Origin of the sequence: Mesorhizobium japonicum MAFF 303099 (assembly GCF_000009625.1) — a bacterium.
Lineage (GTDB): Bacteria > Pseudomonadota > Alphaproteobacteria > Rhizobiales > Rhizobiaceae > Mesorhizobium > Mesorhizobium japonicum.
Genome location: NC_002678.2, coordinates 4441022 through 4496749 on the forward strand (window position 1 = coordinate 4441022; position 55728 = coordinate 4496749).

The window sequence follows — 55728 nt, forward strand, 5'->3', positions numbered from 1 at the left end:
GCCGGATTTATTTTATCAAGGCAACAGAAATAATGCGCATACCTTTTCTCCAACCACGCCGCCGGGACTATGCGCTCGAGCCGCTCAGGATCACCGACAGCCCCGCGGTCTCGGTGCTGCATCGTGAGGACTTTGTCCGTCCGTGGACCGATGGCGAGTTCGCCGCCCTGCTCGAGCAGGACACCGTGTTCGGTTACGCCGCGCGCGAGACCGGGCAGGGCGCCAAGCCGCCTGTCGGCTTCGTGCTGGCCCGGCTGGCCGCTGGCGAGGGCGAGATCCTGACGGTCGCGGTGGCGCGATCCCATCGCCGGCAGGGTCTCGGCTGGCAGCTGATGGATGCGGTGCTGCGAGAACTGCACGCGCAGCGTGCCGAAGCGCTGTTCCTGGAGGTCGACGAGACCAATGTCGCCGCGATTGCCCTCTACCGTCGCTTGGGCTTCCGCGAAGTCGGCAAGCGCCCGGATTACTACAAGTCGCCCGATCGCGGGCCGACCGGCGCGCTTGTCATGCGCCGCGATCTTCGCTAGCGAGAGATCGGGTAGGGCCAGGACAGTATGATCGGAAAAATCAGGATTTTCCTGGCCCTGGGCCTTGTCGTCGCCGGTTCGCTGGTCCTGGTGCCATTGCAGATCCTGTCGATGAAGACCGGCTGGTGGCCGGAAACCGTCATTCTCAAGATCTGGCACAGGCTGATCCTCAGGGCGCTCGGCATGCGCGTCCATGTCAAGGGAACGCTGTCCGACAAGCGCCCCTTGCTGGTTGCTTCGAACCACATCTCCTGGACCGACATCATGGTGCTGGGCTCTTTTGCCGATGTGAAGTTTATCGCCAGGGCCGATATGGAAGGCTGGCCGCTGATCGGCATGCTATCGAAACTACAGCGCACCGTCTTCATCGAGCGCGAACGCAAGCGCTCCTCCGGCGACCAGGCAAGCGAGATCGCCAATCGCATGGCCAAGGGCGATGCCATGGTGCTGTTCGCCGAGGGTTCGACCGGTGACGGCAATGCCGTCCTGCCGTTCAAGAGCACGCTTTTCGGCGCCGCCTCGATGGCGATTTCTGAGGGCGCGGCCGAGCAAGTGTTCATCCAGCCTGTGGCGATCGCCTATACGCGCCTGCACGGCGTGCCGCTCGGCCGCCGCCACCGGCCGATGTCGGCCTGGATCGGCGACGAGGACCTGATGCCGCATCTCAAGGTGCTGATGGCGGAAGGCGCGCTCGACGTCGAGGTGCATTTCGGCGAGCCAATCGCCTTTGCCAAGGGCTCGAACCGCAAGGAAACGGCCAGGCTGATGGAAAGCCAGGTGCGCGAGATGATGCAGGCGGCACTCGCCGATCCGCGCCCGAGCCACTAGAGCCGGGCCGTGCGCCTATCTGCACATGCCGAGAATCGTCTGTTTTTTGTCACGGAAAGGCGCTAGAAGCCGCCGGATGGACTTGAACACGATTGAAAGCGACGACATCGGCAGCGTGGCCGGAGAGCCGGCAGTGCGCGCCACGGCCGCGAAAAAGGTCTTCATCAAGACCTATGGCTGCCAGATGAACGTCTATGATTCACAGCGCATGGGCGATGCGCTGGCCGCCGACGGCTACACCGCGACCGATGCCATCGACGAGGCCGATCTGGTGCTGCTCAACACCTGCCATATCAGGGAGAAGGCGGCGGAAAAGGTCTATTCCGAGCTCGGCCGCATCCGTGACATGAAGGCGGAGCGCGCCATCGCCGGCCGTGAACTGCTGATCGGCGTCGCCGGCTGCGTGGCGCAGGCCGAGGGCGCTGAGATCATCCGCCGTTCGCCGGCCGTCGACCTGGTCATCGGGCCGCAGACCTATCACCGTCTGCCCGACGTGCTGGCGCGGGTGCGCGGCGGCGAGAAGATCGTCGAGACCGACTATGCCATCGAAGACAAGTTCGACCATCTGCCGCAGCCCAAGCGCGCCGAGGTCATCAAGCGCGGCGTCACCGCCTTCCTCACCGTGCAGGAGGGCTGCGACAAGTTCTGCACCTTCTGCGTCGTGCCCTATACAAGGGGCTCTGAAGTGTCGCGGCCGGTGGCGCAGATCGTCGCCGAGGCCGAACGTCTGGCCGAAGCCGGCGTGCGCGAGGTGACGCTGCTTGGCCAGAACGTCAATGCCTGGCACGGCCAAGGCGAGAACGGCGAGGAATGGGGCCTTGGCCGCCTGCTGTTCCGGCTGGCCGAAATCCCTGGACTGGCGCGGCTGCGCTATACCACCAGCCACCCGCGCGACATGGACGACGAACTGATATCAGCCCACCGCGACCTGCCGTCGTTGATGCCCTATCTGCATCTGCCGGTGCAATCGGGGTCCGACCGCATCTTGAAGGCGATGAACCGCAGGCACACGGCCAGGGATTATCTGGCCCTGCTCGACCGCATCCGTGCCGCGCGGCCCGATATCGCTTTGTCCGGCGACTTCATCGTCGGCTTCCCCGGCGAGACGGAGGCCGATTTCGAGGCGACCATGGAACTGGTGCGCCAGGTGAACTACGCCTCGGCCTTTTCGTTCAAATATTCGCCGCGCCCCGGCACGCCGGGCGCCGAGATGCCTGATCATGTGCCCGAAACGCTCAAGGACGAGCGGCTGCAGCGCCTGCAGGCACTGCTGTTGAAGCAGCAGCAGGGCTTCGGTTCGAGCCTGGTCGGCAGCACCATCGACACGCTGATCGAGAAGCCCGGCCGGCAGGCCGGCCAGAAGGTTGGCCGCACACCTTGGCTGCAGCCGGTTATTGTTGATGAAAAGGCCGGCGAAATCGGTGACATTATCCAGGTGCGAATCACGAAGACGGGCTACAATAGCCTGTTCGCCGAATTGGCCTGATGGTCTCGGCAGATGAGGAGAGACGGTTGAGCGCAGCAGAGCTGAAGAACCTGCCCCCGGTACCGGCATCTGGGGCTTCTGACATGGCGCACATCGTTCTGACTTTCGACAACAACAAGCTTGCCAGCGCCCTTTACGGTCAGTTCGACGAGAACCTCGCCCGGCTCGAGCAGAAGCTCGGCGTCGATATCCGCTCGCGCGGCAACCAGCTGACCATCAAGGGGTCGGCTTCAGCCGCCGAACAGGCGCGCCGCGCCTTGGACAATCTCTACGGCATCCTGCAGAAGGGCGTCGATATCGGCCAGTCCGACGTCGATGGTGCCGTGCGCATGGCGGTCGCCGCCGACGATCAGCTGACGCTGCCGACGCTGGAGCGCAAGGGCAAGGTCTCCGCTGCACAGATCGCCACCCGCAAAAAGACCATCTATGCCCGTTCGCTGAACCAGGACGCCTATATGCGGGCGCTGGAACGGTCGGAGCTGGTGTTCGGCATCGGTCCGGCCGGCACTGGCAAGACCTATCTGGCGGTGGCGCATGCGGCGATGCTGCTCGAGCGCGGCATGGTCGAGCGCATCATCCTGTCGCGGCCGGCAGTCGAGGCCGGCGAGCGGCTGGGCTTCCTGCCTGGCGACATGAAGGAAAAGGTCGATCCCTATCTGCGGCCGCTCTATGACGCGCTCTACGACATGATGCCGGCCGACAAGGTCGAGCGCGCCATTGCCGCCGAAGTCATTGAAATCGCGCCGCTCGCCTTTATGCGCGGCCGCACGCTGGCGCATGCCGCGGTCATCCTCGACGAGGCGCAGAACACCACGCCGATGCAGATGAAGATGTTCCTGACCCGTCTTGGCGAGAATTCGCGCATGATCGTCACCGGCGATCCGACGCAGATCGACCTTCCGCCGAGCACCAAATCGGGCCTGGTCGAAGCCTTGCGAGTCCTCGACGGCGTGGCCGGCGCGGTCACCGTGCGTTTCAACGATGTCGACGTGGTCCGCCATCCGCTGGTGGCGGAAATCGTCAGGGCCTATGACCGCGACGCCAAATTGGCGCGCGGCCTCGGCGCCGAGAATTGATTTTGACAATGCGGCTTCATGCCTGAGGACAATTTATCCGGCGACGGGGGGCCCCCCGTCGACATCGATATATCGGTCGAAGCGGGCGACTGGCCCGATGAGGCCGGCTTGGCGCGGCTAGTCGACCGCGCGGTTGACGCCGCTTTCGCCGAGACCGGCGTGACAGGCCGTTCCGAGCTCAGCGTCGTTTTTTCCGACGACGCCCATATCCGGACCCTCAACGCCGAATGGCGCGGCAAGGACAAACCCACCAACGTCTTGTCTTTCCCGGCTTTTCCGTTCGCACAAGGGGGCCCGCTGCCGCCGATGCTGGGCGATATCGTGCTAGCCGCCGAGACGGTTTCCCGCGAGGCGGCACTGGAAGACAAGCCCGTGCAGAACCATATCACCCATCTCGTCATCCACGGCCTGCTGCATTTGCTGGGCCACGATCACGAGACCGACGCCGAGGCCGAGGCGATGGAGGCGATCGAACGCGCAGCGCTCGCAAGGCTTGCCATTCCCGATCCCTACGCGTAACTACATCTGACAATTGACCGGACGACGATGAACGACACACCAGAAACTGCCGCCCGCCCCGACGCCGGCAGTGCGCCCAAGGCTTCCGATACGTCGGAAGAGGGATCAAGTCCGAGTACCGTTACCGGCAGTGCAGCCAGCGAGCTTTCGCCTGCCGGACCCTCCCTGTTCGACCGTGTTTTGGGCCTGTTCAGGCAACGCAACGGCACCAGCCTGCGTGAGGAAATCGCCGGCGCGCTGGCCGAGACGGCGAGCGACGCCGAATCCTTCTCGCCTGGCGAACGCGCCATGCTCAACAACATCCTGCGGCTGCGCGAAGTGCGCGTCGAGGATGTCATGGTGCCGCGCGCCGATATCGAAGCGGTCGAGATCACCACAACGCTTGGCGATCTCCTGGGCACTTTCGAGCAATCCGGCCATTCCCGCATGCCGGTCTATTCCGAGACGCTCGATGACCCGCGCGGCATGGTCCATATCCGTGATGTGCTGGCCCACATCACCAAGCTCGCGCGCGTCAAAAAGGGGCGCACGACCAGGAAGACGCCCGTAGCCACGCAGCTCGATCTTGCCCAGGTCGACCTCGCGCGCACCATCGGCGAGCTCAATCTGATCCGCCAGGTTCTGTTCGTGCCGCCCTCGATGCTTGCTTCCGACTTGATGGGCCGCATGCAGACGACGCGTACGCAGATGGCGCTGGTCATCGACGAATATGGCGGCACCGACGGCCTTGTCTCGCTCGAGGACATTGTCGAAATGGTCGTCGGCGACATCGAGGACGAGCATGACGACGACGAACCGATGATCACCCAGGCCGGTGACGGCGTCTTCATCGTCGACGGCAAGGCCGAGATCGACGAGGTCGCCAAGATGATCGGCGAGGATTTCGCCGCCGGCGAACATGGCGAATATGTCGACACGATCGGCGGCATGATCTTCAACACGCTTGGCCGCGTGCCGGCGCGGGGCGAGGTGGTACAGGCCATTCCAGGCTTCGAATTCCATGTGCTCGATGCCGATCCGCGCCGCGTCAAGCGCGTGCGCATCGTGCAAAGCCAGAAGGGCGAGCGCCGCCGGCGCGCCACGGCGCGCACCGAACAGGCCTGAGTTTCCGCTGCCGATGACGGTGGACGACCCATTCAAGCATTCAAGTCTGGGTTCCGGCGTATTTTACAGAAATCCTCGTGCCGCGCTGGTGTGGCTCGAAGCGGCTTTCGGCTTCGAGCGCAGCATGGTGGTGAGCGACGCCGACGGAAACCTCGTCCACGCCGAAATGCGGTTCGGCGATTGCACTATCATCGTCGATTCCGAATGGAGCGACTATGTCGCGAGCCCGGCTTCGGTCTCGGGCAAGAACACGCAGTCGGTCTATGTCAGGCTGAAGGGTGGCCTGGATGCGCATTGCGAGCAGGCGCAGGCGGCCGGCGCCGACATAATCCAGGAGCCGACGGACCAGTTCTACGGCGAACGCCAGTACCGGGCCCGCGATCCGGAGGGCCATGTCTGGACCTTCACCCAGCCTATCCGTTGCGTTTCCCGCGAAGAGGCCGAGCGGTTGAGCGGCCTGCGCATCGACGGCTGGCACCGGTAACTGACCGATCTCCGCTGTGCGTCGCTCACAGCCGGAGACCTCCGATCGTATAGCCGCCGTCCACCATGATCTCCTGGCCAGTCACGAAGGCCGCATCGTCCGAAAGAAGCCAGGCAACCGTACCCGCAACATCTTCCGGTGTCCCGTTTCGGCGCAATGCCGTGTGCGCGGCAAGCCGGGCGGCCAGATCAGGACTGAGTACATCGTCGGCCATCGGCGTGAGGATGATCCCCGGATTGATGGCGTTGACCCGTATGTTTCGAGGGCCTTGTTCCACCGCGAGCGTGCGCATCATGGCCAGCAGTGCACCCTTCGTGCTCGCATATGCCCCGGCGCCTGGCATCACGCTGCTCGCGGTCCACGAGGCGTTGATCAGGACGGCGCCACCTTCCAGGAACGGCAGGCAATGCTTGATGGTTAGAAACGTTCCGCGCAAGTTCGTGGCGATGAGCCCATCGAAGTCGTCCGTCTCGGTATCCGCCAGCGGCTTGAACTCGCCTAGCACTCCTGCGTTGGCGAACAGTGCGTCCAAGCGTCCGAAGCGAGCGATGGTTTTTTCCACGGCCGCAGCGACCGCATCACCTCGCGAAATATCGCAGGTAATCGCCATGGCGGTGCCGCTTGCGGCCTCAATGTCCGAAACCAGTCGTTCGAGCGGCTCCGGCCGCCGCCCGACAAGGACGAGATGTGCTTCCTCCTCGGCCAAGCGAAGGGCTGCGGCACGGCCCATGCCCGTCCCCGCGCCAGTGATGAGGACTGTTCTTTGTTTAAACCGTGATTGTGCCACGCCGTGCTCCTGAGTGGGTTTGGTCACGGGCGTTGTAATTGGAAGGCATGTGGCTGATAATTGTCAAAATTATTGGATCATTTGAAAGCGTTGGTATTGAATGGACCTCTTTCGCTCCATGCAGGTTTTCGTGGCCACCGTTCAGGCAGGTTCGATGAGCTCCGCTGCTGCCCAAGTGGGGCTCTCTCCGGCCATGGTCGGGCAGCATGTCGCGGCTTTGGAAGAGCGGCTGGGTACACGCCTTCTGAACCGGACCACACGCCGTCAGAGCCTGACTGATTTTGGGGCAAGTTACATCGAGCAATGCCGGGACATCCTCGACCGCGTGGCCATCGCGGATCGGGAGGCCGAGGCGCTGCAAACGGGAGCACGCGGGCAGTTGCGGGTCACGGCGCCGACGACATTCGGGGCGGAAGTTCTGGTTCCCGCGCTGCGGCGCTATCGCGAGCTTGCCCCCGAAGTGACGCTCGACATCACGCTGACGGACAGAAACGTCGATCTCGTGGAGGAAGGCTTCGACATAGCGTTCCGCATCGGCACGCTTCCCGACAATCACCTGATTGCGCGCAGCCTTGCTCCCTACCGGATGATGATCTGTGCCGCGCCGGATTATCTGGTGCGCAAAGGCATGCCAGAACACCCTAGCGAGCTTTCTAGCCACGAAGTCGTCGGCTTCACTCCAGCAGCGCGGTCGCCCTGGAGGATGTCGAAAGGTGGCGACGTAGTGGAGGTGGAGCCCGCTTGGACGGTTACGGTCAACAGCGGCCAGGCGGTGCGGACGGCCGCCCGCGCGGGTTTGGGTGTAGTCATGCAACCAGCCATCCTTCTCAGCCCTGATGTGCAGGCCGGGCAGCTCGTCCAGCTTTTTCCCGATTGGCATCTGCGCGAACGACCCATGTCGCTCCTCTACCATCGCGATCGACGCATGACGCCGCGCCTGCGCAGCTTCATCTCTTTCGCAGCGGCGGAATTTGGGGTCGTCGCAGAGGATCAAGCCTCCGAGGTCGGCGAAACCTCCGGATTGGTGCGCGACTTCGACGTATAGATGAGGCTTGCATCGATGGCGCGGGCAAGCTTGTCGTAGTGGCTCTGCCCTGGTGCTGAAAATCTCGCAACGGGTTCCGAGCCGAAACTCGGGCCGGGCGGAGCCGGGTCGGTCCCGTTTGGAGCGCGGGCCGCGGCCTGATAAATCTTGCGTCCTGATTCGCGCGACTCGGAAGTATGCATGGAGCGCCTGGCCGGCCGGATAATTCTGCTTTGGGGTTGGCGGCGTGCGCTCGTGGCCTTTCTTGCCGGGGCGCTGGCGGTGCTTGGCCAGGCGCCTTACGATTTCTTCGCCGCCTGCTTCATCTCGTTTCCGCTGCTGGTCTGGCTGCTCGATGGCGCGACCGGCGAAGCTTCCGGCAGCCTTTTCAGACGCTTGCTGCCGGCCTTCGCCGTCGGCTGGTGGTTCGGCTTCGGCTATTTCCTCGCCGGTCTCTGGTGGATCGGCTCGGCGCTGCTGGTCGAGGCCGATGAGTTTGCCTGGGCACTTCCCTTCGCCGTGGTCGGCATTCCCTTCGCGCTGGCCTTTTTCTACGGCTTCGCGACGCTGGTCGCCCGGCTTCTGTGGAGCAGTGATATCGGCCGCATCGCCGCCCTTGCCTTCGGCTTCGGGCTGACAGAGTGGCTGCGCGGCTTCCTGTTCACTGGTTTTCCCTGGAATGCCATTGGCTACGCGGCAATGCCCGTGCCTCTCCTCATGCAGAGCGTTTCGGTGACCGGCATGATCGGCATGAACGTGCTTGCCGTGTTCCTCTTTTCATTGCCGGCGCTGCTGGTGGCGCGCCGGCATCTTCGCCTGGGCGCGGCACTGTTCGTGCTGCTTGCATCAGCCCATGTCGGTTTCGGCTACATCAGGCTTGCCGCTCCTGAAAAACCGGCCGAGCGCAGCCTGGATGTCCGCATTGTCCAACCGGCCGTCGACCTGTCGGAAAAATGGGATGCCTCGGTGCGCGACCGCATCTTCGCCACCTTGCTCGGCCTGTCCGCCAAGGCGCCGGACCCCGGTCACGGCAAGCCACAACTCATTCTCTGGCCGGAAACCTCGGTGCCTTTCCTCTTCACCGAACGGCCTGACGCGCTGACGGCGCTGGGCGACATGCTGGCCGATGGCCAGATGCTGATTGCCGGGGTCGTTCGCGAGGAAGGGGGCTCGGCGGCCAGCACAGACAGCCGCTATTACAATTCCGTGGTGGCGATCAACGACAGGGGCGAAATCACTGACGCCGTCGACAAGGTCCATCTGGTGCCGTTCGGCGAGTACCTGCCTTTCGGCGACCTGCTCAACCGTTTCGGCATCGCGCAGCTTGTCGCCGGACCGGTGACGTTCGCCGCCGGCAACGAGCGCCACGCCATCTCACTGCCGGGCGGCATCCGTGCCCTGCCTTTTATCTGTTACGAGGTGATCTTTCCCGATCTTGTGGCAGTTGACGCTACGTCAGCGCAGCTTATTGTGAACGTTACCAATGATGCCTGGTTCGGGGACACACCGGGACCGTATCAGCATTTCAGGCAGGCCCAGATTCGCGCGGTGGAGAACGGATTGCCCTTGCTGCGTGCTGCCAACAACGGCATCTCGGCCGTCGTCGATCCGCGCGGACGCATCGTCGATGCGCTGGCGATCGACGCGCGCGGAGCCATCGATGTGAAGGTGCCGATTTCTGGACAGGCGGTCGTTTCCTCGGCCCAGCGGCGCATTAACGGAATGCTGATCATGTTGCTGTTTGCGCTGGTGGGGGCACTGTTGAACGTAAGGCAAAGGCTACGGGTGAATTGACAGTCGACACATTAGAAACTCATACTGTATCGCCTGAAAATTTCTCGAAGCCGGTGGATCGTCTGTTGGGGCAGTCGCCTCCGGCTTTTTTTGGGCAGGAAAAAAATCACAAAGCCGAAAAAATTCGGCGAGGAAAAAATGACAGAAGAAAACAAGAAGAAACCCAATCCCATCGACATCCACGTTGGAAGCCGCGTCCGGCTTCGCCGCAACATGCTCGGAATGAGCCAGGAAAAGCTGGGCGAAAATCTCGGCATCACATTTCAACAGATCCAGAAATATGAAAAGGGCACCAACCGCGTCGGCGCCAGCCGGCTGCAGGCGATAGCCTCGATACTCGGCGTGCCCGTCGCCTTCTTCTTCGAGGATGCGCCGGGCCAGGAAGCGGCGCCCGGTCGCGGCTTTTCCGAGGATGCGTCAATGGCTTTCGCCGTCGAGTTTTGCGGCAGTCCCGAAGGCCTTCAGCTCAACCGGGCCTTCGTCAAGATCGCCGACGTCAAGGTGCGCCGCAGGATCATCGATCTGGTGAAGTCACTCGCAGCGGACGACCTGGACTGACCCTCGATAAGCCTCGAACCGGCGGCATTCGCCGCCGGTGGCACAAGATATCGACATCGACAGTCGTGCCAGAATGGCGGCAACGCTTGACGAGCGGCGCTTTGCCCCGCTAACACGTGGCGCGCCAAAATCGGCAGCCTGCCGATCGTTTTTCAAGAGGGGACACCCGTGACGCGGCAGAACTACTTCTTTACCTCGGAATCCGTTGCCGAGGGCCATCCCGACAAAGTCTGCGACCGGATCTCCGACGAGATTGTCGATCTGGTCTACCGCGAAGCCAAGAAGACCGGCATGGACCCATGGAAGGTCCGTGTCGCCTGCGAGACCTTGGCGACCACCAACCGCGTCGTCATCGCCGGCGAAGTGCGCGTCCCCGAGACGCTGCTGAAAAAGGACAAGGCCGGCAACATCCTCAAGGACGCCGCGGGCCACCCGGTCGTGAACCCGGCAAAATTCAAATCCGTCGCCCGCAAGGCGATCCGCGAGATCGGCTACGAGCAGGCCGGCTTCCACTGGAAGACGGCCAAGATCGAGGTTCTCCTGCATGGCCAGTCGCCAGACATCGGCCAGGGCGTCGACAATGCCGCCGACCGCCAGGGCGAGGAAGGGGCCGGCGACCAGGGCATCATGTTCGGCTATGCCTGCCGCGAGACGCCGGACCTGATGCCGGCGCCGATCTACTACAGCCACAAGATCCTCGAACTTCTGGCCGCCGCCCGCCATCAAAACAACGGCGAGGCCGGCAAGCTCGGCCCGGACGCCAAGAGCCAGGTCACCGTCCGCTACGTCGACGGCAAGGCCGCCGAGGCAACGCAGATCGTGCTGTCGACCCAGCATCTCGACGCGACCTGGGACTCCAAGAAGGTCCGCAAGGTCGTCGAACCCTATATCCGCGAGGCGCTTGGTGATCTCAAGATCGCCGACGATTGCATGTGGTACATCAACCCGACCGGCAAGTTCGTCATCGGCGGCCCGGACGGCGACGCCGGCCTCACCGGCCGCAAGATCATCGTCGACACCTACGGCGGCGCGGCACCGCATGGCGGAGGCGCCTTCTCCGGCAAGGACACCACCAAGGTGGACCGTTCGGCAGCCTATGCGGCGCGCTATCTGGCCAAGAATGTCGTGGCGGCGAAGCTTGCCGACCGCTGCACCATCCAGCTTTCCTACGCCATCGGCGTCGCCCAGCCTCTGTCGGTGTATGTCGACCTGCACGGCACCGGCAAGGTCGACGAGGCAAAGCTCGAGGACGCGCTGCGCACGGTGATGGACTTGTCGCCGTCGGGCATCCGGCGCCATCTCGACCTCAACAAGCCGATCTACGCTAAGACGTCGTCCTACGGCCATTTCGGCCGCAAGGCCGGCCGTGACGGGTCTTTCTCCTGGGAAAAGACCGATCTCGCCAAGGCGCTCAAGGATGCTGTCGCGGCCTGAGCCGCGACAGACCCAGCGCCGCCAGATGAGCCCGCAAGACAGGCCAAGCCGGACGACCGAAGCCTTTTTCGGTCGTCGGCGCGGCAAGCCGGTCCGTCCTCAGCAGGCGGCAGCCCTGGAAAGCGGGCTTGACGCCTACCGGCTCGATCTGACGGCCGATGCGCCGTCGGATCTGCGCACTCTGTTCGAGACTGAAGTTTCGGCCGTCCGGCTCGAGATCGGCTTTGGCGGCGGCGAGCATCTTCTGCACCGCGCCATCGAGGCGCCGACAACAGGCTTCATCGGCGTCGAGCCCTTCGTCAACGGCATGGCCAAGATGATGATGGCGGTGCGAGCAAGGCCGCTGGCCAATTTGCGGGTCCATGACGACGACGCCACCCGGCTGCTCGACTGGCTGCCGCCGGCTTCGCTTGGCGGCATCGATCTTCTCTATCCAGACCCCTGGCCGAAGAAGAAGCACTGGAAGCGGCGTTTCGTCAGTCCGGTCAATCTCGAGCGTTTCGCCCGCGTCCTGAAACCGGGCGCAAAATTCCGCTTCGCGTCCGATATCGACACCTATGTGAACTGGACCTTGCTGCATTGCCGGGCGCATGGCGCCTTCGCATGGCAGGCGGCCGAAGCTGCCGACTGGCACCGCCCCTATGAGGGCTGGCCTGGCACGCGTTACGAGGCGAAGGCCATTCGCGAGGGCCGGCGGCCTGCCTATCTGACCTTTGTCAGGAAATAGGCCCACCCGCCCTCGCCAGATTTTCAGAAACGGCCGATTCTGTTGAAGATGGCCGGATCCATGCCGAGCTTGCGCAAATCGTCGGCGCGCGGCTTGCGGCCGGCTTCCACGGAGCGCGACGCGGCAACCGCGCCGCCAAATGCCGTGAAGAGATCGCCCAAGGCGGAAAATAGTCTGCGATTGCTCATGATCTTGTCCTTTCGCGCGCCACCGCGCGCCGCTTCTGTTCGTGTCGTGGCTAACAAATAAGAGCGCCCCGCCGGCTCTCACAGGGGGATTGGCGCATGGTGGCCATGCGCCTGGAGCAATGCTGGCGCTGTCAGGGCTTTTGCCGAACCGGCACGGCGGGCTTGAAACACCGGCCATGTTGGTTTATATCAGCCTCAAATTCTTGGTCGGTATGACGAAGAGTGGGTCCACCCGGTCCCGCTCTTTTTTATTACCTGCCGATAGGTTCGAAACGACAGGTACTTGATGACTGCAACGGCAAGCGAAGGTGACGATCGCATCATCCGCGAAAGCGGCATCGATGCGCGCATTGCGCTGATCGTCCAGCCGGTGCTGCGCGGCATAGGCTTTCGCCTCGTGCGGGTGCATCTGTCCGGCCAGAACGGGCTGACGCTGCAGATCATGGCCGAACGCGAGGACGGCACCATGACCGTCGAGGATTGCGAAGAGGTCAGCCGCGCGGTGTCACCGGCGCTCGATGTCGATGATCCGATCGAAAAGGCCTATCATCTCGAAGTCTCTTCGCCCGGCATCGACCGACCGCTGGTGCGCAAATCGGATTTCGTGACCTGGACCGGTCATCTGGTGAAGATGGAAACATCGGTCATCGTCGCGGATCGCAAGCGCTTCAAGGGCAAGATTGCCGAGGCCGGTGAGAACGACGTGCTGATCGAGCGCGACAAGGCGGCCTATGGCGAGGAACCGACGGTGCGCGTGCCTTACGACGCCATTGCCGAAACCCGGCTGATCCTGACCGACGACCTCATTCGCGATGCGTTGTCGAAGGACAACAGGGCGCGCAAGGAAGCCAAGAAACGCCGCGGTGAACCGGATGACGACGTGCCCGAGGGTGCGGAAGCGGACGCCACGGAAGAACACGAACAGGAAAGTTGATTGAGCTGCCGGGTCCAAAGGTCCGGCAAACAGGCTCGGGAGAAAAAACATGGTTGTAAGCGCCAACAGACTTGAACTGCTGCAGATTGCCGACGCGGTCGCGCGTGAAAAGTCGATCGACAAGTCGATCGTCATCGCCGCCATGGCCGATGCGATCCAGAAGGCGGCGCGTTCGCGTTACGGCCAGGAAACCAACATCCGCGCCGACATCAACCCGAACACCGGCGAGATGAAGCTGCAGCGGCTGATGGAAGTGGTCGAAAAGGTCGACGACTATGCCACCCAGATCGCCATTTCCTCGGCCCGCGAGCGCAATCCCGACGCCCAGCTCGGCGACTTCATTGCCGAACAGCTGCCGCCGATGGATTTCGGCCGCATCGCCGCCCAGTCGGCAAAGCAGGTCATCGTGCAGAAGGTGCGCGAGGCCGAGCGCGACCGCCAGTATGACGAATACAAGGACCGCATCGGCGAGATCGTCAACGGCACCGTCAAGCGTGTCGAATATGGCAATGTCATCGTCGATCTCGGCCGTGGCGAGGCGATCATCCGCCGCGACGAGCTGATTCCGCGCGAGAACTACAAGTACGGCGACCGCGTCCGAGCCTATGTCTATGACGTGCGCCGCGAGCAGCGCGGCCCGCAGATATTCCTGTCGCGTACCCATCCGCAGTTCATGGCCAAGCTGTTCACCATGGAAGTGCCGGAAATCTATGACGGCATCATCGAGATCAAGTCGGTCGCCCGCGACCCGGGCTCGCGCGCCAAGATCGCCGTCATCTCGCGTGATAGTTCGATCGATCCGGTCGGCGCCTGCGTCGGTATGCGCGGCAGCCGTGTCCAGGCCGTCGTCGGTGAATTGCAGGGCGAGAAGATCGACATCATTCCGTGGTCGCCCTCTGCCGCCTCCTTCATCGTCAATGCGCTGCAGCCGGCGGAAGTCGCCAAGGTCGTGCTCGACGAGGACGCCGAGCGCATCGAAGTGGTGGTTCCCGACGATCAGTTGTCGCTCGCCATCGGCCGCCGCGGCCAGAACGTGCGTCTCGCCTCGCAGCTCACCGGCTGGGATATCGACATCCTGACCGAGGCCGAGGAATCCGAACGCCGCCAGAAGGAATTCGTCGAGCGCTCGGCGCTGTTCATGGAGGCCCTCGACGTCGACGAGATGGTCGGCCAGGTGCTGGCCTCCGAAGGCTTCACCAGCGTCGAGGAAGTCGCCTATGTCGACGCCGGCGAAATCGCCTCGATCGACGGCTTCGACGACGACACGGCTTCCGAAATCCAGACCCGTGCCCGCGAATACCTCGAAAAGATCGAGGCCGAGCATGACGAGAAGCGCAAGGCGCTGGGCGTCAAGGACGAGCTGCGCGAAATCCCCGGCATCACCACCGCCATGATGGTGACGCTCGGCGAGGACGGCGTGAAGACGATCGAGGATTTCGCCGGCTATGCCGCCGACGACCTGACCGGCTGGAAGGAACGCAAGGACGGCGAGACCAAGGTCTATCCAGGCGTCCTGGCCAATCATGGTGTTTCGCGCGCCGACGCCGAACAGATGGTGCTCAATGCCCGTCTCAAGGCCGGCTGGATTTCCGAGGACGAGCTTGCGGCCGAAGAAGCATCGGCTGACGAAGCCGTTGGTGCGTGAGGTGAAACCGCATCGCACACAACCCGCCCTTGGACGAGATGAACGATCGCACCTGCATCGTTACCCGCAAGCAGGCCGAACCGGATGAACTGATCCGGTTCGTCGTCGGCCCGGATTCGGCCGTCGTTCCCGATCTCAAGAGAAATCTGCCCGGCCGCGGTTGCTGGGTGAGCGCCGACCGCCTACATATCGACAAGGCGGCGGCCAAGAACCTTTTTGCCCGCGCCTTCAAGGCACAGGTGGTCGTGCCGCCGGATCTTGGCGGCATGGTCGATGGGCTGCTTTCCAGATCCGCTCTGGGCATGCTGGGTCTCGCCCGCAAGGCAGGCGCAATTTCTCTTGGTGCCACCAAGGTTGAGAGTGCCGTGCGCGGTGGGCTTGCGCTTTTCGTGCTCCACGCGACCGAAGCATCGGACGATGGCGTACGCAAGATCAGCCAGGCGCGGCGGGCGACCGTCCATATTGGCGGCCCTTCCATCCTTGCCTACAAACTTTTCTCCGAGGCCGAGTTGAGCTTGGCATTGGGGGGTACAAATGTGATACATGCTGCCGTCCTCGCGGGAGACGCGGGTAAGGCGGTCCAGAAGCGCATGGTTGCGCTCGACCGGTATCGGGGCGGTACCCCGGACGATCTGGCAATGCTTGCGGCCGTTGCTGACGAAGATGAGGCCGCAGAGGATATGGAATGAGCGATACGAAATCGGGCGACGACAAGACGTTGAGTGTTACACCGATGAAGACCTTGACGCTGAAGCGCCCCGGCATGGAACAGGGCACCGTGCGCCAGAACTTCTCGCATGGCCGTACCAAGTCGGTCGTGGTCGAGACCAAGAAGCGCAAATTCTCCCTGCCCGGCGACAAGCCGGAGCCGGCTGCTGCTGCCCCTGTGCCCGTCTTCACGCCGAAGCCGCCGGTCGCCGCGGCCCCTGTCGTGCAGGAAGCGCCGAAGGCTGCGCCTCCACCTCCCCCGCGGGCTCCGGTCGAGCGCAGCGGCATGGTGCTGAACGAACTGTCGCGCAGCGAAATGGAAGCCCGCCGCAGGGCGCTGGAAGGATCCAAGGTCCGCGAGGTCGAAGACCGTCAGCGCGCCGCCGAGGAAGCCAAGCGCCGGGCCGAGGACGAGGAGCGGCGCAAGCGTGAGCGCGAGGAATCCGCGCGCCGCCAGGCCGAGGAAGAGGCGCGTCTGCAAGCCGAGGCCGAATCGCGCCGCCGCGCCGAGGAAGAAGCACGCCGCCGCGCACCGCTGGCCGCGGAGCTGGCAACGGCAGACGAAGAAGAAGAGGTCAAGCCGAAGCGGGCTGGCGCCGGCGCGCCTGTGCGTCGCCTCGTCACGCCCGAAGTGGCACGTCCGGCCAAGCCGACCAAGGGCGAGGAAGATCGTCGCCGTGGCAAGCTGACGCTGAATTCCGCGCTTTCCGACGAGGATGCGCGGGCCCGTTCGCTGTCGTCGATGCGTCGCCGCCAGGAGAAGTTCAAGCGCGCGATGCACAATGAGCCGCGCGAGAAAGTCATGCGCGAAGTGATCCTGCCCGAGACCATCACCATCCAGGAACTGGCGCAGCGCATGTCCGAACGTGCGGTCGATGTGGTCAAGTTCTTCATGAAGCAGGGCCAGATCCTGAAGCCGGGCGACGTCATCGACGCCGACACGGCAGAGCTGGTCGCCACCGAATTCGGCCACACGGTCCGCCGCGTTGCCGAGTCCGACATCGAGGAAGGCCTGTTCAACATCGCCGACAATGCCGAGGACCTGGTGCCGCGTCCGCCGGTCGTGACCATCATGGGCCACGTCGACCACGGCAAGACCTCGCTGCTCGATGCCATCCGCAATGCCAATGTCGTTTCCGGCGAAGCCGGCGGCATCACCCAGCATATCGGTGCCTATCAGGTCGAGAAGAACGGTCAGAAGATCACCTTCATCGACACGCCCGGCCACGCCGCCTTCACGGCGATGCGTGCCCGCGGCGCCCAGGCCACGGACATCGCTATCCTGGTGGTGGCGGCCGACGACAGCGTCATGCCGCAGACGATCGAATCGATCAGCCACGCCAAGGCGGCCGGCGTTCCGATCATCGTGGCCATCAACAAGATCGACAAGCATGACGCCGATCCGCAGAAGGTGCGCTCCGAACTGCTGCGCCACGAGGTCTTCGTCGAATCGATGGGCGGTGAAGTGCTTGACGTCGAAGTGTCGGCGACCAAGGGCACCAATCTCGACAAGCTGCTCGAGGCGATCCTGCTGCAGGCCGAAATCCTCGACCTGAAGGCCAATCCGGACCGTACCGCCGAGGGTGTCGTCATCGAAGCGCAGCTCGACAAGGGCCGTGGCCCGGTCGCCACCGTGCTGGTGCAGACCGGTACCTTGATGCCGGGCGACATCCTCGTCGCCGGCAACGAGTGGGGCCGCGTGCGCGCCCTGGTCAACGATCGCGGCGAGCAGATCAAGGAAGCGCCGCCGGCGATGCCGGTCGAGGTGCTCGGCCTTCAGGGAACCCCGCTGGCTGGCGACCGCTTCGCGGTGGTCAACAACGAGGCCCGCGCCCGCGAGATCACCGAATATCGCCAGCGTCTGGCGCGCGAGAAGGCGGTGGCCAAGCATGCTGGCCAGCGCGGCTCGCTCGAACAGATGATGTCGCAGTTGCAGACGAGCGGGCTGAAGGAATTCCCGCTGGTCATCAAGGGCGACGTGCAGGGTTCGATCGAGGCGATCAACGCGGCGTTGGACAAGCTCGGCACCGACGAGGTGCGTGCGCGCATCGTCCATGCCGGCGCCGGCGCCATCACCGAAAGCGACGTCTCGCTGGCGGAAACGTCTGGTGCGGCGATCATCGGCTTCAACGTCCGTGCCAACGTACAGGCACGTGCCGCGGCCGCGGCCGCGGGCATCGAAATCCGCTACTACTCGATCATCTACAACCTCGTGGATGATGTGAAGGCGGCTTTGTCGGGACTGCTGTCGCCGGAGCGTCGCGAGACCTTCATCGGCAATGCCGAGATCCTCGAGATCTTCGACATCACCAAGGTCGGCAAGATCGCCGGCTGCCGTGTCACCGAAGGCAAGGTCGAGCGTGGCGCGGGCGTGCGCCTGATCCGCGACAACGTCGTCATCCATGAAGGCACGCTGAAGACGCTGAAGCGCTTCAAGGACGAGGTTTCGGAAGTCCCCGGCGGCCAGGAGTGCGGCATGGCCTTCCAGAACTACGAGGACATGCGCGTCGGCGACATCATCGAGTGCTTCCGCGTCGAGATGGTGACCCGAACACTCTGAGTTCGCGTGACTTGCCGGTACCAGGCGGTGGTCGAAAGACCGCCGCCTGGAGTTTATTGTGAAATTACGCATCGTGCGTTTCGAAACCGAATTCGATTTCGGGCCGATGCGTTGACATATGAGACATGCGGCACGGTCCCATCCCGTGCCTCACGCTTTCAGGATTGAGAAAAAATGCCCCGTCCAACCACATCCAGCCCGTCCCAGCGTATGCTGCGCGTTGCCGAACAGGTGCGCCACGCGCTCTCCGAAACCTTGCAGCGTGGTGAGATCATCGATCCGCTGATCGAAAATACCGTTGTGTCGGTCTCGGAAGTGCGCATGTCGCCCGACCTGAGGGTCGCCACCGCTTTCGTTTCGCCGCTTGGCGCCAAGGACACCGACGCAGTTGTCGAGGCGTTGAACAAGCATGCGAAATTCGTCCGCGGTCGTGTCTCCGGCGCTCTGCGGCAGATGAAGTTCATGCCGGAGTTCCGCTTCAAGCTCGACACCTCTTTCGACAATTTCGCCAGGATCAACGATCTGCTGAAGTCGCCCGAAGTGGCACGCGATCTCGATGCGGACGACGACAAGACCAAGGACGACAGGGCCAAAGACGACAAGGACAGCGAATAATGGGGCGCCGCGGCAAGAAGAAGGGCCGGCCGGTCTCCGGCTGGGTGGTGCTGGACAAGCCGGTGGGGATGGGTTCCACCGAGGCCGTGTCCAAGATCAAATGGCTGTTCCAGGCGGAAAAGGCTGGCCATGCCGGCACGCTCGATCCGCTGGCTTCCGGCATGCTGCCGATCGCGCTCGGCGAAGCCACCAAGACGGTGCCCTATGTGCAGGACGGCGCCAAGATCTACCGCTTCACCGTCGCCTGGGGGCAGGAGCGCTCGACCGACGATCTTGAAGGGCCAGTGACGAAGAGTTCAGACCTCCGTCCGGCGGAAGCCGAGGTCAAGGCGCTGCTACCGAAATACACCGGCGTCATCATGCAGACGCCGCCGCAATTCTCGGCCATCAAGATCGCGGGCGAACGCGCCTACGATCTCGCCCGCGAAGGCGAGACGGTCGACATTCCCGCCCGCGAGATCGAGATCGGCCGCCTCGACATCATCGAGCACCATGCCGACCACACCGTTTTCGAGGTCGAATGCGGCAAGGGCACCTATGTGCGCTCGCTGGCACGCGACATGGGCCGTGACCTCGGCTGCTTCGGCCATATCAGCGATTTGCGCCGGGTCGAGGTCGAGCCGTTCACATCGGAGGATTTCGTCACCATCGCCGAGCTGGAAGCCGCCCGTTTCGGTGCGCAAGGCGAGGACAAGCCGGAGCCTGCCGACGACGCCGATGCGATTGACGTGCCGGTGGACTTCGGCGCGATCGACGCGCTTCTGGTCGACACCTCAGCTGCCTTAGACTGCCTGCCGCAGATCGCCATCAGCGACGATGCGGCGACCAAGATCCGCCTCGGCAATCCGGTCATCATTCGCGGCCGCGACGCGCCCGTCGAGGCGGAGGAAGCCTGTGCCACGGCCCGTGGTAAGCTGGTTGCCATCGGCGCGATCGAACAAGGCATGTTCAAGCCCAAGCGGGTCTTTGCCGGGTGACGGCTCTCGTCTAACTTCACGTCGATTCTACGATCGAGGGGCAGATGGCAAAGGCCGATGCGGTGAAGAGGCGGGCGCCGGCGAAGACGAGGCGGCCGCCCGTCGGCGCCTCGCCGGGCACGCTGATCGCCGATCCGGCGGCGCGGCGCAGTGAGCTCAGGCTGACGCTGATTTCGCCCGAAAAATTCAAGACCATCGACAATGCCAGCATCGATGATCTCAATGTCCATTGCGACCGCTGGCCGGTCGTCTGGCTGGATTGCACCGGGCTCGCCAACATCCCGCTGATCGAGGAGATCGGCCGGATCTTCAACCTGCATCCGCTGGCCCTGGAGGATGTCGTCAACACCGACCAGCGACCGAAGGTCGATTTCTTCGAGGACCACGCCTTCGTCGTCGTGCGCATGATCGACGATGTCACAGCTCATCGCTACGAGCAGATCGCCGTGTTCTTCGGTAAGAATTTCGTCGTCACTTTCCAGGAACGCGAGGGAGATCCGTTCGACCCGGTACGCAAGCGTATCGGGAGTTCGGCGCCCAACCGCCTGCGCACACGCGGCGCCGACTATCTGGCCTACGCGCTGATCGACGCCATCGTCGACAGCTATTTTCCGCCGGTCGAGGCGGCCGGCGACCAGGTCGACGGCATCGAGGACGAGATGCTGCATTCGACGCACAAGCATCAGATGCGGCAACTGCACGAATTGCGGCGCGACGCCAATGTGCTGAAGGGCGTGCTGTGGCCGATGCGCGATGCGCTGGCGACGCTGATCCGCAACGACGTGCCCTATGTCAAAGCCGAGACCAAGGTTTTCCTCAATGACACACTCGACCATTCGCTCAGGCTGATCGAGCTGGTTGAGACCCAGCGCGACATGCTGACCGGGCTGATCGAGATGCATCTGTCGCTGAGCCAGGCGCGCACCAACGACGTCATCAGCTATCTCACCATCGTCTCGGTCATCTTCATGCCGCTCACCTTCCTGGTCGGCGTCTGGGGCATGAATTTCAGTCCCGATGCCTCGCCATGGAACATGCCGGAACTGCGATCTTACTATGGTTATCCGGCGGCGCTCGTCTTCATGCTGCTTGTCGCGATCGGCCTGATTGCCTTCTTCAAATGGAAAAAATGGCTTTGATAGCGATAAAACTCGGCATTTGGGGCTGAAAAGCCGGCTTGGTGAATTGGGCTGGTGTTTTGCCGGGAATTGCACTATATGCGCCGCAGCATAGCGCCTCGACGCTTTGCTTGCACCGGCCCCTGCTGGACGACATCCCGGCTGAGGGCGACCCGTTTCCTCAAACATAAGGAAAAACACGATGTCGATTACTGCCGAGCGCAAAAAGGAATTGATGGGTGAATTCGCGACCGCCAAGGGCGATACCGGGTCTCCGGAAGTCCAGGTGGCCATCCTTTCCGAGCGCATCAAGAACTTGACCGACCATTTCAAGGACCACAAGAAGGATAACCATTCCCGCCGTGGTCTGCTCGCTCTCGTGTCCCAGCGCCGCAGCCTGCTTGACTACCTCAAGCGCAAGGACGACGTGCGCTATCAGACACTGATCGAGAAGCTCGGTCTGCGCCGTTGACGAATTGACCGGCGGGCTCTCTCAAGGAGTCCGCCGGTCGCGCATTCGAGCCGAGGACCAATCCGATCTCGAATGCAGGACTGGAGCGCCGCGCACCCCATCGGGATGCCGGACGGACGTTCCGAAAAGTTGAATTGCGCATGACGCGTTCCGCAAGCCGTGGGTTTCGGGGTCATGCGCAGGCCGATCGATCGATTGGCCATATCCGGCTTAGAGCGCGCAGAGGGCCACTCTAAGCCACCCATGGACGGTCATGGGGCAGGATTGCAGGACGCTCGTTTGGCCACCGTGCCGATAAAACCCGAGCCTCCCGTTGTCTTGCCCGTGGCTGCCCGAGAAAGGAAGCCAGAGGAAAGGGCACCCGCGCACGCTGAAACGGCGCGGCCCTTCTTCATACAAAGGACAAGACATGTTCAATCAGCACAAAGTGGAAATCGAATGGGGCGGTCGCCCGCTCATCCTCGAAACCGGCAAGATCGCCCGTCAGGCTGACGGCGCTGTGCTCGCCACCTACGGCGAGACCAAGGTTCTGGCCACCGTCGTTTCGATGAAGGAGCCCAAGCCCGGCCTCGATTTCTTTCCGCTGACCGTCAACTACCAGGAAAAGACCTATGCCGCCGGCAAGATCCCGGGCGGCTATTTCAAGCGCGAAGGCCGTCCGAGCGAAAAGGAAACGCTGGTTTCGCGCCTCATCGACCGCCCCATCCGTCCGCTCTTCGCCGACGGCTACAAGAACGACACCCAGATCGTCGTCACCGTCGTTCAGCATGACCTCGAGAACGATCCGGACATCCTGTCGATCGTTGCCACCTCGGCCGCTTTGACCCTGTCGGGCGTTCCCTTCATGGGCCCGGTCGGCGGCGCGCGCGTCGGCTACATCAACGGCGAATACGTCCTCAACCCGCACATCGACGAAATGCAGGAATCCAAGCTCGACCTCGTCGTCGCCGGCACCGCCGACGCCGTGCTGATGGTTGAGTCGGAAGCCAAGGAACTTGGCGAAGAACTGATGCTCGGCGCCGTCATGTTCGGCCACAAGGGCTTTCAGCCGGTCATCGACGCCATCATCAAGCTGGCCGAAGTCGCCGCCAAGGAGCCACGCGACTTCACCGCGCCGGACTATTCCGCGCTCGAAGGCGAGATGCTGAAGATCGTCGGCGACGAGCTCAGCAATGCCTACAAGATCACCGACAAGCAGCAACGCTATGCCGCCGTCGACGCCGTCAAGGCGAAGGTCAAGGCAGCCTTTGCTCCGGCCGAAGGCGAAGAGCCCAAATACACCTCCGAGCAGATCGGCTCGGTGTTCAAGGAACTCCAGGCCAAGGTCGTGCGCTGGAACATCCTCGACACCGGCTCGCGCATCGATGGCCGCGACCTGAAGACGGTCCGCAAGATCGTTTCGGAAGTCGGCGTCCTGCCGCGCACCCATGGTTCGGCACTGTTCACCCGCGGCGAAACCCAGGCGCTGGTCGTGGCCACGCTCGGCACCGGCGAAGACGAGCAGTATGTCGATTCGCTGACCGGCATGTACAAGGAGAAGTTCCTCCTTCACTACAACTTCCCTCCCTATTCCGTCGGTGAGACCGGCCGCATGGGTTCGCCGGGCCGCCGCGAAATCGGCCACGGCAAGCTCGCCTGGCGCGCCATCCGGCCGATGCTGCCGAGCGCTGACCAGTTCCCCTACACGCTGCGTGTCGTCTCGGAGATTACCGAGTCCAACGGCTCGTCCTCGATGGCCACCGTCTGCGGCACCTCCCTGGCGCTGATGGATGCCGGCGTGCCGCTGGCGAAGCCCGTTGCCGGTATCGCCATGGGCCTGATCAAGGAAGGCGAGCGCTTCGCCGTGCTCTCCGACATCCTGGGCGACGAGGATCACCTCGGCGACATGGACTTCAAGGTCGCCGGCACCGCCAACGGCATCACTTCGCTGCAGATGGACATCAAGATCGAGGGCATCACCGAGGAGATCATGAAGATCGCGCTGGACCAGGCCAAGGATGGCCGCCAGCATATCCTCGGCGAAATGGCGCATGCTCTGACCGGCGCACGCCCCGAACTCGGCGAATTCGCACCGCGCATCGAGGTCATGCACATCCCGACCGACAAGATCCGCGATGTCATCGGTTCGGGCGGCAAGGTCATCCGCGAGATCGTCGAGAAGACCGGCGCCAAGATCAACATCGAGGACGACGGCACGGTGAAGATCGCTTCCTCGAACGCCAAGGAGATCGAGGCGGCGAAGAAGTGGATCCACACCATTGTCGCCGAGCCGGAAGTCGGCGAGATCTACGAAGGCACGGTCGTCAAGACCGCCGACTTCGGCGCTTTCGTCAACTTCTTCGGTCCGCGTGACGGCCTCGTCCACATCTCGCAGCTCGCCAATGAGCGCGTTGCCAAGACCTCGGACGTTGTCAAGGAAGGCGACAAGGTTTGGGTCAAGCTGATGGGCTTCGACGAGCGCGGCAAGGTTCGCCTGTCGATGAAGGTCGTCGACCAGGCCACCGGCAAGGAAATCGTGCGCGACAAGAGGGCCGAAGGCGAAGAAGACGCCGCCTGAGCGCTCTGACAGAAAAAATCGAAGCGGGCGCGGCTTATGTCGCGCCCGTTTTCGTTTGGAGCAGTTCCAGGAAAGTATGAGGCGCTTTCACCTTGGGAATTGCGTAAGACTCTGGGAGCACTTCTATGCCCGCTGAAGCGCTGAAGACGCTTTTCCATCCGTTCGAGGCTGAGGCTCTCTCCTTGCCGCGAAAGGGCGAGCGCATCCTCTTCCTCGGCGCCGAGCCCGGCCTGCGCGTGCCGCCGGGTTTCGAGGCAACGCTGCATCTCATACAGGGCTTCCGGCCGCATTTCCGCGCATTGCAGACGGCGGGCTTTACCGTGACGCCGCAAGCCGAGGGGGACGGTTTTGATGCCGCCCTGGTGCTCGCCGGCCGTCACCGCGGCCAGAACGAACTGCGTATCGCCGAGGCCCTCGAGCGCGTGGCGCCGCGCGGACTTGTCGTCGTCGCCGGCGGCAAGGACGACGGCATTGCCAGCCTGCGCAAGCGCGTCGACGAACTCGTGCCGCTCGACGGCCATATGCCGAAATATCACGGCATCGCCTTCTGGCTGCGCAGCCCGGCGGATGTGCAAGCCGCCGCTACACTTCGCGCCGCCAATCCCGCTTTGCTGATCGAGGGGCGATTCCACACCGCACCCGGCATGTTCTCCTTCGATCGCATCGATGCGGGTTCGAAACTGCTGGCCGACAACCTGCCCGGTGACCTGCGCGGCAATGCGGCCGATTTCTGCGCCGGCTGGGGTTATGTGGCGGCTGAGATGGCTGCCCGCTCGTCAGGCCTGTCGGGCCTCGATCTCTATGAGGCCGATTTCGATGCGCTGGAGGCGGCCAAGGGCAACCTCGCCAACACAGTGGCGCAAGGCTTCTTCTGGACGGATCTGCTCGCCGAGCCGGTCGAGCGCCGTTACGACGTCATCGCCATGAACCCGCCCTTCCACCGCAGCCGTGCGGCCGAGCCCGAGATCGGCGTCGGCATGATCCGCGCGGCAGCCAAGGCGTTGAAGCCCGGTGGCAGGCTGTTCATGGTCGCCAACCGCCAGCTTCCCTATGAGTCCGTGCTGTCGGCGGCCTTTGCCAGCCATGCCGAGCTTGCCCGCGACGGCATGTTCAAGGTGTTTTCCGCACGGCGCTGACTTGCTTAATGCAGGCTGGCGACGCGCCGGACCTCGTCGGTGGCGTGCTGGTCGCCAAGCCTGAACTTGAGCGGTGCCGGCCGGCCGAACAGGTAGCCCTGCACCACTTCGCAGCCGGCGGCCCGCAACAGTGTCGCCTGGCTCTCGGTCTCGACGCCTTCGGCGATGATGCTGACGCCGAGCGCGCGCGAAAGCCCGACGATGGTCGAGACAACAGCGCCTGAGCTGGAATCGGTACCGATGCGGCTGACGAAGGAGCGGTCGATCTTCAACTTGCCGAACGAGAAGTCGATGAGGTAGCTGAGGTTGGAATAGCCGGTGCCGAAATCGTCGACGGCAACGGAGATGCCCATTTCGGCAAGTTCTTTCAGTATGGCGGCCGCGCGGTCGCGGTCCTGCATCATCGCCGTCTCGGTCACTTCCAGCTCAAGCCGCGACGGCTTGATGCCGGTGGCCCTCATCGTGTCGCGCACGATGCCGACGAAGTCCTTGGTCATGAACTGAACCGGCGAGATGTTGACGGCGACGAAACAGTCGTCCGGCAGATGGTGGGCGTCGCTGCAAGCCTTGCGCAGAACCCATTCGCCGATCGGGTTGATCATGCCGGTTTCCTCGGCGATCTGGATGAACTCCATGGGTGGGATCATGCCGCGTTCGGGATGGTTCCAGCGGATCAGCGCCTCGTAGCCGATGATGCGGCCGGTCGGCAGGTCGAGCTGCGGCTGATAGTGGAGGTCGAAGTCTCCTCGCTCGAAAGCGGTGTGCAGTTCGGATTCCACCCACTGGCGATGATCGGCGACACGCCCCATCTCGCTGTCGAACACCGACCAGTTGCCGACCCCGCCGGCGCGCGCATTCTGCAGCGCCAGATTGGAGCGGCGCAGGATAAGGACCGGATCGACGCCATCCTTGGGCATGGCAACGATACCCACCGACAGGCTCACCGATTGCTGATGGGTGCTCAGTTCATAGGGCTCCATCATTTCATCGATGAGCCTTTCGACCATGCTTTCCATCGTTCCCTGGATCTGATGATCCGGAAGCAGCACCGCGAACTCGCCAGCGCCGATACGCCCGACCATGGCGCGTGCGGGCACGCAGGTCTGCAGCCGCTTGGTGAAGGCGCGGATCAACTCGTCGCCCTGCGTATAGCCGATCGCGTCGTTGATCTGCTTGAACCGGTCGATGTCGATGTCGATCAGGAACACCGGTTCCCCGGTTCGGCTTGTCGCGCATGCCGCCTCGGCGATCTTGCCGACCATCGCCGGGCGTGCCAGCAGTCCGGTCAGCTTGTCGAAATGGGTTTCGTTGAAGACGAAATCCGCCGATTCATCGACACCGGCGAAGAACGACATGGCCGCCACCGACGCCGCCAGCGCGCAAAGCGCGGCCATGATCGCGACCATCATGTCCATCGATATGCCGGCAAACCCGTCGCCGAGACCGTGCTTCAGCCCCCAGATGCCGAGGATAAAACTGCCAATGCCCGAACTTGCTATGGTGAGCAGTCGAAACACGGGTGTTCGCTTCGGGTTGCTGACGGCAGGCATTCAAAGGTCCCCAGATTGCGGGACTCTATAGCGGAAATCTTCTTAAAATGAGTTTCCGCGAATGAATCCAATTTTACTGGAGAAGATTATTTTCTTTACTGGAAAAGAGCCATTTCTCCGAAACGGTTGCCCGCCTTGACCCGTTTCAGGGCCAGTTAGCCATCCGTTTGCTTCAACTCGTCGAGCGTCGGCATCGAGACGATGTGATAGCCGGAATCGACATAGTGGATTTCGCCGGTGACGCCGGAGGCAAGGTCGGACAGCAAATAAAGCGCGGAGCCGCCGACCTCGTCGATGGTCACCGTGCGGCGCAACGGCGAATTGCGCTGCTGGTAGGAGAACATGTGACGGGCGTCCGAAATGCCGGCGCCGGCGAGCGTGCGCACCGGGCCTGCCGAGATGCCGTTCACCCGGATGCCGCGCGGGCCGTAGTCGTTGGCAAGGTAGCGCACGCTGGCCTCGAGGCCGGCCTTGGCTACGCCCATGACATTGTAGTTCGGCATGACGCGGACCGAACCGGCATAGGTCAGCGTGATCATCGAGCCGCCTTCCGTCATCAGTGCCGCGGCGTTGCGCGCCACTTCGGTGAAGGAATAGCAGGAGATCACCATGGTGCGGACGAAATTGTCTCGGCTGGTGTCGGCGTAGAGGCCCTTCAACTCATTCTTGTCGGAAAAGCCGATGGCGTGGACGACGAAGTCCAGTCCGCCCCATTCCTTGCCGAGCGTCTCGAATGTGGCGGCGACCGAAGCGCTGTCCTCGACATCGCAGGGAACGACCAGCGAGGCGCCGAGCTTGTCGGCGAGCGGCTTGACCCGGCGGCCGAAGGCGTCGCCCTGGTAGGTGAAGGCGAGCTCCGCCCCATGTTCGGACAATTTCTTGGCGATGCCCCAGGCGATCGAATGATCGTTGGCGACACCCATGACAAGCCCGCGCTTGCCCTTCATCAATCCGTCCATGGCAGGCAATCCCCCTAGAAAACCGCTGGCCTTATGCGGAATAGCGCTGGAAAACGAGCGTTGCGTTGGTGCCACCGAAACCGAAGGAATTTGACAGGACGGTGTCGATCTTGGCGTTGTCGATACGCTTGCGCACGATCGGCATGCCCTCGAATTCGGGGTCGAGGGTTTCGATATGGGCGCTTTCGCCGATGAAGCCGCCTTGCATCATCAGGATCGAATAGATCGACTCCTGAACGCCGGCCGCGCCCAGCGAATGGCCGGTCAGCGATTTCGTCGAGGTGATGAACGGCATCTTCTCGCCGAACACCTCGCGGATGGCGCCCATTTCCTTGGAATCCCCGACCGGCGTCGAGGTGCCATGGGTGTTGATGTAGTCGACCGGCGTGGAAACCGTCGCCAGCGCCTGGCGCATGCAGCGGACCGCGCCTTCGCCGGAGGGGGCCACCATGTCGTAGCCGTCAGAGGTTGCGCCGTAGCCGACGATCTCGGCGTAGATCTTGGCGCCGCGCGCCTTGGCATGCTCGAGCTCCTCCAGCACCAGCACGCCGGCGCCGCCGGCGATGACGAAGCCGTCGCGATTGACGTCATAGGCGCGGGAAGCAGCCGAGGCCCTGTCGTTGAACTTGGACGACATGGCGCCCATGGCGTCGAACAGGTCCGACATCGTCCAGTCGAGATCCTCATGGCCGCCGGCAAAGACCATGTCCTGCTTGCCCCATTGGATCAGCTCGTAGCCATTGCCGATGCAATGCGCCGAGGTCGAGCAGGCCGACGAGATCGAATAGTTGACGCCGTGGATCTTGAACCAGGTGGCCAGCGTTGCCGACGCGGTCGACGACATCGCCTTCGGTACCGCGAAGGGGCCGATGCGCTTGGGGCTGCCGTTCTTCAGCGTGGTTTCGGCCGCCTCGACGATGGTGCGGGTGGAGGGGCCGCCCGAGCCCATGACGATGCCGGTGCGCTCATTGGTGATGTCGCTTTCGCCGAGGCCCGCATCGGCGATCGCCTGGTCCATGGCGACGTGGTTCCAGGCGGCACCTTGGCTCAGGAAGCGCATCGCGCGGCGGTCGATCATGGCGGAGGGGTCGAGCGTCGGCGCGCCCCAGACCTGGCAACGGAAGCCGTGCTCGGCGAAGGAATCGGAAAAGCTGATGCCGGATCTGGCGTCATGCAGCGAGGTCTGCACCTCGTTGGCATTGTTGCCGATCGACGACACGATGCCGAGGCCTGTGACTACGACACGTCTCATTCGCAACTCCTTCCAGGGATGCTGGCCAGTGGGTCGGCCAAGGGTGCGGTCAAGCGACCGCCGACTGCTTGGACAGACCGACCTTCAGGTCCGTCGCCGCATATATGGGCTCGCCATCCGCCTTCATCCAGCCATCGGCGATGCCCAGCACCAATCGGCCGCGCATGACGCGCTTGAAATCCACGCCGTACTCGACCTTCTTGACCGATGGCGTGACCATGCCCTTGAACTTGACCTCACCGGTCGACAGCGCCATTCCCTTGCCGGGTTCGCCGAGCCAGCCAAGGTAGAAGCCGGTCAACTGCCACAAGGCGTCCAGACCGAGGCATCCTGGCATGATCGGATTGCCGATGAAATGGCAGGCGAAGAACCACAGGTCCGGCTTGATGTCGAACTCCGCACGGATGAAGCCCTTGTCGAAGGCGCCGCCGGTCTCGCTGATCTCGGTGATACGGTCGAACATCAGCATCGGCGGGTAGGGCAGCTGGGCATTGCCCTCTCCGAACAGCTCGCCGCGGGCGCAGGCCAGCAATTCTTCGTAGTCGTAGCTGGATTTACCCGCCATCAATCTCGTCCCCATATCGTCCGGGCGGTAGCGCGCCCTTGTCGTTGGTGTCCTAACACAATCTGTTTCAGGCCGGAAACCGGCGTTTGCGCTTAACCCGCCAGTCTGCCCGGGTCAATGCGCGCTATTGATCGCATTCGGACGACAGAATATATGTCAACAGGGGTCCGGTTTCGGCAGACATTCATTTTTTTGCCATTCTGGGCATGTCTTGAAGCGGGACTGTTGGCTTGGAAGACCAGATGGACCGGGGCTGCCGGAAGGAAAATGTCGCTGTGGACAAGCGGGTACGTGAAGCCGGCCTGAGGCCGACGCGGCAGCGCATTGCGCTGGCCGACCTGCTTTTCGCCAAGGGCGATCGCCATCTCTCGGCCGAGGAACTGCACGAGGAGGCGCTGGCCGCCGGCGTGCCGGTGTCGCTGGCCACGGTCTACAACGCGCTCCACCAGTTCACCCAGGCGGGGCTGCTGCGCATCCTCGCCGTCGAGGGCGCCAAGACCTATTTCGACACCAACACCTCCGACCACCATCATTTCTACATCGAAGGCGAAAACCGGATTTTCGACATCGCCAACGGCCCGGTGACAGTCACCAACCTGCCGGATCCGCCCGAGGGCATGGAAATCGCCAATGTCGACATCGTGGTGAGGCTGCGCCCCAAGCGCCAGGAATGACCGGCGAGGCCAAGACAATCGGTCCGGCCGGGAATGATCTGTCAGGCCAGAGTACTCTGTCAGGGATGAAGCTCCTCGACCGGATAACCCGGCTCGAATGGGCTGTCGTGGCGGCCGTTGCGCTCGTCTTCTATGCTTGGTCAGGCGTTTCCTGGTGGCTCTTCGGATTGCTCATCCTGGCGCCGGACCTGTCAATGTTCGGCTACCTCGGCGGGCCGCGCATCGGCGCCATCGCCTACAACGCCTTGCACATCCTCATCGTACCGGTACTGCTGCTGCTCGTCGGGTACCTCTCCGGTCATGCGGTCGCGATCGCGGTCGCACTGATCTGGATCGCCCACATCGCCATCGACCGTGCGCTGGGCTACGGCCTGAAACTGTCAACCGGTTTTCAGGACACTCACCTTGGCCGTATCGGACGCAAACGGGACGACCTCAGTCCTTGACCCGCTCGCCGGGATAGGCGCCCCAGACCGCGGCCTGGGCGAGCCAGCCGGTGTGGCCTTCAAGCGTCATTTCGCACCACTGGCCGTCGCAGGACTTGATCGTGCCCATGACGCCGGGCTCGACGATCGCCACCACTCGGGCATCCTTGTCGGGGCTTTTCATAAGATTGATTTGGGCGCCCTTGCCGCGCTGCCACGGCGCGATGATCGCCGTGCGCCGGCCCGACAGCAGCGACTGGTTGATCCAGCCCTCGGAGCCATCGGCGTCGCGCACGCGGCGCCATGTGTCGAATTCCTGGACGACCTCCATCGGCAGACCGGCCTTCAGATACATCCAGTCGACCGAGTAGTTGGCGCCGGGGCCGACGCGCGAATTGACGCGGCCGGACTTCAGGCTGACGAATCGCGGTAGCGGCAGGCCGCTCGGCCCGAGCGTGACGGCATTCTGGGCGGGCGCGGCCGCGCTCTGCGCCGCGGCAAGCGGGGAATAGAGGAGAGCGCCGAGAAATGCTGCGCTGAGGGCCAGGCGAAGCGACGCGAAACCAGACACTTTCGTTCCTTTCGGCGCCGGCCCGGTGGCCTTGGCGCCCCTTTTTCTTTGTCTTCGGCGGCACCGCTTGTTACATGGGTAAATCGGCTACCGCGACCGGCTTTCAGTTTCGCCGGTCTTGGTTAAAGAGGTCTCAACGAGGGAAACAATGGTAGGCAAAAAGAAGCCTCTCGTGGTCATCACGCGAAAGCTGCCCGACCCGGTCGAGACCCGCATGCGCGAGCTGTTCGACGCCAGGCTGAATGTCGAGGACAGACCGATGACGCAGCCGGAACTGGTCGCCGCGGTCAAGGAAGCCGACGTGCTGGTGCCGACGGTGACCGACCAGATCGACGCGGCGCTGATCGCCCAGGCCGGCGACAACCTCAAGCTGATCGCCAATTTCGGCAACGGCGTCGACAAGATCGACGTGGCGGCGGCCGCCAAGAAGGGCATCACCGTCACCAACACGCCCAACGTGCTGACCGAAGATACCGCTGACATGACCATGGCGCTGATGCTGGCGGTGCCGCGCCGCCTCGCGGAGGGCGCCAATGTGCTCACCGGCGACAAGAAATGGGCCGGCTGGTCGCCGACCTGGATGCTTGGCCGGCGCATCTGGGGCAAGCGGCTCGGCATTGTCGGCATGGGTCGCATCGGTACGGCCGTCGCGCGGCGGGCCAAGGCTTTCGGCCTTTCCATCCACTATCACAACCGCCATCGCGTTTTGCCGGCGGTCGAGGATGGGCTGGAGGCGACCTATTGGGAGAGCCTCGACCAGATGCTGGCCCGCATGGACATCATCTCGGTCAATTGTCCGTCGACGCCCGCGACCTTCCATCTTCTGTCGGCGCGGCGGCTGGCGCTGCTGCAGCCGACGGCCTATGTCGTCAACACCGCGCGTGGCGACATCATCGACGAGGAAGCGCTGGTCAAACTGATCCAGGACGGCAAGATCGCCGGCGCCGGCCTTGACGTCTACGAGCACGAGCCGGCGCTCAATGCCAAGCTGCTCAAGCTCGCCGCCAGGCACAAGGTCGTGCTTTTGCCGCATATGGGCTCGGCCACGCTTGAGGGCCGCATCGACATGGGCGAGAAGGTCATCATCAACATCCGTGCCTTCGTTGACGGTCACCGTCCGCCGGATCGCGTGCTGCCGCTCAGAACCTGACGGTATCGCGGCGGCGCGCCCCTCTTGGTTCTTCAAATGCAAGCCAAGGCTTACGAAAGAGCCTTGCGCATGGTGATCGAAGTCGGCCTAGCGTAGCCCTCATGCGCCGTCCGGCTGGTTTCATGAAAGCCAAGGCGGGCAAAGGTGGCGTGATTTCCGGTGAGCTCGATGCGCGTCTGCAACTCCAACACCGCCTTGCCGTGGTCGAGCGCGAGACGTTCGACCACCTGCATCAGCCGCCGGCCAATGCCTCGCCCCTGTCTGTCCGGGGCAACGGCGAGCTTGCCGACATAAAAGTCGTCGGCCCTTTCCTGGGCAAAGACGCAGCCGACGATGCTGCCGCCGTCGAGAGCCACGAAGCCGGTCTCGCGCAAGGCCTTGTCGCGCAGTGTGTCGACGGTGAGCAGGTGAGCCGAGGACGGCGGGTCGATGACGCCGTCCATGAAGGCGAAGGCATGCATGATCAAGGCAAGCACCTCGTCCCAGCGGCCGAAATCGGCCGGAATGCGGTCGATTGTAAGGGGCATGGTCCGCTCCAAGGTCAGCGTCTGCTGTAGCGGATCGTTTCGAAGCGTGCGGCGAGCGCATCGTAGAGCAGCAGTCGGCCGATCAGCGGCTCGCCAATGCCGGTGATCAGCTTGATCGCCTCCATCGCCTGCAGCGTGCCGACGACGCCGGTCAGCGCGCCAAGCACCCCGGCCTCGGCGCAGGACGGCACAAGGCCCGGCGGTGGGGCTTCGGGAAAGAGATCGCGGTACCCCGGATTAGGCTTGCCATCCTTGCCGACCTCGAAAGGCTTCAGCACCGTCACTGAGCCGTCGAAGCGGCCGACGGCGGCATGCACCAGGGGTTTACGCGCGCTCGCACAGGCGTCGGCCACCGTGTAACGGGTCTCGAAATTGTCCGAACCGTCGACCACTATGTCATAGCGGGTCACGAGGGCAGGGGCGTTGTCCGCGCTCAGCCGGAATGTGTGCGTCTCGACCGCGGTGTTGGGATTGATGTGGGCGATTGCCGCCCTGGCGCTATCGGTTTTCAGCTTGCCGACCGCATCGGTGGCGTGGATGACCTGACGCTGCAAATTGGAGAGCGACACAGTGTCGTCGTCGACAATGCCGAGCGTGCCGACGCCGGCCGCCGCAAGGTATTCGAGCACCGGCGCGCCCAGCCCGCCGGCGCCGATCACCAGAACGCGCGCCTGCTTGAGCTTCTGTTGGCCCGCACCGCCGACCTCCGGCAGCACGATGTGGCGGGCATAGCGTTCGATCTCGTCGGCGGTGAGCGTGGTGGTCATATCAGGACAATACAGCGGCCGAAAAACCTTGTCAGGCGTCTTCGGTTGGCCCAACCGTGCCATGGTCGACGGTCAGGAACTGCGCACGCCCCATGAGGCTGGAAAACAGCGCGGCATCGGTCCCCGTCATGAAGGCCTGGCAGTTCAACTCCTCGAGGATCGAGAACAGCGCCGCCCGCCGCCCGCCGTCGAGATGGGCGGCGATCTCGTCGAGCAGCAGTATCGGCGTCATGCCGGACATCTCGCCGGTCAGCCGCGCGTGCGAGAGCACGATGCCGACCAGCAAGGCCTTCTGCTCGCCGGTCGAACAAAGCTCGGCCGGCATCGCCTTGGGCCGATGCCGCACCAGGAGATCGGAGCGGTGCGGGCCTTCGAGCGTTCGCCCCGCGGCGCGATCGCGATCACGGCCACCAGCGAGCGCGCGGCGGAACCGCTCCTCGACATCGACCGCCGGCGCACTGGAAACCTCGGCTTCCAGATCGCCCGAAAGGCTGATGTCGGCCTGCGGGAACGGTCCCGTGTCGGGCAGCCTGTCGATCATGGCGGCGAGCAGGCGCACCAGTTCGGCGCGCGCCGCCGCAATGGCGACGCCGGTTTCGGCCATCTGCGTCTCGATCGCCTCGAACCAGCGATCATCCCGGGACCCATCCGTAAGCAGGCGATTACGGCCACGCATCGCCTTTTCGTAGTCGAGGGCACGCTGGCCGTGGCCGGGATCGATCGCCAGCACCAGTCGGTCGAGAAAGCGCCGGCGATCCGCGGCCGGTCCGGTGAACAGCGCATCCATGGCCGGCGTCAGCCACACCACGCGCAGCCATTCCAGCATGTCTTCGGCCGATCGGGCGGTCGCGCCGTTGATGCGAACCCGCCTGCCGCCTTCGCCCTCGCCAACCGAAATGCCCGTGCCGATCTCGACCTGGCCGTCGGGGCCGTCGAGCCGGGCATGCAGCGCAAAGCCGCCATCGCCGCCTTCGCGCGCGACATCGGCGTAAGGGGCACGGCGCAGGCCACGCCCGGGCGTCAGAAGGGAAATCGCTTCGAGGAGGTTGGTCTTGCCGGCGCCATTGTCGCCGGAAAACACGACGGCGCCCGGGGCGAGATCGATCGCCAGCGCCGCATAGTTGCGGAAATTCGTAAGTGTAAGCTTACTTATATGAGTCTGTGCCGGCAACCGCTATCCGCCTGTAGAAGTGCCGCAACCATTGTCCTTGCCGCCGGTCCTGTCGCAGAGCCGGATCGATGATGCAGCGCCGGCTACACCCGCATCGGCATCAGCACGTAAAGCGCGGTCTCGTCGGCCATGTCGTGGATCAGCGTCGGCGAACCGGCATCGGCCAGCATGAATTTGGCTTCCGTACCGGTGAGCTGGGCGGCGACATCCAGCAAATATTTGGCGTTGAAGCCGATCTCGATCGGGTCGGACGAGTAATCGGCCGCCAGTTCCTCGGTGGCGCTGCCGGAATCCGGGTTGTTGACCGCAAGCGTCACCTGGCCTTCGCTGATCGAAAGCTTCACCGCGCGGCCGCGTTCGGAGGAAATGGTCGAGACGCGATCGACCGCTGCGGCAAAGCTCTGGCGGTCGAGGATCAGCTTCTTGTCGTTGCCGGTCGGAATGACCCGCTGATAATCGGGGAAGGTGCCGTCGATTAGTTTCGAGGTCAGGACCACGCTGCCGATGGTGAAGCGGATCTTGGTATCGGACAGTTCGGTGGTCACGGCGACATCCGGATCGTCGACCAGTTTCTGCAGCTCGCTCACCGTCTTGCGCGGAATGATGATGCCCGGCATGCCTTCGGAACCCGCCGGCGCGTCGATTTCGGCGCGCGCCAGGCGGTGGCCGTCGGTCGCCACCGAGCGCAGCTTCAGCTTGCCGCCGACTTCATGCGTGTGCAGGTAAATGCCGTTGAGATAGTAGCGCGTCTCCTCGGTGGAAATGGCGAACTGCGTCTTCTCGATCAGACCCTTCAGGGCAACCGAGTCGAGCCGGAAGATATGCGAGAACGATCCGGCCGAAAGTTCGGGGAAGTCGGATTGCGGCAGGCACTGCAGGCGGAAGCTCGAGCGGCCCGACGTCACCGTCATGGCGTTGCCGTCCTCGTCCGTCTTCAGCATCACCTCGGCGCCGTCCGAGAGCTTGCGCACGATGTCGTAGAGCAGATGCGCGGGAACCGTCGTCGCCCCGCCACGCTCCACCTTGGCGGGCGTTGCTTCGGTCACCTCCAGGTCGAGGTCGGTGGCCTTCATTTCCAGGCTGGCGCCTTCGGCGCTGAGCAGCACATTGGACAGGATCGGTATCGTGTTGCGCCGTTCGACCACACGGTGGACGTGGTTGAGCGACTTCAGGAGATTTGACCGTTCCAGGATAACACGCATGACGAAACAGGCTCGCTTGAAAGGATGAGCGGGTCTCCGGCTGGCGGCGCCCCGCGAAAGGTCTGAACAGGCTCAGAATCTGCGTAAACTGACAGGAAAAAGCCCGCAAACGCAAGCCCGCGACACCGGTTCGGGCCGGCTGCGCGGGCTTTCTGGGGATAAACGCCGCGAAGACCGCCAGCCGGTGTGCTGAATCCGGAATCCGGATCGTCGCCGGCCGATACCGCGAGCCCATTTCGGGCTCATCGCTGGGCAGGCAAGCCATTGAATTCTAGCGCAGTTCCGGCTTGCCTGTTCTGGACCGGTCAGGCCTGGTCGTTGATCAGCCGCCGCAACAGCTCGAGTTCCTGGGCCAGCGTGTTGTCGTTGCCGGAAAGGTCCTCGATCTTGCGCACGGCATGCAGAACCGTGGTGTGGTCGCGGCCGCCGAAGCGCCGTCCGATTTCGGGCAGGGAGCGCGGCGTCATCACCTTCGACAGGTACATGGCGACCTGCCTCGGCTTGACGATGGTGCGCGTGCGCCGATTGGACAGCAATTCGGTCTTCGACACATTGTAGTGGCGCGCCACGATGCGCTGGATATCCTCGATACGGACCCGCTTCGGCTCGCCGGTGCGATAGATGTGGCCGAGGATCTCGTCGATACGATCGATGGTGATCTGCGGCTCGAACGACTGCCGGAACAGCAGCTGATTGAAGGCGCCCTCCAGTTCGCGTCCGCTGCCGGTCACGGTGCGGGCGACGTGATTGAGGATCTCGTCGGAAATGTCGAGCGATGCGTCGTCGATCCTGGCCGTGGCCAGGCGCAGTTTGAGCATGCCGAGGCGCATGGCGAAATCAGGCGCCGACATTTCAAGCGCGACGCCGCCATTGAGGCGCGAGCGGACGCGCGGCTCGAGCGATTCCAGCTCGGACGGCGGCCGGTCGGCGGCGACAACGACCTGCTTGGCGCTGTCGAGCAGCATGTTGATCAAATGGCAGAATTCATGCTGGATCGACTTGCCCTGCAGGAACTGCATGTCGTCGATGATCAGGAGGTCGATGTCGCGCAGTTGCTCCTTGAGCGTCAGCGCGTTGTTGTCGCGGATCGCCGTGGCGAAGCGCCACATGAAATACTCCGCGGTGAGATAGACGACGCGGGACTTCGGGTTCTGCTTCAGCGATTCCGCCGCGATGGCCTGCAGGAGGTGGGTCTTGCCGAGCCCGACGGTCGCGTGCAGGAAAAGCGGATTGAAGCGCACGGCGCTCGACTGCGATTCCGCCACGGCCTTGGCGGCGGCGAAGGCCACCCGGTTCGACGGCCCCTCGATGAAGGAGCCGAACGTGTAGCGCGGATCAAGCGGTGACCCCAGCACATTGTGGCGGAACTCGCTCTCGACCGCCGCACCCGGGCGCGGCACGGGAGGCCGTTCCACCCTGCCGGGGCTTACAGTGCCGGCGGCCAGCGCCGTCTGCGTCTGGCGTGTCATCTTGCGCGCCGGCGCCAACTCCGGTTCGGCATGGCTGCGCCCCTGACGGGTGGCCGTGCGCACCACGATCTCGATCTTGAGGAGATCGGCATCCTCCTGCTTCCACAGTTCGGAGATGAGGTCGAGATAATGACCATTGATCCACGAGCGCAGGAACGCGGTGGGGACCGAGATGCGGACAATGCCCTTGGACGCTTCCGCGACCTTCATGCGGCCGAACCAGCTCGAATAGACTTCAGCTCCCAGACGCGCCTTCAACTGGGTCTTGACCCGGTCGAACTTCTGTTCCGCGTCGCTGGAGACCGCCATCTCGTTTGCTCCGATCAAAGTTCCAGGAAATGGGAGGTCGCCCGTAAGCTCCCTTTCGATGCCGCTCTGCATGATCGAGTTCCTTGTCTTTCTAGTACCTGTTTTTTCGCTGGGGATGCGCCTCCTGCATCCTTGTTTCCAGCGACTTTGTCTTCGCTACGATGCCCTTTGCCGCCGCAGGCAATGGACGTCGCCACTATCCGGAGGGAACCGGTGCCGGCCCATGGAAGCCAGTCCGCGTTGGGTATGTCAGGGCAATACGACATCGTCCGGCGAAAAACGCCGGCGCGCTGTCAACCTGCCATGTCTCGTTACGCCAGTCCCCTACCGTATCGAAAAAGAGCAAACCAAAGCCGTCCGCGGACTTGATCCGCGTCGCAAATCCCGCCAATTTAAGCTGGCTGCGTCAGGCTGGGTTAGGGCCAGCGGCCCGTCCCTTTCGATGGATCGACATTACCGAAATCGTTGTGGATAGGGCAAGGCCACGTCTAACGGATTTTTAAGGAATCTGGTTACCTCCGGCGCCTTCGGGCGCCATGCTGCAGCGGTATATTTTGACAAAGCCATTGTGATTCAAACCCTTTTCCGGCGAATATGAAAAAGCCGGGCCGATACGAAATATTCTGAAATAATTCGCTTGACAGCCAGTTGTCCTCCCGTCCCCCTGGGGTGCTGTGGACAGGCTGTGGATGACCATGGGTAAGTATCTGAAAAATATAGCTTATTTCTGATAGTCAGGAACTTCCGAGGCGACACTTTTTAAGCATATCAACCATCAGTAGGCATGTATGTGCCGGCAAAGCATTTGGAAGCTTGGGATCCGCCTTGGGTGCCGTTTCCGAGCATTCTTTTTAAGTACTTGCCGGCAAACGAAAAAAACCCGGCGCGATCGGCCGGGTTTTAGACAAGCTAGTCTGTATAGCGATGTTAGGCCGACAGCACCTTGAGCCGTGCGGCCAGGCGCGACACCTTGCGGGACGCAGTGTTCTTGTGGATGACGCCCTTGGTCGCGGCACGCATCAACTCCGGCTCGGCGGCCTTGAAGGCGGCCTGCGCGGCAGCCTTGTCGCCGGAAGCGAGCGCCTCCTCGACCTGGCGGACATAGGTGCGCACGCGCGAGCGGCGGTTCTTGTTGATCGCCGCTCGGCGGGCGATCTTGCGCGTTGCCTTTTTGGCCGAGGATGTGTTGGCCATGATGCCTCTCTTCTGATCTGGTCGGCGCACGCGGCATGCCGCAGGACGCAAAAAACAAACGGGCAGCCACAGGGCCGCCTCGGTTGGTGCGGCTTATAGTTCAGCTTTTCCGGCGCGTCAACGCTGCCTGGCGTTCTTTTTGGCCCGCGCCACAGGGTTTCCGTCGCGGGCGGGCAAGGCTCTACCGATTGGCGAAATTCGGCTTCCGCTTTTCGGCGAAGGCCGCCATGCCTTCCTTCTGGTCTTCGAGCGCGAAAAGCGAGTGGAACAGACGACGTTCGAACCGCAATCCCTCGGTCAGCGTCGTCTCATAGGAACGGTTGACGGCTTCCTTCGCCATCATCACCGAGGGCAGCGAGAAATCGGCGATCTTGGCCGCCGCCTTGACCGCCTCCTCGACAAGCTCGGCGGCGGGCACGACCCGCGACACCAGGCCCGAGCGCTCGGCTTCCGCTGCATCCATCATCCGTCCGGTCAGGCACATGTCCATCGCCTTAGACTTGCCGACAAACCTGGTCAGGCGTTGCGATCCGCCCATGCCGGGAATGACGCCGAGCGTGATTTCGGGCTGGCCGAATTTGGCCGTGTCAGCGGCAATGATAAAGTCGCACATCATCGCCAGCTCGCACCCGCCGCCGAGCGCATAGCCGGCCACCGCGGCGATAACGGGTTTCCGCACCCGCGTCAGGTCTTCCCAGCCGACGAACAGGTCCTGCAAATAGGCGTCCGCAAAGGAGATTGCTTGCATCTCCTTGATGTCGGCGCCGGCGGCAAAGGCCTTGTCCGAACCGGTAATGACCACCGCGCCGATGCCGGCATCGGCGTCGAAGTCCTTCACGGCCGCGACCAGTTCGGCGAGAAGCTGAAGGTTCAGCGCATTGAGCGCCTTTGGCCGGTTCAGCGTGACCAGCCCGACCTTGCCGCGTGTCTCGGTGATGATCGTTTCATAGGCCATGGCTGCTTCTCCTCGCTTGCGTCGGTCTAACTCAGCTCTGACACGTCCGGCAATAGAAGGTCGAGCGTCCGCTCTGCACGACGCGCTCGATATGTCCGCCGCAGCCGGGCTTCGGGCAGGGCTCGCCCTCGCGGTCGTAGACGGCGAAAGAATGCTGGAAATAGCCCAGCGATCCGTCGGTGTGCATGTAGTCGCGCAGCGACGACCCGCCGGCGGCGATGGCATCCGATATGACCGAACGGATCGCCTCGGCCAGGCGTTCGCTTTGTTGTCTGGCCTTCTTGCTCGGCCTGGCGATGGTGCCCGCCTCGCGCAAAGGCGACAGGCCGGCGCGCCAAAGCGCCTCCGAGACATAAATATTGCCAAGTCCCGCGATCAGCTTCTGGTCAAGAAGTGCTGCCTTTAGCGGCGATCCGCGACCTTTCAGCAACGAGGCGAGCAGCACGCCGTCCAGCGTATTGCCCGTTGGCTCCACGCCCAGTCCGGCCAGCATTGGATGCGTCTCCGGCGATCCTTCCGCAAACAGCATGAAACCGAAGCGGCGCGGGTCGTTGAAGATCACGCGGGACCGGGCGCCGTCGGCGGCGACGACATCGAACACGACATGGTCGTGCGCCGTGCTTTTCGAGCGCTCGTGGTGGAACACGCCAGGTGTCTCGCCGTCGTCGTCGGTCTCGATGCGAAAGGATCCCGACATGCCGAGATGGCAGATAAGCACCGGGCCGTCCTGCACATGCATGGTCAGATATTTGGCCCGGCGACCGAGCGCCGTGATGGTCTTGCCGGTCAGCCTTTCCGAAAACCGTTCGGGAAAGGGGAACCGCAGGTCTGGCCTTCGCGCCTCGACCCTGGTCAGACGGGCACCTTCCAGGACCGGCTGCAGGCCACGCCGGACCGTTTCGACTTCGGGTAATTCAGGCATGGCCGCCAATCATCGCATGGAAAGAAGTGCCGTGGCGGCCGGGCGCCAGCCCGAGGTGTTCGGCGACGGTCTCGCCGATATCGGCGAATGTCGTTCTCAGTCCGATGTCGCCACCTGCCAGACCCGGTCCCATGCCGATCACCGGGATGCGTTCACGCGTGTGATCGGTCCCTCGCCAGGTCGGATCATTGCCGTGGTCGGCCGTCAGGATGAGAAGGTCGCCTTGCCGCAGCCTCGCGAATGCTTCCGGCAGCCGTCGGTCGAAGGCCTCGAGCGCGGCTGCATAGCCGGCGACGTCGCGGCGATGGCCGAATTCGGTGTCGAAATCGACGAAATTGGCGAAAACGAGATCGCCGTCGCCGGCATCGTCCATCGCACCAAGCGCCTTGTCGAACATGGCCATGTTGCCGGCGGCCTTGCGCACTTCCGAAATCCCGCGATGGGCGAAGATGTCGCCGATCTTACCGACGGCGATGACGCGGCTTCCCCGCGCCGTCAGCCGGTCAAGCAAGGTCGGCTCCGGCGGTGGCACGGCATAGTCATGGCGATTGTAGGTCCGCTGGAAGGTGGCGGCGGTCTCGCCGACGAACGGCCGTGCGATCACGCGCCCGATTCTGAGCGGATCAACCAGCCGGCGCACCACCTGACAGAATTCATAAAGCCGATCCAACCCGAAATGGACTTCATGCGCGGCGATCTGCAGGACCGAGTCGACGGAGGTGTAACAGATCGGCTTGCCGGTGCGGATGTGTTCCTCGCCGAACCGTTCGATGATCTCGGTGCCCGGCGCATGGCAGTTGCCGAGAATGCCCGGCACCTCGCCCTCGCGGATCATCGCCGCGGTCAGATCGGCCGGAAAGGCCGGAACCGTATCCGGGAAGTACCCCCAGTCGAAACGCACCGGCAGCCCGGCGATCTCCCAGTGGCCGGAGGGGGTGTCCTTGCCGCTCGAAACTTCCTGCGCCGCGCCATGGAAGGCATTGGCGATCAGATCCGTCCCGAAATGGGCAAAACCCAACCCTGTCGCCGTCTCCGCTGCCTTGCCAAGCCCGAGCGATGCCATGTGCGGGACAAACAGCGGCCCTTGTCGAAGCCGCTCGCGATCCGCGCGCCCTTCGGCGCAAGCTTCGGCGATATGCGCAAGCGTGTTGGCGCCGGCGTCGCCATAACGTTCGGCGTCGGCCGCACCACCGATGCCGAAAGAGTCCAGGACGAAGAGGAAAGCGCGCGCCATCGGGTCATTGTTGCCAGTTTGGACGCCCAGACATAGGGTTCCAAGGCGGCATTGGCAATTCGGAAACCAAACGGCAACGGCTTGGCGCGATAGTCCAGTCCATGTCGCCCAAAAGTGCACGGCGGTTTTGGGGTAACGACATGGACGAACCAAGAGTCCATGTCGCCCAAAAGTGCACGGCGGTTTTGGGGTAACGACATGGACAAACCAAGAGTCCATGTCGCCCGAAAAGTTCACGGCGGTTTTGGGTCAACGACGACAGGCACAATCCGAGATATGAAGCGTCACGACGCACCGGGCTTGGGCATGGATCGAAGGAAACGCAGGACGGTCTTGTCATGAACCCCGCGCTGAAGGCGTGCGCAGCCCTTGTGGTCATGCATGGCGCGCTCTGCTGTGGTCCGGCGCGGGCCGACTGGCGCGACGATATCGGCACATTCCGCATAGGCATCGTCGCCGAACCCGGCGCCGGCAACACCGTTCCGGGACTGGCGCTGTTGACGCAATCCTTTACCAATGCGCTTGGCATGAAGGTGGAGTTCGTCGTTGCGCGCGATTACGCGGCACTGATCGAGGCACAGGCCAACGCCCGGATCGAGTACGCCATCTATTCGGCGACGGCCTACGCGACGGCGCTGCAGCGTTGTGGATGCATCGAGCCGCTTGTGGCTCCGGTCGATTCCGATGGTGCGGTCGGCATCCGCTCCGTGCTGCTGACCCGGGACGGCAAGCTGTCAGGCCTGGCGGCGATGGAGACGCACCGGATCGCCATGCCGCCGCCAGACAGCGTCGGGGGCTCGCTTTTGCCGCTGGCGGAGCTGGCCGCCGAACACGCTGAGATCGCCGAGGATGCCCCGTTTCTGATCCATGCCGATACGGCCTCTGCTGCGGAAACCATGCTTGTCGACGGCCATGCCGACGCCACGTTCGGCTGGGTGAGGGCAGCGGCCGACGGCCAGCCGCTGCTATCCGGCGGCACGCAGGCCAGGCTCGAAGCGGCTGGCCTTTCGCCGTCGGCTCTCCAGGTGGTGTGGATGTCGAGCCTGCTGCGATACGGTCCCCATGCCGTGCGCAGCGATCTCGACCCGGAAGCCAGGCGCCGGCTGACCGTGTTCCTCACCAACCTCAAATCGACGACGCCGGATGTCTACGATCTCCTGGAATCGAAACACTCCGGCGGCTTTCTGACCGTGGCGCCAAGGGACTACGCGACGGCGCAAGCCATCGTGCGCCTGCTGTCGGCGGATAGTGGCCACCAGTAAAAGTCTTCAGCAATCGCCGCAGGGGATGGTCAGGCTTCTGCGCGGACGCAGATAGTAGGTCTCGCCCATCGGGATCGTCGTGGTGAGGGATTTGGTCAGTCCAAGCTTTTGTTGGGTGTCCGTCGTCCAGCCGATGATCGGCGTATAGCTCAGATTGCTGTCGACACGGATGAGGAAGGTGCCGGCCACCTTGAGCGTTGCCGGAACCGTCGTGGTGGTGCCCGCGGCGGCCGCGGCACTATAGACGCCATTGGCAACCTGGCGCGACCACACCACCAGGACCTTGGGCGGTGTATCGGTGGTGACCTGTATCGCCGTGATGGTGATGTTCGGCGTCGATCGGTTGTAGGGCTGAATGGTCGAGGTGCCGATTTTCATAATGGCGTCGAGATCCGCCTTGACGATGGTCGGCTGTTGCGTGACGAGATCGGCAACCATGCTGCCGATGCGGCTGACCTTCTTGCTGGTCTCGATGGCCTGCGAAGCCTCCATGGTCATGAAGTACATGATCAGCAGGATCGGAACGATAAGAGCGAACTCGACCGCCGCGACGCCCTTGCGATCAGACCAGAATCCGATCGCCCTGTTCCAGGACTCCGCAATTTTCAGATGTGCCCCCGCACGCATCATGGCATTTGCCTTTTTTCTTGTTGGTCGTTTCGAACTCAATTGCCGAACGGCTCGTTCTGCCAGGTCACCGAAGCAAAATGCAGCGTCCTGCCACCACTCAGATTGGCCATGGACTTGGCCATCAGATCGGTCATGACAGGCCATTTGTAGAAGACCCGCAGCATGTTCTTCGATTCCGCCAGGCCAGGCGTGTTTGCGAAAGTCTGTGAGTTCGTGCCTTGCATCAGCACGACATCGCCGTTCTGGATCTTGAAGGTCGCGGTGGCCGCGTCCGCGAAAGTCGGATACTCGCGAAGATCCACGAGCAGCTGTTGCGGGCAATCCGTGGAGACGATGATCTGCAGCTTGCCGCAGATCAGGGTCGTCAATTTGTTCCCGGCGACATCGGCCGGCCGCAACTGGCCGGTGCGCAACTGGCGCGCGACATCGTCGGTGATGTTGGCCATCACCTCCTGGCCGGCAAACGAGATGCAGCTTTCGAGGATGGCGAATACGAGGAGGGCGAACGGCAATGCAAGTATCGAGAATTCGATAGCGGTGCTGCCACGGCGATTGCGAACGAAGCGCGCCAGAAACCCGGCGCGCTCCGCCTTGTGCTGACCTGTCGAGCCGATTTCGTTGCCCATATGCTGTTCCTGCCACCCCTGGACGGTTCCGACAGGTATTAGCGCAAACCAATTGAGGCCCGGTTTGAATGATCGTTAAAGTCGGCGCGGGCGCCTTAACCGGCCGGTAACCTGGACGGGCTGCCGGGGCCGCACAGCCTATTTGCTTACGCTCATCTCGGCCTCGGAGGATTTTTCAGCCTCGCTCTTGTAGGAGCTTTCGCAATAGGGCGTGCAAGACATGGTCTGGACCTCGGCGCGCCGGTAAATGCGAACCGACGAGGCTGCCTGCCGCACGACGGTAACCTGCGCGTCGACGATCGGGCTGCCCTCCTGGTCGAGAACGACGAGATTGGTGACACCGAAACCCTTGCCGGTGAGCACGATCGTCGAGGCGTCCTGGACGGAGGCATCGGCGATTGCCGGGTTGCCGACGACGATTGTGTCGGCGGGACGCGACAACTTCACGATCTTGGCCTGGTTCATGGTGACTTCGATATCGGCGGCGGCCCTGGCCGGCGTGATCAAACTCGTGGCGGCAAGAAGCACGGCAATCAGGATTGAGGATCTCTGCACGGCCATCGATGCGCTCCCGCAAGCAACTGTTCAACGGAACATGAACGAGATTGGTGAACCAACGGTTAAGTCGGCTTGCCGGCGCCGGATGCGGCAATCGCCGTGGCTGCTCACATGGCTGGATCCGCGCCGGTCACAAGCTTTCCCAAAGCCCTTGCCTTTTGCGGCATTGGCCTGGGAAACAGTACATTAGCCAGCACTTAGCATCGAGTTAACCACGCATTCCGTTCGAGCCGGGAAAGGAATCGGTAAGGCTGTTTATTAAGCCGATCGAAAGAGCTTCTCCCTAGATTGGCAGCATCCGATCAACCATCACAGAAGTTGACGGAAGTGCTGTAACACGTGGAGTAGGAGCTCTCGAATGTCTAACCTTTTTGCACGTTTCGTGAAGGACGAATCCGGCGCGACCGCTATCGAATATGGTCTGATCGCCGCCCTCATCGCGCTCGCCATCATCACCGGCGCCGGCGCCCTCGGCAATGCAATCAATTCCAAGTTCACCAACATCGGGACCACCCTGAACTCAAGCGGCAGCTAATCTGCTTATTGCTGAACGTTCAGATTGTCTTTCGGACAAGGGCCGCCCATGGGCGGCCCTTGTTTATTGTTGCTTGTCGATGTCGCGGCCGACAGAGCCGCGTGTTCATCCAGACCTCATCAATCGTTAATCGATCCATTCTAGATTGAGCCCGTGAACAATAGGCATGGCGCCGATGCTTGAAGCCCTGATCTTCGTCGTCTTTCCGTTCTGCATGCTGTTTGCAGCGATCTCCGACATGCTGTCGATGACAATTGCCAATCGCGTGTCGGTGCTGCTTGTCGTCGTGTTCGCGCTGGTCGCGCCGCTGACGGGTATGGAATGGGCGGCCTATGGTTGGCATTTCGCCGCCGGCGCCCTAGTCCTAGCCGTGACGTTCGGCCTGTTCGCAATGGGTGGCATGGGGGGCGGCGACGCCAAGCTGCTGGCCGCAACAGCCGTGTGGATGGGGTTGAACATCCATCTCGTCGAATACCTTGTTGTCTCGACACTCATCGGTGGCCTGCTGACGATTGCCATCCTGCTTTACCGGAAGTCGCCGCTGGCGGTTATCACCGGCCGCAATCCGTTCCTGCGCCATTTCGCGGAAGAGTCGGTCGGGATTCCCTACGGGATCGCGCTCGGCCTTGGCGGGCTGCTGACGTATCCGGATTCGCCTCTGATGGTGTGGGCGCTGGCCAGCCTTGCGAGCTGAACACGGTCTGTTTTCCGTTTCCCTGACCGCATTGCCCGACCGGCTTGAAAAGAGCTTTGGCCGGGCTTCTTTAACCCGTGGCGGCGCGGTCCGTCTAATTTATGTAAACCTTAAATTAATCACGATCGTAAGCATTACATTAACCTTGTTTTGACGATTGCCGCTGCAAAGTCCGGCCTGGCTACGTGGTTTGCCAAGGGCGAGGTTCGGACAGATGCCAGCATCCCGACTGATTATTCTGAGCGTGGCGGTGGCCGCGGCGGGTGGTGCTGGCTATGTCGCGAAAAACATGGTCGCCGCGCCGCCACCCCAGATCGTGGTCGATTCCGGCCCCCAGGCACCCGCCGTGCCCCTGCAGGACGTGCTTGTGCTCTCGGGCGATGTCGCGATGGGCAACGCGCTTCAGAACAACATCTCCTGGCAATCCTGGCCGGCCGACGGCGTCAACGCGAATTTCATCACCAAGGCCAATGCTCCCGACGCCCTGGAGAAATTGAAGGGGTCGATCGCCCGTGTGCCGATGTATGCGGGTGAGCCCGTGCGGCGTTCCAAGCTGATTGGCGAGGGGCAGAGCTTCATGTCGTCCATCCTGCCTTCCGGGATGCGGGCGGTCGCCACGACCATATCGGCCGACACTTCGGCAGGCGGCTTCATCCTTCCAAACGATTTCGTCGACGTCATCATGACCCGCAGGGCGGATGCCAACAGCGGCAGCACCGGCTTCAACACCGAAACCATCCTCAAGAACATCCGCGTCCTGGCGATCGACCAGACGATCCAGGAAGACGAGGAAGGCAAGAAGACCAGGGTGGGCCAGACCGCGACGCTGGAGCTGACGCCCAAGCAGGCGGAGATCATCACCGTCGCCCAGCAGATGGCGGATCGCCTGACGCTGGCGTTGCGCGCGGTCGCGGACACCCAGGAAAAGAATGTGGGCGAGGCCGACTATCTCGTTTCCGGCAACGGCCGCAAGGGAACGGTGAGACTGATCAAGTCGGGCGAAGTCTCCGAAGTAGGGGCAAGGAAATGAGGCTAAGCGGTAAACTGCCGGCAATCGTGGCCGCGGCATTCGGCCTGCTGCTCGTCGGGACGAATGTGCAGGGCGTCGTCGAGGCGAAGAGCACGCACGTGACCGCCACCACAGCCACGCAGCGCGTCAAGCTTGGCCTCAACAAATCGGTGGTCATAGACCTGCCGAGCGATGCCTACGACATTCTCGTCGCCAACCCGACCGTTGCCGATGCGGTGACCCGCACCGCAAGGCGTATCTATCTGTTCGGCAAGTCGGTCGGCGAGACCAATATTTTCGTCTTCGGTCCGAACGGCGAACAGATCGCCAGCCTGGACCTGGCCGTCGAACGCGACGTCGCCGGCCTGGAGGACTATATCAGGCGTTTCCTTCCGACCTCGGACGTCAAGGTGGAACTGCTGAACGACAACGTCGTCTTGACCGGAACGGTCGATACGCCGCTGGACGCGAAGCGGGCGGTCGACCTGGCGACGATCTTCGTCTCCGGCGGTGAAGCAACGACCGGGCAGTATTCGCAGACCGCGGCCGGCGGCTCGGCCCAGGGCGGCGTCGACATCAACAACCCCGACCAGGAACGACGCGTCTCGAAGATCGTCAACCTTCTGCAGATCATCGGCGACGACCAGGTCACGCTCAAGGTGACGGTCGCCGAAGTCAGCCGCTCTGTGATGAAGCAGCTCGGCGTTAACATGGTCGGCAACGGTGGCAGCAACGGCATCAGCTATGGTGCACTCAGCGACAACTTCACGGGATTGGGTAAGCAGCTGTCGCATTCAGGTTTCAACATCGGCAACTCGGCACTGATGGCCTATATCAACGCCATGGAGCAGTCAGGGGTCATGAAGACACTGGCTGAGCCGACCTTGACCGCTGTATCCGGCGAGAAGGCAACGTTCAAGGTCGGTGGCGAATACAACCTGCTAACCGGCGTCTCCCAGAACGTATCCAGCGATAACCAGACTGGCCTGACAACCTATACTATCAACAAGATCGAGTATGGCATCGGCCTGGAATTCCAGCCGGTGGTGCTGTCTCCCGGCCGCATCAGCCTGAAGGTCAGAACCTCGGTTTCTGAGCCGACGACCGAAGGATCCGTGGCGCTTTCTAACGGCGTAACGAGCCCCGGCGCGAATATGCTGTCGCTGCGCAAGCGCCTTGCCGATACGACGGTGGAACTGCCCTCTGGCGGTTCCATGATGATCGCCGGCCTGGTTCGCGACGATGTCAGGCAGGCCGTCAACGGCTTGCCGGGATTGACGAAGATTCCAGTGCTCGGCGCGCTCTTCCGCAGCAGGGACTTCGTGCGCAACGAAAGCGAGCTCGTCATCATCATCACGCCCTATCTGGCGAAGCCGGTGGCACGCAACGATCTCGCCAAGCCGGACGACAATTTCAACCCCGCCAGCGACGGCGCCGCCAATTTCCTTGGCAAGGTCAATCGCGTCTACGGCACCATGCAGACCGACAAGCCCAACGGCCGTTACCACGGCGTTGTCGGCTACATCTACAAGTGAATGGGGAAGCGGACATGTCTCAGTCAGCGTTGAACACAAGGACCATCGCCACGACGATGCGCGCCGGCCGTTCGCGGACCGGGCTGCCGGTGTTGCCGGTTCTGGCGGTAGCGATGACCGCTCTGCTGGTCGGGTGTGCGCAGCGCGACAGCATAACCGTCGGCGCCATTCCGGACGATTATCGCACCAACCATCCGATCGTCATCGCGGAGAAGAACCAGAAGATCGACCTGCCCGTCGGCGCCGGCGACCGAGGCATGACCGGTTCGCAGCGCGACACGCTGCTCGGGTTCCTTGACGGCTATGACAAGAGTGCCGCGCCGACATTGACCATCCAGATTCCCAGCGGATCGGCCAACGAGGTTGCCGCGACGGCGGCCGGCCGTGATTTCGCCAGGCTCGCGGTTGCCAGCGGGGTCAAGCGCAACCGGATCGTCGTGGTTTCCTATCAGGCTGGCTCGAGCGAGACATCGGCCCCAGTTCGCGTCTCCTATATCGCGGTGAGAGCCCAGACCGACAAATGCGGACGCTGGCCCGAGGATCTGCTCGAGACGTCGGAAAACAAGCACTATGCCGACTTCGGCTGCTCCTATCAGAACAATCTCGCTGCCCAGATGGCCAACCCGGCCGATCTGCTCGGGCCGCGCAAGCAGACCACCATCGACGCTGAAAACCGCGGCAAGGTGATCGATGTCTATCGTGCAAGAGGTATTTCGGATGAATTCCTCGGCAATTCGGAAGTGAAGTACTGAGCCGAGCCCTCGAGGAAGAGAAGCCACGGAAAAGAGCATGACCATGAGCAATCTTGCCTATGACGCCACCGTGGACGGCGGTGATACATCGCCGCAGGACATCGCCGCGATGCAGGCGTTGCGGCCGGTTCCGCGCATCTCGATCCAGGCATTCTGCGAGACCGAGGGCGTTGCCAATCCGGTCGAGCGCGCCGGCGAGGACCGCCGCATGACCAAGGCGCATCTCAAGGTCCATATGGGCGGCGTTCCCACGGCAATCGAGTTCTATCAATCGGCGCCGACGCCGAACCTGATCCTGCTGGAGTCACGCAGCGAACCCAAGCAATTGCTGGAGCAGCTTGCCCAGCTCTCGGAATACTGCGACCCATCCTCGAAAGTGGTGGTGATCGGCCACTACAATGATGTCGGTCTCTATCGCGAGCTCATCCGCTCCGGCATCTCCGAATATGTCATTGCGCCCGTGTCGATGGCCGACATCGTCAGTGTCGTGTCTTCGATTTTCGTCGATCCGGAGGCTGAACCGATCGGCCGCTCGATCGCCTTTGTCGGCGCCAAGGGGGGCGTCGGCTCTTCCACCATCGCCCACAATGTCGCCTGGGCAATGTCCTCGCTGTTCAAATCCGAAGTCGTCGTCGCCGATCTCGATCTCGCCTTCGGCACGGCCAACATCAATTTCGACCAGGATCCGGCACAGGGCATCGCCGAAGCGGTATTCTCGCCCGAACGCGTCGATGAAGTCTATCTCGACCGGCTGCTGACGCAGTGCGCCGAGCACCTGTCGTTGCTCGCCGCGCCTTCGACGCTGGAACGCGTCTACGACTTCGATCCCGATGCCTTTGCGCAGCTTGTCGACACCGCGCAGCGCAGCGTGCCGCTTCTGGTCCTGGACGTCCCCCATATCTGGACGGGCTGGGCCAAGAACACGCTGGTCAAGGCCGACGAGATCGTCATCACGGCGACGCCGGAACTGGCCAATCTGCGCAACACCAAGAACATGGTGGACATGCTCAAGCGGCTTCGCCCCAACGACCCGCCGCCGAAGCTGATCATCAACCAGGCAGGCGTTCCCAAGCGGCCGGAAATTTCGCCGTCCGATTTCGCCGAGCCGCTCGGCCTGACGCCGATGTCGGTCATTGGCTTCGATCCATTGCTGTTCGGCAATGCCGCCAACAACGGGCGTATGCTCGGCGAGATGGATGCCAAGAACCCGGTTGTCGCGATCATCAACGAGATTGCCCATGTGCTGACCGGGCGAAGCGAAATCCGCATGAAAAAGAAGGCTGGCCTGGGCAGCCTGCTCGGCAAGCTCTCGCGCAACAAGAAGTAGTCGATCATGTTCGGTAAAAGAGGCAACGACGACGGCAACCGGTTCACGCCGGAATTCCGCCAGCCGGCACCGGCGCCGGCTGTGCCGCCGCCCGCGGGTTCGACGGACACGGCGGTTCTTGCCCGGCCCGCGGCACCGATGCAGCCAAGCGCGGCTGTGGCGCCGCCGGCTCGCCGCGCCGTCGAGGCGCCGCCCATCGCGCCGGAGGCGAGGCGACCCCAGCGCGAAAAGAGCGAAACCTATTACGACACCAAGAGCCAGGTTTTCTCGGCGCTCATCGACACGATCGACCTCTCGCAGCTCGCCAAGCTCGACCCGGAGACCGCGCGCGAGGAAATCCGCGACATCGTCAACGACATCATCGCGATCAAGAATTTCGCGATGTCGATCGCCGAGCAGGAGGAATTGCTCGAGGACATCTGCAACGACGTGCTTGGTTATGGGCCGCTCGAGCCATTGCTGGCCCGCGACGACATCGCCGATATCATGGTCAACGGCTCCAAGAACGTCTACATCGAAGTCAACGGCAAGGTCGAGCAGACCGGCATTCGCTTTCGTGACAATCAGCAGCTTCTCAACATCTGCCAGCGCATTGTCAGTCAGGTTGGCCGCCGTGTCGATGAATCCAGCCCGATCTGCGACGCCCGCCTTCCTGACGGCTCCCGCGTCAACGTCATCGCTCCGCCGCTCGCCATCGACGGCACCGCACTTACCATCCGCAAATTCAAGAAGGACAAGCTGACGCTCGATCAGCTGGTCAAGTTCGGTGCTATCTCGCCGCAGGGCGCCGAAGTGCTCAAGATCATCGGTCGTGTTCGCTGCAACATCGTCATCTCGGGCGGCACCGGCTCCGGCAAGACGACGCTGCTCAACTGCCTGACCAACTACATCGACCGCGACGAGCGCGTCATCACCTGCGAGGACTCGGCCGAACTGCAACTGCAGCAGCCGCATGTCGTGCGTCTGGAAACCCGTCCGCCCAACCTCGAAGGCGAGGGCGAGGTGACGATGCGCGACCTGGTCAAGAACTGCCTGCGCATGCGGCCCGAGCGCATCATCGTTGGCGAGGTGCGCGGACCCGAAGTGTTCGATCTTCTGCAGGCGATGAACACCGGCCATGACGGCTCGATGGGAACGATCCACTCGAACAGCCCGCGCGAATGCCTGAACCGTATCGAATCCATGATCGCCATGGGCGGTTATTCGCTGCCGCAGAAAACCGTGCGTGAAATCGTCGTCGGTTCCATCGACGTGATCATCCAGGCGGCGCGTCTGCGCGACGGATCGCGCCGTATCACTCACATCACCGAGGTGATCGGGATGGAAGGCGACGTCATCATCACGCAGGATATCGTCCTCTACAACATCAAGGGCGAGGACGCTAACGGCAGGCTGCTGGGCGAGCATGTCTCGACCGGCATCGGCCGCCCGCATTTCTGGGACCGGGCTCGCTACTACGGCGAGGAGCAGCGCCTCGCCGTTGCGCTAGAGGCAATGGAGAAGCGCGCTGACTGATGCGTTGAGGGTTCTGGTCGATGTTTGGAATTGACGGCACCGTATTGGCGTTTGTCGTACTCGCCGGCTTCAGTGCCGGCGCGGTCGCCTATGCATTCCTGTTCACCCAGATCAGCAACGAGAAACAGGCTGGCAAGCGGCTGGAGACCATCAAGACCGCCGAGACGGACCGGTCCATCGTCAAGGCCACGCGCGACCGCGCGACGGATGCGGCCAAGCGCCGGAAATCCGTGCAGGATTCGCTGAAGGAACTCGATGAGAAGCAGAAGACCAAGGACAGCGCCATCAAGAAGCCGCCGCTGAAGGCGCAACTCCGACAGGCCGGCATGAAGGTCTCGATCGAGCGTTTCTACATCTATTCCGCCATATGCGGTCTGGCGCTGACGGTGGTCGCATTCGTGGTCGGCGCGCCGATGCTGGTCTTGCCCGGCGTGCTGTTGGCTGGCGCGCTCGGCCTGCCGCGCTGGTTCGTATCGTTTCGCCGCGCGCGCCGGGTCAAGGCATTCCTCAACGAATTTCCAAACGCGCTCGACATCATCGTGCGCGCGGTCAAGTCCGGCCTGCCGCTGAACGATGCGGTGCGCCTGATCGCCAACGAATCCCCCGAGCCGGTGAAGGCGGAGTTTCGCCGCATCGTCGATTCGCAGCAGATGGGCATTTCGATCCCCGACGCGACCTTGCGCATGCCCGAAACCATGCCGTGCACCGAGGCGAGTTTCTTCGGCATCGTCATCCAGATCCAGTCGCAGGCCGGCGGCAATCTGTCCGAGGCGCTGGGCAACCTTTCACGCGTGCTTCGTGATCGCAAGAAGATGAAAGCCAAGGTGCAGGCGCTGTCCATGGAGGCGAAGGCGTCCGCCGCCATCATCGGCGCGCTGCCCTTCATCGTTGCCTTTCTCGTCTATCTTTCCAGCCCCGACTATCTGATGCCGCTGTTCAACACCAGCGTTGGCAATCTGATACTGGGTTGTGCCGCTGTCTGGATGTCGATCGGCATCCTGGTCATGCGCAAGATGATGAACTTTGAAGTCTAGGGCCGCGGCATGACCGAACAAGTCATCAAATCACTGACGGACCCCAGCCTGCTGATCGCGCTGCTGGTCGCCATCGCCGTGTTCGCGACGGTCTTTACATTGCTGCCGGCATTCGGCGGAAACCAGCTCAAGGCTCGCATGAAGTCGGTCGCACTGGAGCGCGATGAGCTTCGCGCCAAGCAGCGCGCGCGGCTTGCAAGCGAGGCCGATCGCCGCCGCAAGGGCCTGCGCGAGCAACAATCGGTCGGCATGCGCAACATTGTCGACCGGCTCGACCTGCGGCGCGCACTGGCCGACGAGAGCACCTTGCAGAAGCTCAAGGTCGCCGGCTTTCGCGGACAGAACCCGCTGACGCGGTTTCTTTTTTTCCGCCTCGTTTTGCCTTTTGTCGGCTTCGCGCTGGGGCTGGTCTACATATTCGTGCTCGGAGGATTGCCCGACAAACCCCTGGTCATCCGGCTGTTCGTCTGCATCCTGGTCGCCTATGGCGGCTTCTACGCGCCGGTCGTCTATGTCAACAATCGCGCCACCAAGCGCAAGCAGTCGATCCAGATGGCGTGGCCGGATGCGCTGGACCTGATGCTGATCTGCGTGGAGTCAGGCATGTCGGTGGAAGCCGCGCTCCGCAAAGTCGCCGACGAGATCGGCGCGCAGTCGGTGGCTCTGGCGGAAGAATTCATCCTGACCAACGCCGAGCTTTCCTATCTGCAGGAACGCAAGCAGGCCTATGAGAATCTTGCGAACCGTACCGGTCTGGAATCGGTCAAATCGGTGTCGCAGGCGCTCGTCCAGGCCGAACGCTACGGCACGCCGGTGGCGCACGCATTGCGCGTGCTTGCCGCCGAAAGCCGGGACCAGCGCATGAATGCCGCCGAGAAGAAGGCCGCCGCCTTGCCGCCCAAGCTCACCGTGCCGATGATCCTGTTCTTCCTGCCGGTGCTTTTCGCCATCATCCTGGGTCCGGCCGGCATCCAGGTCAGCCAGCGCGGCATCTTCGGCACCGATCATCCGTCATCATCGGCCAAGTAGCGGCGAGGCACGCGGAGACAAACGAAGAAGCCGCGCTGAACTCAGCGCGGCTTCTTTGTTCAATTGGGAGCCTTGTAGCTCGTCCACTCAGTTGGTTGCAGCCTTCGACTTGTCCTGATCCTTGAGCTGTGTCCAGGCATTCTGCTGCGCAAGCATCTGCCTGAGATAAGCGACATTGGCCTGTGCCTGCTCGGGCGAGAGCTCCTGCGAGGCGATCTTCTCGGCTTCGTCGAAGCGGCCCTGCAGGCCGACGACCAGCGCCAGGTTCTGGCGCACGCGGCTGTCGGCGTTGGGCTGCTGGGCGGCCGAACGCATATAGGTTTCCGCGGTGCGCAGATCCCCTTCCAGCACATAGGACATGCCGAGATTGGAGAGAACCGAGGGCTCGTTCGGCTTGAGTTCGAGGGCCTTGCGGTAAAGCTGGCGCGCATCGTCCTTCTGACCGAGCTGGTCAAGGATGGCCGCTTCCGCCGACACCAGCTTCCAGTCGGGATATTCCGGCGTCTGTGCGCGGCGCACGGCGTCGAGCGCCGCTTCGAACTGGCTATTGGCAGCCAGCGCCTTGCCGTAGGCGGCGAGCACGTCGCGATCCTTGGGGTAGGCGATCGCCAGTTTGCGCATCACGGCAAGCGACTGGTCGGCATCGCCGTCCATCTGCAGCGCGGCCGCGAAGTTGGTTGCGATTCGCTTGTCGTTGGGATTCCTGGAGTAGGACTGGCCGAGGGCGGCCGTGGCATTGTGCACTTCTCCCGCCGACATGCTGTCCAGCGGCTTGCCGCTGGTACGACCGATCGAGCCGGTGGTCATCCTGCTGGTTCCGCACCCGGCGACGGCAGCCGTGAGCGCCAGCATGAGGGCCGTGGTGACGAACCGTTTTCCCCTGGCATTCACTGTGCGGTTGGTCGCCATCGACACCTAAGCCTCCATTCATGCGCGCGGCCATTGCGTGGCCATCTTCCCTCCCGCAGAAATATTCTGTTAACCCTAACGGAGAGTTAAGAAGCGCCGACTCGCGAAGGGTCGGCAGGAGAGAACATCGAATGCCTGTCGAACTCGTCGAGACGAAAT

The 55728-nt window shown here is 62.9% G+C and carries 57 protein-coding genes (2 of these 57 only partly in view); 37 read left to right on the plus strand and 20 right to left on the minus strand.

What is annotated here, in order from left to right; genetic code table 11:
- The 8 genes from tsaB to MAFF_RS22710 all read left to right on the plus strand — a co-directional run.
- Positions 1-33, plus strand: partial view of a tRNA (adenosine(37)-N6)-threonylcarbamoyltransferase complex dimerization subunit type 1 TsaB gene (gene tsaB / locus MAFF_RS22675; RefSeq protein ID WP_010913304.1) — the 3' end only. It extends 645 nt beyond the left edge of the window; only the last 33 of its 678 coding nucleotides appear in the window; the start codon falls outside the window, past its left edge; it ends in the stop codon at positions 31-33.
- Positions 33-527: a ribosomal protein S18-alanine N-acetyltransferase gene (rimI, locus tag MAFF_RS22680; protein WP_010913305.1), complete on the plus strand. Its 495-nt coding sequence runs from the start codon at positions 33-35 to the stop codon at positions 525-527. The genes tsaB and rimI overlap by 1 nt, the downstream gene beginning before the upstream one ends.
- A gap of 27 nt (positions 528-554) precedes the next feature.
- Positions 555-1355 (plus strand): lysophospholipid acyltransferase family protein, encoded by an 801-nt coding sequence (locus MAFF_RS22685; RefSeq protein WP_010913306.1) that lies wholly within the window; start codon positions 555-557, stop codon positions 1353-1355.
- 76 nt (positions 1356-1431) lie between these two features.
- The gene (gene miaB, locus MAFF_RS22690; RefSeq protein WP_044548867.1) at positions 1432-2841 is read left to right on the plus strand and encodes a tRNA (N6-isopentenyl adenosine(37)-C2)-methylthiotransferase MiaB; all 1410 of its coding nucleotides are present in this window, start codon (positions 1432-1434) and stop codon (positions 2839-2841) included.
- An 83-nt stretch (positions 2842-2924) separates the two neighbouring features.
- On the plus strand, positions 2925-3917 hold the full coding sequence (locus MAFF_RS22695) for a PhoH family protein (RefSeq protein WP_019863063.1): 993 nt from the start codon (positions 2925-2927) through the stop codon (positions 3915-3917).
- Positions 3918-3935: 18 nt separating this feature from the next.
- On the plus strand, positions 3936-4436 hold the full coding sequence (ybeY, locus tag MAFF_RS22700) for an rRNA maturation RNase YbeY (protein WP_010913309.1): 501 nt from the start codon (positions 3936-3938) through the stop codon (positions 4434-4436).
- A gap of 27 nt (positions 4437-4463) precedes the next feature.
- A complete protein-coding gene (locus MAFF_RS22705) occupies positions 4464-5540 on the plus strand; it encodes a hemolysin family protein (RefSeq protein WP_010913310.1) in 1077 nt (358 codons plus the stop codon).
- A gap of 13 nt (positions 5541-5553) precedes the next feature.
- The gene (locus tag MAFF_RS22710; protein WP_010913311.1) at positions 5554-6024 is read left to right on the plus strand and encodes a VOC family protein; all 471 of its coding nucleotides are present in this window, start codon (positions 5554-5556) and stop codon (positions 6022-6024) included.
- A gap of 25 nt (positions 6025-6049) precedes the next feature.
- Here MAFF_RS22710 and MAFF_RS22715 read toward each other — a convergent pair whose 3' ends face one another.
- Positions 6050-6811, minus strand: a complete 762-nt coding sequence (locus MAFF_RS22715; protein ID WP_010913312.1) for an SDR family NAD(P)-dependent oxidoreductase — start codon at positions 6809-6811, stop codon at positions 6050-6052.
- Positions 6812-6911: 100 nt separating this feature from the next.
- Between MAFF_RS22715 and MAFF_RS22720 the strand changes: the two genes are divergently transcribed.
- The 5 genes from MAFF_RS22720 (at position 6912) to trmB (ending at position 12348) form a co-directional block, all read left to right on the plus strand.
- The gene (locus MAFF_RS22720; protein ID WP_010913313.1) at positions 6912-7856 is read left to right on the plus strand and encodes a LysR family transcriptional regulator; all 945 of its coding nucleotides are present in this window, start codon (positions 6912-6914) and stop codon (positions 7854-7856) included.
- A gap of 180 nt (positions 7857-8036) precedes the next feature.
- Positions 8037-9629, plus strand: coding sequence for an apolipoprotein N-acyltransferase (lnt, locus tag MAFF_RS22725; protein ID WP_010913314.1), 1593 nt, complete (start codon positions 8037-8039; stop codon positions 9627-9629).
- Positions 9630-9767: 138 nt separating this feature from the next.
- Entirely contained in the window at positions 9768-10187 is a 420-nt protein-coding gene (locus tag MAFF_RS22730) for a helix-turn-helix domain-containing protein (RefSeq protein WP_010913315.1), read from the plus strand.
- A gap of 168 nt (positions 10188-10355) precedes the next feature.
- Complete coding sequence (gene metK, locus MAFF_RS22735; RefSeq protein ID WP_010913316.1) at positions 10356-11621, plus strand: methionine adenosyltransferase; 1266 nt, start codon at positions 10356-10358, stop codon at positions 11619-11621.
- Between the two features lie 25 nt (positions 11622-11646).
- On the plus strand, positions 11647-12348 hold the full coding sequence (gene trmB / locus MAFF_RS22740) for a tRNA (guanine(46)-N(7))-methyltransferase TrmB (RefSeq protein ID WP_044551168.1): 702 nt from the start codon (positions 11647-11649) through the stop codon (positions 12346-12348).
- 23 nt (positions 12349-12371) lie between these two features.
- Here trmB and MAFF_RS40080 read toward each other — a convergent pair whose 3' ends face one another.
- Positions 12372-12536, minus strand: coding sequence for a hypothetical protein (locus MAFF_RS40080; protein WP_010913318.1), 165 nt, complete (start codon positions 12534-12536; stop codon positions 12372-12374).
- Positions 12537-12822: 286 nt separating this feature from the next.
- Here MAFF_RS40080 and rimP point away from each other — a divergent pair, with 286 nt between their 5' ends.
- The 10 genes from rimP to MAFF_RS22790 all read left to right on the plus strand — a co-directional run bounded on the left by rimP (position 12823) and on the right by MAFF_RS22790 (position 25258).
- Positions 12823-13470, plus strand: a complete 648-nt coding sequence (gene rimP / locus MAFF_RS22745; RefSeq protein WP_010913319.1) for a ribosome maturation factor RimP — start codon at positions 12823-12825, stop codon at positions 13468-13470.
- Positions 13471-13519: 49 nt separating this feature from the next.
- Positions 13520-15115, plus strand: coding sequence for a transcription termination factor NusA (gene nusA, locus MAFF_RS22750; protein ID WP_010913320.1), 1596 nt, complete (start codon positions 13520-13522; stop codon positions 15113-15115).
- A 38-nt stretch (positions 15116-15153) separates the two neighbouring features.
- Positions 15154-15804 carry an RNA-binding protein gene (locus tag MAFF_RS22755; RefSeq protein WP_010913321.1) on the plus strand — a complete coding sequence of 217 codons (651 nt, stop codon included), beginning with the start codon at positions 15154-15156 and terminating at the stop codon, positions 15802-15804.
- Positions 15801-18383 (plus strand): translation initiation factor IF-2, encoded by a 2583-nt coding sequence (gene infB, locus MAFF_RS22760; protein WP_010913322.1) that lies wholly within the window; start codon positions 15801-15803, stop codon positions 18381-18383. Before MAFF_RS22755 ends, infB begins: the two co-directional genes overlap by 4 nt.
- 174 nt (positions 18384-18557) lie before the next feature.
- Positions 18558-18998 (plus strand): 30S ribosome-binding factor RbfA, encoded by a 441-nt coding sequence (gene rbfA, locus MAFF_RS22765; protein ID WP_010913323.1) that lies wholly within the window; start codon positions 18558-18560, stop codon positions 18996-18998.
- Positions 18998-19975, plus strand: a complete 978-nt coding sequence (gene truB, locus MAFF_RS22770) for a tRNA pseudouridine(55) synthase TruB (RefSeq protein ID WP_010913324.1) — start codon at positions 18998-19000, stop codon at positions 19973-19975. Before rbfA ends, truB begins: the two co-directional genes overlap by 1 nt.
- Before the next feature lie 44 nt (positions 19976-20019).
- Positions 20020-21114: a magnesium/cobalt transporter CorA gene (gene corA, locus MAFF_RS22775; RefSeq protein ID WP_010913325.1), complete on the plus strand. Its 1095-nt coding sequence runs from the start codon at positions 20020-20022 to the stop codon at positions 21112-21114.
- A gap of 181 nt (positions 21115-21295) precedes the next feature.
- Positions 21296-21565 carry a 30S ribosomal protein S15 gene (rpsO, locus tag MAFF_RS22780; protein ID WP_010913326.1) on the plus strand — a complete coding sequence of 90 codons (270 nt, stop codon included), beginning with the start codon at positions 21296-21298 and terminating at the stop codon, positions 21563-21565.
- A 409-nt stretch (positions 21566-21974) separates the two neighbouring features.
- Positions 21975-24122 carry a polyribonucleotide nucleotidyltransferase gene (pnp, locus tag MAFF_RS22785; protein ID WP_010913327.1) on the plus strand — a complete coding sequence of 716 codons (2148 nt, stop codon included), beginning with the start codon at positions 21975-21977 and terminating at the stop codon, positions 24120-24122.
- Between the two features lie 125 nt (positions 24123-24247).
- Positions 24248-25258 (plus strand): class I SAM-dependent methyltransferase, encoded by a 1011-nt coding sequence (locus tag MAFF_RS22790; protein ID WP_010913328.1) that lies wholly within the window; start codon positions 24248-24250, stop codon positions 25256-25258.
- Positions 25259-25263: 5 nt separating this feature from the next.
- Here MAFF_RS22790 and MAFF_RS22795 read toward each other — a convergent pair whose 3' ends face one another.
- The 4 genes from MAFF_RS22795 to fabA form a co-directional block, all read right to left on the minus strand.
- A complete protein-coding gene (locus MAFF_RS22795) occupies positions 25264-26808 on the minus strand; it encodes a putative bifunctional diguanylate cyclase/phosphodiesterase (RefSeq protein WP_010913329.1) in 1545 nt (514 codons plus the stop codon).
- Between the two features lie 155 nt (positions 26809-26963).
- Complete coding sequence (fabI, locus tag MAFF_RS22800) at positions 26964-27767, minus strand: enoyl-ACP reductase FabI (protein ID WP_010913330.1); 804 nt, start codon at positions 27765-27767, stop codon at positions 26964-26966.
- A 31-nt stretch (positions 27768-27798) separates the two neighbouring features.
- On the minus strand, positions 27799-29019 hold the full coding sequence (gene fabB, locus MAFF_RS22805) for a beta-ketoacyl-ACP synthase I (protein WP_010913331.1): 1221 nt from the start codon (positions 29017-29019) through the stop codon (positions 27799-27801).
- Positions 29020-29068: 49 nt separating this feature from the next.
- The gene (fabA, locus tag MAFF_RS22810; RefSeq protein WP_010913332.1) at positions 29069-29584 is read right to left on the minus strand and encodes a 3-hydroxyacyl-[acyl-carrier-protein] dehydratase FabA; all 516 of its coding nucleotides are present in this window, start codon (positions 29582-29584) and stop codon (positions 29069-29071) included.
- A gap of 242 nt (positions 29585-29826) precedes the next feature.
- On the opposite strand from fabA, the gene irrA reads away from it, so the two are divergent.
- A complete protein-coding gene (irrA, locus tag MAFF_RS22815) occupies positions 29827-30258 on the plus strand; it encodes an iron response transcriptional regulator IrrA (RefSeq protein ID WP_010913333.1) in 432 nt (143 codons plus the stop codon).
- The gene (locus MAFF_RS22820) at positions 30255-30704 is read left to right on the plus strand and encodes a DUF4260 domain-containing protein (protein WP_010913334.1); all 450 of its coding nucleotides are present in this window, start codon (positions 30255-30257) and stop codon (positions 30702-30704) included. Before irrA ends, MAFF_RS22820 begins: the two co-directional genes overlap by 4 nt.
- Here the strand turns inward: MAFF_RS22820 and MAFF_RS22825 are convergent.
- Complete coding sequence (locus MAFF_RS22825) at positions 30694-31254, minus strand: SH3 domain-containing protein (RefSeq protein WP_010913335.1); 561 nt, start codon at positions 31252-31254, stop codon at positions 30694-30696. The genes MAFF_RS22820 and MAFF_RS22825 overlap by 11 nt on opposite strands.
- A gap of 148 nt (positions 31255-31402) precedes the next feature.
- Here MAFF_RS22825 and MAFF_RS22830 point away from each other — a divergent pair, with 148 nt between their 5' ends.
- A complete protein-coding gene (locus MAFF_RS22830; RefSeq protein ID WP_010913336.1) occupies positions 31403-32404 on the plus strand; it encodes a 2-hydroxyacid dehydrogenase in 1002 nt (333 codons plus the stop codon).
- Positions 32405-32454: 50 nt separating this feature from the next.
- Here the strand turns inward: MAFF_RS22830 and MAFF_RS22835 are convergent, their stop codons facing one another.
- The 9 genes from MAFF_RS22835 to MAFF_RS22875 form a co-directional block, all read right to left on the minus strand.
- Entirely contained in the window at positions 32455-32931 is a 477-nt protein-coding gene (locus MAFF_RS22835; protein WP_010913337.1) for a GNAT family N-acetyltransferase, read from the minus strand.
- 14 nt (positions 32932-32945) lie between these two features.
- Entirely contained in the window at positions 32946-33698 is a 753-nt protein-coding gene (locus tag MAFF_RS22840; protein ID WP_010913338.1) for a molybdopterin-synthase adenylyltransferase MoeB, read from the minus strand.
- 31 nt (positions 33699-33729) lie between these two features.
- Positions 33730-34869: a DNA replication/repair protein RecF gene (recF, locus tag MAFF_RS22845; RefSeq protein ID WP_010913339.1), complete on the minus strand. Its 1140-nt coding sequence runs from the start codon at positions 34867-34869 to the stop codon at positions 33730-33732.
- 83 nt (positions 34870-34952) lie between these two features.
- On the minus strand, positions 34953-36071 hold the full coding sequence (gene dnaN / locus MAFF_RS22850; protein WP_010913340.1) for a DNA polymerase III subunit beta: 1119 nt from the start codon (positions 36069-36071) through the stop codon (positions 34953-34955).
- A gap of 305 nt (positions 36072-36376) precedes the next feature.
- Positions 36377-37921 carry a chromosomal replication initiator protein DnaA gene (gene dnaA / locus MAFF_RS22855; RefSeq protein WP_010913341.1) on the minus strand — a complete coding sequence of 515 codons (1545 nt, stop codon included), beginning with the start codon at positions 37919-37921 and terminating at the stop codon, positions 36377-36379.
- An 855-nt stretch (positions 37922-38776) separates the two neighbouring features.
- On the minus strand, positions 38777-39043 hold the full coding sequence (rpsT, locus tag MAFF_RS22860) for a 30S ribosomal protein S20 (RefSeq protein ID WP_010913342.1): 267 nt from the start codon (positions 39041-39043) through the stop codon (positions 38777-38779).
- Between the two features lie 181 nt (positions 39044-39224).
- A complete protein-coding gene (locus MAFF_RS22865; RefSeq protein WP_010913343.1) occupies positions 39225-39998 on the minus strand; it encodes an enoyl-CoA hydratase in 774 nt (257 codons plus the stop codon).
- 31 nt (positions 39999-40029) lie between these two features.
- On the minus strand, positions 40030-40920 hold the full coding sequence (mutM, locus tag MAFF_RS22870) for a bifunctional DNA-formamidopyrimidine glycosylase/DNA-(apurinic or apyrimidinic site) lyase (RefSeq protein WP_010913344.1): 891 nt from the start codon (positions 40918-40920) through the stop codon (positions 40030-40032).
- Complete coding sequence (locus MAFF_RS22875) at positions 40913-42154, minus strand: phosphopentomutase (RefSeq protein ID WP_010913345.1); 1242 nt, start codon at positions 42152-42154, stop codon at positions 40913-40915. Before MAFF_RS22875 ends, mutM begins: the two co-directional genes overlap by 8 nt.
- A 338-nt stretch (positions 42155-42492) precedes the next feature.
- On the opposite strand from MAFF_RS22875, the gene MAFF_RS22880 reads away from it, so the two are divergent.
- Positions 42493-43416, plus strand: coding sequence for a phosphate/phosphite/phosphonate ABC transporter substrate-binding protein (locus MAFF_RS22880; RefSeq protein WP_010913346.1), 924 nt, complete (start codon positions 42493-42495; stop codon positions 43414-43416).
- Positions 43417-43422: 6 nt separating this feature from the next.
- Here the strand turns inward: MAFF_RS22880 and MAFF_RS22885 are convergent, their stop codons facing one another.
- From MAFF_RS22885 to MAFF_RS22895, 3 genes are all read right to left on the minus strand, one after another.
- Entirely contained in the window at positions 43423-44046 is a 624-nt protein-coding gene (locus tag MAFF_RS22885; RefSeq protein ID WP_044548877.1) for a TadE/TadG family type IV pilus assembly protein, read from the minus strand.
- Positions 44047-44081: 35 nt separating this feature from the next.
- Complete coding sequence (locus MAFF_RS22890; protein ID WP_032932918.1) at positions 44082-44672, minus strand: TadE/TadG family type IV pilus assembly protein; 591 nt, start codon at positions 44670-44672, stop codon at positions 44082-44084.
- A gap of 138 nt (positions 44673-44810) precedes the next feature.
- Positions 44811-45233 (minus strand): pilus assembly protein N-terminal domain-containing protein, encoded by a 423-nt coding sequence (locus MAFF_RS22895; RefSeq protein WP_044548879.1) that lies wholly within the window; start codon positions 45231-45233, stop codon positions 44811-44813.
- 355 nt (positions 45234-45588) lie between these two features.
- Here MAFF_RS22895 and MAFF_RS22900 point away from each other — a divergent pair, with 355 nt between their 5' ends.
- The 9 genes from MAFF_RS22900 (at position 45589) to MAFF_RS22940 (ending at position 54660) form a co-directional block, all read left to right on the plus strand.
- Positions 45589-45765, plus strand: a complete 177-nt coding sequence (locus tag MAFF_RS22900) for a Flp family type IVb pilin (protein WP_010913350.1) — start codon at positions 45589-45591, stop codon at positions 45763-45765.
- Positions 45766-45940: 175 nt separating this feature from the next.
- Positions 45941-46459 (plus strand): A24 family peptidase, encoded by a 519-nt coding sequence (locus MAFF_RS22905; protein WP_032934014.1) that lies wholly within the window; start codon positions 45941-45943, stop codon positions 46457-46459.
- A 214-nt stretch (positions 46460-46673) separates the two neighbouring features.
- Positions 46674-47489 carry a Flp pilus assembly protein CpaB gene (cpaB, locus tag MAFF_RS22910; RefSeq protein WP_010913352.1) on the plus strand — a complete coding sequence of 272 codons (816 nt, stop codon included), beginning with the start codon at positions 46674-46676 and terminating at the stop codon, positions 47487-47489.
- Positions 47486-49003 carry a type II and III secretion system protein family protein gene (locus tag MAFF_RS22915; protein ID WP_044548881.1) on the plus strand — a complete coding sequence of 506 codons (1518 nt, stop codon included), beginning with the start codon at positions 47486-47488 and terminating at the stop codon, positions 49001-49003. The genes cpaB and MAFF_RS22915 overlap by 4 nt, the downstream gene beginning before the upstream one ends.
- A 14-nt stretch (positions 49004-49017) precedes the next feature.
- Complete coding sequence (locus MAFF_RS22920) at positions 49018-49755, plus strand: CpaD family pilus assembly protein (protein WP_044548883.1); 738 nt, start codon at positions 49018-49020, stop codon at positions 49753-49755.
- A gap of 37 nt (positions 49756-49792) precedes the next feature.
- Positions 49793-51082 (plus strand): AAA family ATPase, encoded by a 1290-nt coding sequence (locus MAFF_RS22925; RefSeq protein ID WP_032932922.1) that lies wholly within the window; start codon positions 49793-49795, stop codon positions 51080-51082.
- Positions 51083-51088: 6 nt separating this feature from the next.
- Positions 51089-52597, plus strand: coding sequence for a CpaF family protein (locus MAFF_RS22930; protein ID WP_010913356.1), 1509 nt, complete (start codon positions 51089-51091; stop codon positions 52595-52597).
- A 20-nt stretch (positions 52598-52617) separates the two neighbouring features.
- Positions 52618-53631 (plus strand): type II secretion system F family protein, encoded by a 1014-nt coding sequence (locus tag MAFF_RS22935; RefSeq protein ID WP_010913357.1) that lies wholly within the window; start codon positions 52618-52620, stop codon positions 53629-53631.
- Between the two features lie 9 nt (positions 53632-53640).
- Complete coding sequence (locus tag MAFF_RS22940) at positions 53641-54660, plus strand: type II secretion system F family protein (RefSeq protein WP_010913358.1); 1020 nt, start codon at positions 53641-53643, stop codon at positions 54658-54660.
- Between the two features lie 87 nt (positions 54661-54747).
- Here MAFF_RS22940 and MAFF_RS22945 read toward each other — a convergent pair whose 3' ends face one another.
- On the minus strand, positions 54748-55569 hold the full coding sequence (locus MAFF_RS22945) for a tetratricopeptide repeat protein (RefSeq protein ID WP_044548885.1): 822 nt from the start codon (positions 55567-55569) through the stop codon (positions 54748-54750).
- 131 nt (positions 55570-55700) lie between these two features.
- Between MAFF_RS22945 and MAFF_RS22950 the strand changes: the two genes are divergently transcribed.
- Positions 55701-55728 carry the 5' end (the start) of a leucyl aminopeptidase family protein gene (locus tag MAFF_RS22950; protein ID WP_080511915.1) on the plus strand. It continues 1337 nt past the right edge of the window, so 28 of the gene's 1365 nt are visible here — the first part of the coding sequence; the start codon lies at positions 55701-55703; its stop codon lies beyond the right edge, outside the window.

Bases quoted from the DNA above. Each gene is read 5' to 3' on its own strand.
- rpsO (WP_010913326.1), top strand. From the start codon at position 21,296: ATGTCGATTACTGCCGAGCGCAAAAAGGAATTGATGGGTGAATTCGCG.
- MAFF_RS22880 (WP_010913346.1), top strand. From the start codon at position 42,493: ATGAACCCCGCGCTGAAGGCGTGCGCAGCCCTTGTGGTCATGCATGGC.
- rimP (WP_010913319.1), top strand. From the start codon at position 12,823: ATGACTGCAACGGCAAGCGAAGGTGACGATCGCATCATCCGCGAAAGC.
- dnaN (WP_010913340.1), bottom strand. From the start codon at position 36,071: ATGCGTGTTATCCTGGAACGGTCAAATCTCCTGAAGTCGCTCAACCAC.
- fabA (WP_010913332.1), bottom strand. From the start codon at position 29,584: ATGGCGGGTAAATCCAGCTACGACTACGAAGAATTGCTGGCCTGCGCC.
- MAFF_RS22940 (WP_010913358.1), top strand. From the start codon at position 53,641: ATGACCGAACAAGTCATCAAATCACTGACGGACCCCAGCCTGCTGATC.
- MAFF_RS22900 (WP_010913350.1), top strand. From the start codon at position 45,589: ATGTCTAACCTTTTTGCACGTTTCGTGAAGGACGAATCCGGCGCGACC.
- MAFF_RS22710 (WP_010913311.1), top strand. From the start codon at position 5,554: ATGACGGTGGACGACCCATTCAAGCATTCAAGTCTGGGTTCCGGCGTA.
- MAFF_RS22795 (WP_010913329.1), bottom strand. From the start codon at position 26,808: ATGCCTGCCGTCAGCAACCCGAAGCGAACACCCGTGTTTCGACTGCTC.
- MAFF_RS22890 (WP_032932918.1), bottom strand. From the start codon at position 44,672: ATGGGCAACGAAATCGGCTCGACAGGTCAGCACAAGGCGGAGCGCGCC.
- corA (WP_010913325.1), top strand. From the start codon at position 20,020: ATGGCAAAGGCCGATGCGGTGAAGAGGCGGGCGCCGGCGAAGACGAGG.
- MAFF_RS22905 (WP_032934014.1), top strand. From the start codon at position 45,941: ATGCTTGAAGCCCTGATCTTCGTCGTCTTTCCGTTCTGCATGCTGTTT.
- MAFF_RS22820 (WP_010913334.1), top strand. From the start codon at position 30,255: ATGACCGGCGAGGCCAAGACAATCGGTCCGGCCGGGAATGATCTGTCA.
- MAFF_RS22875 (WP_010913345.1), bottom strand. From the start codon at position 42,154: ATGGCGCGCGCTTTCCTCTTCGTCCTGGACTCTTTCGGCATCGGTGGT.
- ybeY (WP_010913309.1), top strand. From the start codon at position 3,936: ATGCCTGAGGACAATTTATCCGGCGACGGGGGGCCCCCCGTCGACATC.
- nusA (WP_010913320.1), top strand. From the start codon at position 13,520: ATGGTTGTAAGCGCCAACAGACTTGAACTGCTGCAGATTGCCGACGCG.
- MAFF_RS22895 (WP_044548879.1), bottom strand. From the start codon at position 45,233: ATGGCCGTGCAGAGATCCTCAATCCTGATTGCCGTGCTTCTTGCCGCC.
- MAFF_RS22935 (WP_010913357.1), top strand. From the start codon at position 52,618: ATGTTTGGAATTGACGGCACCGTATTGGCGTTTGTCGTACTCGCCGGC.
- MAFF_RS22830 (WP_010913336.1), top strand. From the start codon at position 31,403: ATGGTAGGCAAAAAGAAGCCTCTCGTGGTCATCACGCGAAAGCTGCCC.
- MAFF_RS22920 (WP_044548883.1), top strand. From the start codon at position 49,018: ATGTCTCAGTCAGCGTTGAACACAAGGACCATCGCCACGACGATGCGC.
- MAFF_RS22720 (WP_010913313.1), top strand. From the start codon at position 6,912: ATGGACCTCTTTCGCTCCATGCAGGTTTTCGTGGCCACCGTTCAGGCA.
- MAFF_RS22925 (WP_032932922.1), top strand. From the start codon at position 49,793: ATGACCATGAGCAATCTTGCCTATGACGCCACCGTGGACGGCGGTGAT.
- MAFF_RS22885 (WP_044548877.1), bottom strand. From the start codon at position 44,046: ATGATGCGTGCGGGGGCACATCTGAAAATTGCGGAGTCCTGGAACAGG.
- lnt (WP_010913314.1), top strand. From the start codon at position 8,037: ATGGAGCGCCTGGCCGGCCGGATAATTCTGCTTTGGGGTTGGCGGCGT.
- rbfA (WP_010913323.1), top strand. From the start codon at position 18,558: ATGCCCCGTCCAACCACATCCAGCCCGTCCCAGCGTATGCTGCGCGTT.
- MAFF_RS22755 (WP_010913321.1), top strand. From the start codon at position 15,154: ATGAACGATCGCACCTGCATCGTTACCCGCAAGCAGGCCGAACCGGAT.
- MAFF_RS22840 (WP_010913338.1), bottom strand. From the start codon at position 33,698: ATGACCACCACGCTCACCGCCGACGAGATCGAACGCTATGCCCGCCAC.
- MAFF_RS22705 (WP_010913310.1), top strand. From the start codon at position 4,464: ATGAACGACACACCAGAAACTGCCGCCCGCCCCGACGCCGGCAGTGCG.
- MAFF_RS22915 (WP_044548881.1), top strand. From the start codon at position 47,486: ATGAGGCTAAGCGGTAAACTGCCGGCAATCGTGGCCGCGGCATTCGGC.
- MAFF_RS40080 (WP_010913318.1), bottom strand. From the start codon at position 12,536: ATGAGCAATCGCAGACTATTTTCCGCCTTGGGCGATCTCTTCACGGCA.
- dnaA (WP_010913341.1), bottom strand. From the start codon at position 37,921: ATGCAGAGCGGCATCGAAAGGGAGCTTACGGGCGACCTCCCATTTCCT.
- infB (WP_010913322.1), top strand. From the start codon at position 15,801: ATGAGCGATACGAAATCGGGCGACGACAAGACGTTGAGTGTTACACCG.
- rimI (WP_010913305.1), top strand. From the start codon at position 33: ATGCGCATACCTTTTCTCCAACCACGCCGCCGGGACTATGCGCTCGAG.
- MAFF_RS22695 (WP_019863063.1), top strand. From the start codon at position 2,925: ATGGCGCACATCGTTCTGACTTTCGACAACAACAAGCTTGCCAGCGCC.
- truB (WP_010913324.1), top strand. From the start codon at position 18,998: ATGGGGCGCCGCGGCAAGAAGAAGGGCCGGCCGGTCTCCGGCTGGGTG.
- fabB (WP_010913331.1), bottom strand. From the start codon at position 29,019: ATGAGACGTGTCGTAGTCACAGGCCTCGGCATCGTGTCGTCGATCGGC.
- mutM (WP_010913344.1), bottom strand. From the start codon at position 40,920: ATGCCTGAATTACCCGAAGTCGAAACGGTCCGGCGTGGCCTGCAGCCG.
- MAFF_RS22730 (WP_010913315.1), top strand. From the start codon at position 9,768: ATGACAGAAGAAAACAAGAAGAAACCCAATCCCATCGACATCCACGTT.
- fabI (WP_010913330.1), bottom strand. From the start codon at position 27,767: ATGGACGGATTGATGAAGGGCAAGCGCGGGCTTGTCATGGGTGTCGCC.
- rpsT (WP_010913342.1), bottom strand. From the start codon at position 39,043: ATGGCCAACACATCCTCGGCCAAAAAGGCAACGCGCAAGATCGCCCGC.
- pnp (WP_010913327.1), top strand. From the start codon at position 21,975: ATGTTCAATCAGCACAAAGTGGAAATCGAATGGGGCGGTCGCCCGCTC.
- miaB (WP_044548867.1), top strand. From the start codon at position 1,432: ATGGACTTGAACACGATTGAAAGCGACGACATCGGCAGCGTGGCCGGA.
- MAFF_RS22685 (WP_010913306.1), top strand. From the start codon at position 555: ATGATCGGAAAAATCAGGATTTTCCTGGCCCTGGGCCTTGTCGTCGCC.
- MAFF_RS22865 (WP_010913343.1), bottom strand. From the start codon at position 39,998: ATGGCCTATGAAACGATCATCACCGAGACACGCGGCAAGGTCGGGCTG.
- MAFF_RS22930 (WP_010913356.1), top strand. From the start codon at position 51,089: ATGTTCGGTAAAAGAGGCAACGACGACGGCAACCGGTTCACGCCGGAA.
- MAFF_RS22790 (WP_010913328.1), top strand. From the start codon at position 24,248: ATGCCCGCTGAAGCGCTGAAGACGCTTTTCCATCCGTTCGAGGCTGAG.
- irrA (WP_010913333.1), top strand. From the start codon at position 29,827: ATGGACCGGGGCTGCCGGAAGGAAAATGTCGCTGTGGACAAGCGGGTA.
- MAFF_RS22945 (WP_044548885.1), bottom strand. From the start codon at position 55,569: ATGGCGACCAACCGCACAGTGAATGCCAGGGGAAAACGGTTCGTCACC.
- MAFF_RS22835 (WP_010913337.1), bottom strand. From the start codon at position 32,931: ATGCCCCTTACAATCGACCGCATTCCGGCCGATTTCGGCCGCTGGGAC.
- trmB (WP_044551168.1), top strand. From the start codon at position 11,647: ATGAGCCCGCAAGACAGGCCAAGCCGGACGACCGAAGCCTTTTTCGGT.
- cpaB (WP_010913352.1), top strand. From the start codon at position 46,674: ATGCCAGCATCCCGACTGATTATTCTGAGCGTGGCGGTGGCCGCGGCG.